We start from the raw sequence: 46,745 nt of genomic DNA on the forward strand, positions 1-46,745 counted from the left end.
CGCGGCCGGGTCGAGGCGCGCCGCGCGCGGATCGCCGGCGCCGCGGGCGCCGACGTGGCGCTGCCCGACGATGACGGCGGCCGCCCGCGCGCCGGCCGCCAGATCGGCCGCTTCCGCATCGGCGCCCCGGCGCCGCAGGCCGACGACCGCGACAGCGATCCCGAGCCCGAGCTGGTCGACACGCTGCGCGACTATGCCGACGACGACCAGGCCCCCTCGCAGGACGAGATCGACGCCCGCATCAGCGACGCGATCACCGCCCGCGCCGCCGCGGCCGGTGGTGCCGGGCCCCTGGGGGCGCTGTCGGCGCTGACCGCGCGGCTCGGCCGCAACCGTCCGCCGGGCGATCCCGAGCCGGCCGATCCCGCCCCCTTCGGTGCCGAGCGCCAGCGCGTCGTCGTGCCGCCGGCGCGCAAGGCCGCCCCCTCGAAGCAGGCCCGCAGCGAGGCGGAGCCCAGCCTCGACTTCGACCGTCCCGCCTCGCACTACGAACGCCCGCCGCTCGCGCTGCTGGCCGCGCCCTCGACGGTGGAGCGCCATACGCTGCCCGAAGAGGCGCTGATGGAAAACGCCCGGATGCTGGAAGCGGTGCTCGACGACTACGGAGTGAAGGGCCAGATCACCGCCGTCCATCCGGGGCCGGTGGTCACGCTTTACGAACTGGAACCCGCGCCGGGGCTGAAGGCCAGCCGCGTGATCGGCCTGTCCGACGACATCGCGCGTTCCATGTCGGCCCTGTCGGCGCGCGTGTCCACCGTGCCGGGGCGGACCGTGATCGGGATCGAACTGCCGAACCAGCGCCGCGAGAAGGTCGTGCTGCGCGAGATCCTGGCCGCCCGCGCCTTCGGCGACACGTCGATGCCGCTGCCCCTGGCGCTCGGCAAGGACATCGGCGGCGAGCCGGTGGTGGCGAACCTCGCCAAGATGCCGCATCTCCTGATCGCCGGGACCACGGGCTCGGGCAAGTCCGTCGCCATCAACACGATGATCCTGTCGCTCCTCTACAAGCTCACGCCCGAGGAATGCCGGCTCATCATGATCGACCCCAAGATGCTGGAACTGTCCGTCTACGACGGCATCCCGCATCTTCTCAGCCCGGTCGTGACCGACCCCAAGAAGGCGGTCGTCGCGCTGAAATGGGTCGTGTCCGAGATGGAGGAACGCTACCGCAAGATGTCCAAGATGGGCGTCCGAAACATCGAGGGCTACAACGGCCGCGTCCGCGAGGCGCTGTCCAGGGGCGAGATGTTCCGCCGCACCATGCAGACCGGCTTCGACGAGGACACCGGCGAGCCCGTGTTCGAGACCGAGGAGTTCCAGCCCGAGGCGTTCCCCTACATCGTCGTCATCGTCGACGAGATGGCCGACCTGATGATGGTCGCGGGGAAGGAGATCGAGGCCTGCATCCAGCGTCTCGCCCAGATGGCGCGGGCGTCGGGCATCCACATCGTCATGGCGACGCAGCGCCCGTCGGTCGATGTCATCACCGGCACGATCAAGGCGAACTTCCCGACCCGGATCAGCTTCCAGGTCACGTCCAAGATCGACAGCCGCACGATCCTGGGCGAGCAGGGGGCCGAGCAGCTTCTGGGCATGGGCGACATGCTCTACATGGCGGGCGGCAGCCGCATCACCCGCGTCCACGGCCCGTTCGTGTCCGACGAGGAAGTCGAGGAGGTCGTCAACCATCTCAAGTCGTTCGGGCCGCCCAGCTACATGTCGGGCGTCGTGGACGGACCCGAGGACGAGGTCGCGTCCGACATCGACGCCGTGCTGGGCCTGGGCGGAGAGGGCGGGGACGCCGAGCTTTACGACATGGCGGTCCAGATCGTCGCCAAGGACCGCAAGTGCTCCACGAGCTACATCCAGCGCAAGCTGGCCATCGGCTACAACAAGGCCGCGCGCCTGGTCGAGCAGATGGAGGAGCAGGGCGTCGTGAGCTCCGCCAACCACGTCGGCAAGCGCGAGGTGCTGGTGCCGGAGGTCTGATGCCCCGCCGGCAGGTCCGTCCCCGGAAAGCGCGCCACGCCCCTTGCCGGATCGTGCCGGAACCGTGCGCGGCGATCGCGGACAGCGTGGCGCCGGGGTCCGGCCACGTTCGGCCGCCCGTCTTCGAGGTGGTGGCGCGGGGGCGTGGCGATGTCCGGTCGGGTCGGATCCGGGCCGCAGGACCAGCCCGGAACCCGCCGCACGATCTTTGTTAACACGACGGAAATAATCGGGACCATCGCCGGTCCTCAGGGTTGTCGCAGGGATGCCGTTGTCCGCATCTTCCCCATGCGAGGACCGAAACCATGTTCATGCGCGTCGATCAGCTTCAGACCGAACTTCCGCCCCCCACCCGCGCCGATCCGAACGCCGCCGCAGCCTTGCAGGAACTGCTCGGCGGCAAGTACGGCGAGATGTCCACTCTCGGGAACTACATGTTCCAGAGCTTCAACTTCCGATCCAAGTCGAAGCTGACGCCGTTCTACAACCTCGTTGCCGCCATCACCGCCGAGGAACTCGGCCATGTCGAGCTGGTCTCGCACGGCATCGCCATGCTGGCGAACGGTCCCGACAAGCCCGGCGCCGACCAGCGCCCCGGCGGCGATGTGTCGCGCGCCCCGGCCGAGGCCATGAAGGACATCCGTTCGGCCGCGTCGTTCTTTTCCCATGCGGGCGGCGCGGTGCCGGTGAACTCGAACTCCATGTCGTGGAACGTCGACATGGTCACGACCACGGGCAACGTGGTTTTCGATCTCCTGCACAACTTCCACCTGGAATGCGGCGCGCGCCTTCACAAGCTGCGGGTGTACGAATCGCTCACGCACGACAACGCCACCGGGCGCGAGGTCTGCAGCTACCTGCTGGTGCGCGGATCGGTCCACGCCCACGCCTATGCGCTCGCGCTGAAGAAGCTGACCGGCGTCGCGATCGAGCAGATGCTGCCCACCCCCAACATCCCGCTGGGCAAGATCCCCGAATGCCAGAAGTACCTGGTCGAGGGGTCGCACCGCCGCCTCTACACCTTCTCGCCGGGCGACTACCAGGCGATCCGCGGGATCTGGGAGGGCGAGCAGGCGCTGCCCGGCGATCCGCCCGGCCCTCTGGAAGTGGTGGAAGGCATGCCGGAAGGCGGCAAGATCCACGACCTGACGGGCGAGCCGAACGTCTTCACGCCCGACTATGCGCCCGAAGAGATGTTCGAGATTGCCGAGCAGCTGACCCGGAAGGCGATGCAGGGGGCGGGCTCGCTCTGATCCGGCCCCGCCGCTGACGAACATCTCTGGCGGACCCGGCGCAAAGCGCCGCCGGGTTCGCGCATGCATTGCCGAATGTGAATGGAACGGTTCGCTTTCTCGTGCTGTTGACGCCCTGCACGCTGGTCCATCCCGCCTGCGCGTCCCTGCCGATGACCGAAGCGCCTGAGCGCCGATGGCACGGAAGGGGCGTTCAGGACGGGGTGGCGTCAGGGCCTGGATGCCAGGGCGCATCCCGACCGCACCATCAACACCGGACGCGAGAGAGCACATGGCACAGAAACCCACCCCCGACGCCGGCAAGCGGAGCAATCCCGTCGCCGGGGCGTCGCTGCAGGCAGGCACCAACACCGACGCGACCGACGCGTCCTACCAGGACCAGCGCGGCAACGGCGGCGAGCTGCACCAGACCACGACCGACCGCGACGCCCGGATCACGACCAACCACGGCGTGCCGATCAGCGACAACCAGAACAGCCTCAAGGGCGGCTCGCGCGGGCCGACGCTGCTGGAAGATTTCGTCCTGCGAGAGAAGATCTTCCATTTCGACCACGAGCGCATCCCGGAGCGGATCGTCCACGCCCGCGGCTCGGGCGCGCACGGCACCTTCACCGTCACCCGCGCGATCCCGGAGCTGACCAGCGCGGCGCTGTTCCAGAAGGAAGGCACCACCTGCGACGTGTTCGTGCGCTTCTCGACCGTGGCCGGGTCCAAGGGCTCGAAGGATACCCCCCGCGACGTGCGCGGCTTCGCGGTGAAGCTGTACACGCCCGAGGGCAACTGGGATCTCGTCGGCAACAACATCCCGGTGTTCTTCATCCAGGACGCGATCAAGTTCCCCGACCTGGTCCATTCGGTGAAGCCCGAGGCCGACCGGATGATGCCGCAGGCCGCGTCGGCGCACGACACGTTCTGGGACTTCGCCTCGCTGATGCCGGAAAGCCAGCACATGATCATGTGGCTGATGTCCGACCGCGCCATCCCCCGCAGCTTCCGCATGATGGAAGGCTTCGGCGTCCACACCTTCCGCCTGATCAACGCCGAGGGTAAGGCGTCCTACGTCAAGTTCCACTGGAAGCCGAAGCTCGGCCTGCAATCGACCCTGTGGGACGAGGCCGTCAAGATCTCGGGCGCGGACCCCGACTACCTGCGCCGCGACCTGTGGGAAGCGATCGACCAGGGCGATTTCCCCGAATGGGACCTGGGCATCCAGGTCTTCGACGAGGCGTTCGCGGCCGCCCAGCCCTATGACGTGCTGGATGCGACCAAGATCATCCCGGAAGAGGACGTGCCGGTGCAGGTGATCGGCACCATGCAGCTGAACCGCAACCCCGACAACTTCTTCGCCGAGACGGAACAGGTCGCGTTCCTGCCCACCAACGTGCCGCCGGGAATCGACTTTTCCAACGACCCGCTGCTGCAGGGGCGCCTGTTCAGCTACATGGACACGCAGAAATCGCGCCTGGGCACGACCAACTTCCACCAGATCCCGATCAACGCGCCGCGCTGCCCGATGCACAACTTCCAGCGCGACGGGCTGATGCAGACGCAGGTGCCGAAGGGCCGCGCCAACTACGAGCCGAACTCGCTCGACCAGGCGGGCGAGGCGGCGGGGCCGCGCGTGGACGCCCAGCAGGGCTTCCGGACCATCGCGAAGATGACCGAGCTCGGCAACGAGCCGACGGAAAAGCTGCGGGTGCGGGCGGAAAGCTTCGCCGACCACTTCACCCAGGCGCGGCAATTCTACCGCTCGCAGACGGAAGCCGAGCAGGCGCACATCATCAACGCGCAGGTGTTCGAGCTGTCGAAGTGCGAGATGCCGCATGTCCGCATCCGGCAGATGTCGCAGCTTCGCAACATCGACGAGGACCTCGCCCGCCGGGTGGCCGACGGGCTGGGCATGGACCTGCCGGACGCCGCGCCTGCGGCAAAGCCCGCGCTGGACGTGGCTCCGTCCGACGCGCTGTCGATCCTGAAGAACCCCAACCGCAGCGCCGCGGGGCGCAAGCTCGGGATCCTCGTGACCGACGGGGCGGACGCATCGGCGGTCGAGGCGCTGAAATCGGCGGCCGAGGCGCAGGGCGCGGCCGTGATGATCGTGTCGCCCAAGGTCGGCGGGCCGAAGCTTGCCGGCGGCAAGCGGATGGCGGCGGATGCCCAGCTTGACGGCGCCCCCTCGGTCATCTTCGACGCGGTGGCGGTGGTCGCATCCGAGCAGGGCGCGGCCGACCTCGTCCGTCACAAGCCCGCGGTGGACTGGCTGTCGGACGCCTTCGCGCATCTCAAGGCGATCGCCCACACCTCCGAGGCGGTGCCGGTGCTGCAGAAGGCGGGCGTGGAGCAGGACGACTTCGTCGTGCCGGTGAGCGAGGCGGCCACGATCGTCGCGAACCTCTCCGAACGGAACTGGGCCCGCGAGAAGAAGACCTGGCTGCCAAAGTAAGCGGCGCGACGTAGGACAGGGGGCCGGTGCGCTGCGCCGGCCCCTTTCGCTTACGCGCGGCTTCGCTTACGCGCGGCGCGGCCGCATCAGCGCCTGCGCGACACCCATTGCGGCGCCCGTGATGAACCCGCCCAGGTGCGCCTGCCACGCGATCTGCGGCACCAGCAGCGCCAGCGCGACGTTGAGGACCAGCAGCGTCAGCGCCGACTGCGCCAGCGGCCCCATCGCCAGCCGCCGCCGCCGTGTCGCCACGTAGCCGCGCGCCAGCAGCGCCCCGGCCAGCCCGAAGATCGCGCCCGACGCCCCCACCATCACCGGCCCGTGCGGCGCCAGCACCCCCTGCGCCAGCCCCGCGCCGACCTGCGACACCGCATAGACGGCCAGCATCGCGTGTGCCGTCATGATCCGCGCGAGTTCCCGCAGCAGCTGCGCCAGCGCCACCATGTTCATGCCCAGATGCAGAAGCCCCGCGTGCAGGAACCCGTAGGTAGCGAACATCCCGACCGCCTGCCCCGGATAGATCCCGGTCCAGTGTCCCATGAGCTGCGGAAAGAACCCGCCCAGCAGGAACGCGCCCTGCCTGAGCGCCGGGTACCCGGCGAGCGTCGCGGCCGTCAGGACAAGCTCGATCAGGACGCAGGTCCCGATGATGATGCGAAAGGCGATCGGCATGGCGGAACCCCGGCTTTCGGCATGGATAAGCCCCGCGCACCTGAAACGCAAAGCGGTGGCCGGGCCGGGCGACAACGTCACTGGCCCGGGGCGGAGGGCGGGGTTATGGTTGCCCATCGCTTCGTCGGCAGGAACCCCGGGATGGATTGCGGATCGCTGGAGTTTCAGTCCGACATGGCCGGTTGGAACGCGGTATCCATCGCGACCCGCTACGTGACCGTGGTGACGTCGCCCGAAAGGCTGCGAACCCGCGCGGGCACCGGCGTTCCCGACGCGATGCGCGGCTATCTGCTGGACACCGTCAGGAATCCCGACGCGCGCCGCAGCGATGCGCCCCGGGAACTGCGCGGCGGCGGCCCGGTGTCGCTGCTGCGCGACCCGGTGACGCGCGAGCCGGCCCGGCTTCCGGACGGCAGGCTGCTGACGCTCGATCCGCCCGGGAAGGGGGCCGAGGTGCCCGGTCTCGGCACGATGGTCAGCTGGCGCGCCGATACCGGGGTGGAGCTTCAGGTGGGCGGCGGCCCCGAGCGCTTCATCGCCGCGCTGCAGGGGTCGTTCCCCGAGGTGAACGTCCTGCGGCTCGACTTCAACGCCGAAAGCGTCGACAACCCCGGCGTGACGGATGACTGGCGCGCCTTCGCGGACCTTGCCGCGCAGGCGGGGCTGCGGCTGGTGATCCAGAACTCGGACGGCGACCTGGCGGAGGGGATGACGCGCGCGGAACGGGCGACGCTGGGCGCCGCGGACGCGCTGCGCGACGATGCCGCGGACAGCCGGATCGACGACGTGAGGAACGACTGGGACCGGATGCTGGGATGGTTCCGCCGGCCCGAGAACGCCCGGATCATGGACGCCGTCGCGGGGTGGGAACTGATCAACGAACCGATGGCCTATGGCAACAGCCCCGACGCGGGCGCGGTCTACAGCCAGCACATGGCCGACCTGATCGCCGCGCTGGACTGGGGGGGCAAGCGGATCTTCGTGGGCGGGCTGAATGCCTCGGCCCAGTTCGCGAACCTTGATCCGGACCTGATCCGGCAGGCGGCGGGCGACCGGCTGGTCTGGTCGGTCCACATGTACCCGGCCTGGGTCGTGGCGGACGTGCCCGATCCGGACGCCCGCACGTTCGCGGCGCAGCTCTGCAAGCGGATCGGCGACCTTGCGGGCTCGGGCGACGACATGATGGTCACGGAATCGCAGCTCTACACTGCCTCGGGGTCGCTGGACCCGGCGGCGGCCGGGGAACGCGCGGCCCAGAGCTTCAACATGGCGCGGCTGCTGCCGTGGTTCGCGGACCAGGGCATCGGCTGGACATGGTGGCCGCCCACCGGCCGCGCCTCGCAGCTTGTCCGCTGGAACGGCGCCCGCGACGGCTTCGAGACGATGGTCGAGTCCGCCGCCTTCGCCCACGCGGGCTGGGTCCGCGACGAGGTCCGGCCACCCCGCGCCGCGACGGAGCACTGGGGCGCCCCCGGCGCGGACGAGGTGGCGATCACCGGCCGGGGCGGGGACGCGCGCGACCACATCGCGGACGGGGTGTCGAACCCGCACGGGCTGTTCTTCGCGCTGGGGGGTGACGACCGGGTCACGGGGGGCGATCTGGCCGATCTTCTCTACGGCGGCGACGGGAGCGACGCGCTTGCGGGCGGCGGGGGCGACGACTGGCTGTTCGGGGGACGCGGCGCCGACACGCTGGACGGCGGCGAGGGCCGGGACGCGCTGATCGACCCGGAGGGCGCGAACGTCCTGTCGGGCGGCGACGGCGACGACCATCTGGAGGGCTCGGGCGCGCTGTCGGGCGGGGATGGCGACGATGTGCTGCTGGCGCTGGCGCCGCCCGCCGCCCTGGGCGATGCGCCCGCGACGCCCTCGACCCTCACGGGCGGCGAGGGCGCCGACAGGTTCCTGCCCGGCCCGCGCGGGGCGTTCACCATCACCGACTTCACCCCCGGCACCGACCGGCTGGACCTGTCCCTGCTCGCCCGTCCCGAAAACGCGCCGACCGTGAAGGTGCGGTTGCAAGACGGGTCGGCCACTCTGGCTTGGGAAGACCTGACGGTCGAGATGCCCGGCGCGGACGGCCTGACCGAGCGCGACATCGTCAACCCCGGCCCGCGGCGTGTCGTCGTGTCGGAAGGCTGAGGGGGCGCCATGCAGGACGCCACCGGCGCGGGGAAGGGCAGCGCAGGCACGATCCTCATCACCGGGGCGGCCGGGTTCATCGGCTTCCACCTCGCACAGGCGATGCTGGCGCAGGGCTGGCGCGTGGTCGGCATCGACAACCACAACAGCTACTACGACCCCGCGCTCAAGGCCGCGCGCGAGGCGCGGCTGACGCCCGACCCCCGCTACCGCCCCGTCCGCGGCGGGATCGAGGAGCCGGGCCTTCTGGCCCGGATCTTCGCCGAGGAACGCCCGGGCGCGGTCGTTCACCTGGCCGCGCAGGCGGGGGTGCGCCATTCCATCGACAACCCGCGCGCCTATGTGCAGGCAAACCTGATCGGCACGTTTGAACTGCTGGAAGCCGCCCGCGCCTGCCCGCCGCGGCACATGCTGCTCGCCTCGACCAGCAGCGCCTATGGCGCGAACACCGAGATGCCCTACCGCGAGACCGACAAGGCCGACAGCCAGATGTCGTTCTACGCCGCGACCAAGAAATCGACCGAGGCGATGGCGCATTCCTATGCCCATCTCTTTGCCCTGCCGATCACCGTGTTCCGGTTCTTCACCGTCTATGGGCCGTGGGGGCGGCCGGACATGGCGCCCTATCTGTTCACCAGCGCGATCCTCGAAGGGCGGCCGATCAGGGTCTTCAACCACGGCGACATGAAGCGGGACTTCACCTTCGTCACCGACCTCGTCCGCGCGATCGGGCTGCTCGTCGGCGCGGTGCCGGGGACCGATCCGGCGGGCGAGTTCGACAGCCTGTCGCCGGTCGCGCCGTTCCGGGTCGTCAACATCGGCAACGGCGCGCCGGTGCAGCTGATGGACTTCATCGCCGCGATCGAGACGGCGACGGGACGCAGGGCGGACAGGCAGATGCTGCCGATGCAGCCGGGCGACGTGCCCGCGACCTGGGCCGACACGACGCTGCTGCGCGCGCTGTCCGGGTATGCCCCGCAGACGAACCTTCAGGACGGCGTCGCGGCCTACGTGGACTGGTTCAGAAGCTTCTACGGGACAGACTAGGCGCGGCTGTCCAGCGCGTCCGGCACGACCAGCCGCGTGCCGGGCGCCGCGCGCGCGGCGATCCACCGCAGATGCGGGCGCGCGAAGGCGATGCAGCCCGCCGTGGGCGCGCCCGGCCGGCGCCACTGGTGCAGGAAGATCGCCGATCCCGCCCCCGGCTGCGCGCGGGGCCAGTTCCAGTCGGTGACCAGCACCAGGTCGTAGAGCGGATCTGCCCGGCGCAGCCGTTCGTGGCTGTGCGGATAGGGCGCGCGGACATGGTGGTTGTAGTTGCGGTCGCCGGGCGCGTCGGACCACAGGTCGCCCGGCCCGATCGGTTCCGCCCAGGGGGCGGGGCGGCGCAGCCGGTCGGGGCGATACAGCAGGCCGACGATGCGGTGGACGCCGGCGGGGGTCGCGCCGTCGCCCTCGCGCTTGTCGCGTCGGACGCCGCCGCGGCCGATGGTGCAGGGCCACAGCCGCCCCGCGAAGCGCAGCCCCTCGCGGGTCAGGACCATGTCGGCCGCGCTCACAGCAGGTGCCCCGACTTCTCGGCCTTGACGGCCAGGTAGCCGTCGTTGAAGCGGTTGCGGCCGACCACCAGCGGCACCCTTTCCGTCACGGCGATCCCGTGGTCCTGCATCATCGCCACCTTGCGCGGGTTGTTCGTCAGCAGCCGCACCTCGCCGAACCCCATCTTCCGCAGCATCGCGGCGCCGATGCGGAAGTCGCGCTCGTCATCCTCGAACCCCAGCCGGTGGTTCGCCTCGACGGTGTCGAAGCCCTGGTTCTGAAGCCCGTAGGCGCGCATCTTGTTGGCCAGCCCGATGCCGCGCCCCTCCTGGTTGAGGTACAGCAGCACGCCCGCGCCTTCCTCGCCCATCGCGCCCAGCGCGGCGTGAAGCTGGGGGCCGCAGTCGCATTTCAGGCTGCCCAGCACGTCGCCGGTGAAGCAGGCCGAATGCAGCCGCGCGAGCACCGGGCGGTCGCGGGGCGGGGCGCCGATCTCGACCGCGTAGTGTTCGGCGCCGCCGTCGGCGGGGCGGTAGATGTGCAGCTTGCTGTCGTGCGACGACGCCAGCGGCAGCCGCGCCGCCGCGACCGGGGCCAGCGCCGCTTCCGCCGCCAGCTGCGCCAGCAGCGGCCCTGCCGGCAATGCCGTCAGCCCCTTGGGGGCTGCGTCCACCGGCACCATGACCAGCGCCGGCAGGAGCTGCGCCGACTTGGCGAGGCCCAGCGCGGCGCGGTGCGGGGTCACGTCGCCGCCGCGGTCGGTGAAGAACGGCCCCTTCAGCGGCGACATCAGGTCCGCCGAGGGATCGGCCACCGACCGCAGCCATTCGACACCGGCGCCGTCGTCCAGCCGCACCCGCGCCAGGTCGCCGTCATAGGCGCGCGCCTTCAGCGTCTCGGCCCGGCGCGCGGTGATCGCCAGCACCGCCGGGCCCGCGGCCCTGAGCGCGGCGAGCCGGTCCGCCGACAGCGTTTCCACCGCCGCCGCCAGGTGCCCGCCGACCACGACCGGCAGCCCGACCCGCAGGTCGGACCGCGCCCGCGCGGCGCTTTCGGCGAGGGTGGGAAGCAGGCTCATCGGCAAATTTCCTGAAACATTCCGTAACATAACCGGCCGTGGGGACAACTGCATGTGAGAAATGTGGCAACCCGCTGGACCGCAGGTGTGGCCGTGCGCACCTTCCCGCCAACGCGATTTGCCGCGCGATAGCCGATGGAGGAACAGATGGCTGGTCTGAAGAAGATCCTGCTGGTGGACGACGAGGAGGACCTGCGCGAGGCGCTGGCCGAGCAGCTGGTCGAGACCGAGGATTTCGACGTGTTCGAAGCCGGCTCCGGCGCCGAGGCGGTGGAAAAGACCAAGGGCGCGATCTTCGACCTGGTGGTCCTGGACGTGGGCCTGCCCGACACCGACGGCCGCGAGCTGTGCAAGCGGCTGCGCAAGCAGGGGGTGAAATGCCCGGTCGTCATGCTGACGGGGCACGACACCGACGCCGACACGATCCTGGGACTGGACAGCGGCGCCAACGACTACATCACCAAGCCGTTCAAGTTCCCGGTCCTGCTGGCCCGGCTGCGGGCGCAGCTTCGCACGCACGAACAGTCCGAGGACGCGATCTTCCAGCTCGGGCCCTACACCTTCAAGCCGTCGATGAAGATGCTGATCGACGGCAAGGACCGCAAGATCCGCCTGACCGAGAAGGAAACCAACATCCTCAAGTTCCTGTACCGCGCGCAGGACGGGGTGGTGCCGCGCGACGTGCTGCTGCACGAGGTCTGGGGCTACAACGCGGGCGTGACCACGCACACGCTGGAAACCCACATCTACCGCCTGCGCCAGAAGATCGAGCCCGATCCCTCGAACGCGCGGCTTCTGGTCACGGAAAGCGGCGGCTACCGGCTGGTGTCGTGACGCAGCGTTAAAAGCGGCGCGCGCGGGAACCGCGGGACAACCTGCGGGTTATCACCGCGAAGCCCAGTGGCCGGGGATGCGGCCACGCTCTTCTCTCTCCCTCCCCATGCGTTTGGGTCCCGGTCTTCCGGGACCCTTTCGCGTTTCAGGGGCCGGGATGCTGCCCGCATCGGCCTTTGCGTCCGGCGGGCGGCGCCGCTATCTAGGTGGCGGCATTTGACGAGGCGGGGTGGATCATGGCGCACAGGGTGTTCATCGACGGCGAGGCGGGCACGACCGGGCTGCAGATCCGCGAGCGGCTGCAGGCGCGATCCGACGTGACGCTGGTGCAGGTCGATCCCGCGCGCCGCAAGGACCCTGCCGCCCGGCGCGCGGCGATGGAACAGGCGGACGTCGCCATCCTGTGCCTGCCCGACGCCGCCGCGCGCGAGGCGGTGGCGCTGGCCCAGGGCCTGCCCGTCCGGATCATCGACGCCTCGACCGCCCACCGGGTCGCCGACGGCTGGACCTACGGCTTCGCCGAACTGAACCATGCCGCGCGCGACCGGGTCGCGGGGGCGCGGCTGGTCGCCAACCCCGGCTGCTACGCGACGGGCGCGATCGCCCTGGCGGCGCCGCTGGTCGCGGCCGGGCTGGTCGCGGCGGACGAGCCGCTCAGCATCAACGCCGTCAGCGGCTACACCGGCGGCGGCAAGGAACTGATCGCCGAATACGAGAACGGCGCCGCGCCCGACTTCTTCGTCTACGGGCTGGGGCAGGCGCACAAGCACCTGCCCGAGATCATGCACCACGCCGGCCTGTCGGCGCGGCCGGTCTTCGCGCCCTCAGTCGGGCGGTTCGCGCAGGGGATGGCGGTGCAGATCCCGCTGCACCTGAACGGCCGCCGCATCGCGGACCTGCGCGACGCGCTGTCGGCCCACTACGACGGCGCGCAGTTCGTGCAGGTGGTCGACGCAGCCCCGCGCATCGTGCCGACGACGCTGAACGACACCAACATGATGGAGCTGTCGGTCCACGGCAGCGACGACAACGGCGTGGCGGTGCTGGTCGCGGTGCTGGACAACCTCGGCAAGGGCGCGTCTGGGGCGGCGGTCCAGAACCTGAACCTGATGATCGGCGCGGACGAGGCGGCGGGGCTGTAGGCCCCGCGCCCGCCGCAGGCCCGCGCCCGCTGCCGGGCGGGGGCGGGTCGGTCGGCAAGTTAGACGGCGGGTCAGTCCGCCTTGATCTGCCGCGCCTCGCCCACCAGCATGATCGGGATTCCCTCGCGGATCGGGAAGGCGAGGCCCACCGTCCGCGACACCAGTTCCTGCCGCGCGGCGTCGTAGTCGAGCCGCCCGTGCGTCACCGGGCAGACAAGCGATTCCAGCATGTGGCGGTCGAAGGCGCGGGCGGGGCGGGCTGCGGGGGCCGCTTCATGCCCGTGTCCCGGGCGCGCGTCCTGGTCCGGCGTGCCGGGCGTGTCGTCTGTCAATGCACCGTCTCCTCTTCGTCGCCGCCGTGCAGCGCGTATTCCAGCAGCCCGTCCAGCATCTCGCGCCGGTCGGCAAGGCTCTCGGCTTCCAGCAGCGCCTGCTTTTCCTCGGGCGCGAAAGGCAGCAGCATGGCCAGGCTGTTGACCAGCATCTCGTCGTCGGCCTCGCGCGCGGCTTCCCAGTCGGTCGACAGCTCGCGCGCCTGCATGTAGCGGCTCAGCCGGTCCAGCATCCCGTCGCGATCGAGCCCGGGATCGGTCGGGGCGCGGCTGTCGCGGTCGGGCGCGAAGCCGTCCCAGCTGATCCGGCCGCGCGGATAGGGCGTGAACCCGTCCTCGATCCCCGTCAGCGTGAACCGCGACACCGCCCGCAGCACGATGTCCATCCGCCCGCTGCCGGTTTCGGAAAACATCACCACCCGCCCCGCGCAGCCGATCCGCGCCAGCCCCTCGCCCATGGGCTGCATCATCCCGATCAGCCGGTCGGGGGTCTTCAGCGTGTCGTCGAGCATCTGCAGGTAGCGCGGCTCGAAGATGTGCAGCGGCAGGCTGGCGCGCGGCATCAGCACGGCGCCCGGCAGCGCGAACAGCGGGATCGTCGCGGGCAGGTCGAAGCCGCGCGCCGCCATCAGGCGAAGATCAGCGACGAGAGCCGCCGCCGGCCCTTCTGCGCGACCGGGTCGCCGGGCCCCATCGCGTCGAAGATGGTGATGAGCTGGGCCTTGGCCGCGCCGTCGTTCCAGTCGCGGTCGCGGCGGAACCCTTCCAGAAGCTGGTCGATCGCGTCCTCGACCCGGCCGGCCGCGTGCAGCGCGCTGGCGTAGTCGAAGCGGGCCTGCTGGTCGGCAGGGTCGGCGGCGACCTTCGCCTCGGCCTCGGTCAGGGGACCGGCGGCAGTGGCCTGCCGCGCGAGCGCCAGCATGGCGCGCGCGGCCTCGACCGGCGCAGCCTTGGCGGCGGCGGGCGGCACCTGCGCCAGGGCGGCGTCGGCGGCATCGAGGTCCCCGCCCGCGACAAGCGCGCGGATCAGCCCGCCCCACGCCTGCGCGTTCTCCGGCTCCTCGCCGAGGATCGCCTGGAACGTCTCGGCCGCGTCCTGGTGCGCGCCCTCGGCCAGCATCGCCTCGGCCGCTTCCAGTGCGGCGCCCAGCCCGCCATCATCGCCGCCGAGCGCCAGCAGCTTGTCCACGAACTGCTTGACCTGGCTTTGCGGGATCGCGCCCTGGAACGCATCCACCGGCTGGCCCTGGAAGAAGGCGTAGACCGTCGGGATCGACTGCACCCGCAACTGCCCCGCGATCATCTGGTTCTCGTCGACGTTCACCTTGGCCATGACGACGCGGCCCTTTGCCTTCGCGACCTCGGCTTCCAGCTGCGGGCCCAGCGTCTTGCACGGGCCGCACCACGGCGCCCAGAAATCGACGATGACGGGGACGGTCATGGACTTGTCGATGACTTCGGCCATGAAGTCGGCTTCGGTGACGTCCTTGATGAAATCAGAGGTCTGCGGCTGATCGCCCGCGCCTTGCAGCAACATCGCGAACTCCTTGCTGGGTCATTGCGTTGGCTGGAATATGGAGTGCTGACCCGGCAGTTGAAAGCCCCGTGGCCGCACGCGCCCAAAGCGGTCCGGCAGACGGAGGAGAAAGCCTTGGCAGACACGACAACCACCGCATCTGGCGGCGACCGGACCAACGGGGACGAGCAGCAGAAAGGCCCCGCCACGCTGCCGTCGCTGGGCGTGGCGATCCTGCCCATCGTCTTCACGCTGGGCATCCTGGCGCTGCAGCTGTTCTACTACGGCGACTTCACGCCGCATATCCCGCTGGCGCTGGGCCTGGCGTTCACCGGCCTGCTGGGCGTGCTGCGCGGGCAGACGTGGATGGACATCCGCGCGGGCGTGTTCCACGTCATCCACGTGTCGATGCCGTCGCTCGCGGTGCTGATCGTCGTGGGCATGCTGATCGGCGTCTGGATCGGCGCGGGCACGGTGCCGACGCTGATCTATTACGGCCTGACGCTGCTCAGCCCGGCCGTGTTCCTGCCGGCGGCGATGGTGCTGTGTTCGGTCGTGTCGGTGTCCCTGGGCACCAGCTGGGGAACCGTGGGCACGATCGGCCTTGCGCTGATGGGGATCGGGGCGGGCTTCGGCATCCCGCCGGTCTGGACGGCGGGCGCGGTCGTGTCGGGATCGTTCTTCGGCGACAAGATCTCGCCCCTGTCGGACACCACGAACCTTGCCCCGGCGGTCACCGGCACGACGGTGTTCGACCACATCCGCAACATGCTTCCCACCACCGTCCCCGCGATGCTGATCGCGCTGCTGATCTATGCCGGGGCGGGCTACCTGCTGATGCAGAACGGCCAGACCTCGTTCGAGGACATCAACCTTATCACCACCCAGCTGAACCAAGACTTCCGGCTGGGGCTGGTCCCGCTTCTGCCCGCGCTGCTGGTGCTGGTCCTTGCCGTCACAAAGAAGCCGCCACTGCCCGCGCTGTTCTCGGGCGTGCTGGCGGGCGGCGCGGTCGCGATCCTCTATCAGGGTGCCGGGCTGCACGACGTCTTCGCGCTGGCGCAGGACGGATACGAGAAGACGACGGGGGTCGAGCAGATCGACTCGCTGCTCAACAGCGGCGGGATGCAGTCGATGATGTGGACCATCTCGCTGATGCTGATCGCGCTGGGGTTCGGGGGCGCGCTGGAACGCACCGGGTGCCTCGAATCCATCATCAACGCCATCGTGGCCCGCGTGAAATCCTTCGCCGCCGTGCAGATCTCGGCGATCGGGGCGTCGTTCACCACCAACATGGTCGCGGGCGACCCCTACATCTCGATCGCGCTGCCGGGGCGGATGTTCGCGCCGCTCTACCGCGGGATGGGGTATTCGACGCTGAACCTGTCGCGCGCGCTCGAGGAAGGCGGCACGATGATGTCGCCGCTGATCCCGTGGAACGCGGGCGGGGCGTTCGTGATCTCGGCGCTGGGGCTGGGCGTGCTGGACGGAAACCTGCGCGATCTCATGTACATCCCGCTGAGCTTCGCGTGCTGGCTGTCGCCCCTGATCGGCTGCATCTACGCGCTGACCGGGCTGTTCTCGCCCCGCGCGAGCGAGGACGAGCGGGGGCGCTGGGACGCGGAGAACCACGAGGTGCTGGATCTCGGCGACACCGCGCTGGGTTCCGCGACCCAGGAAACGGAAGCCGCCGAGACCGGGGCCGAGACCGTGGCCGAGGACGTGGGGTCGCGCCAGCGCCCGCACTGACGCGCGGGGCGCCCGCCCGGGCGGTCTTTCAGACCGCCATCTCAGACGGGCAGGTCGAACGCCGCCAGCACCGGCACGTGGTCGCTGGGGCCGTCCCAGCCGCGCACGGGGCGCAGGATGCGGCTGGCATGCCCGGCGGCGGCGATGTCGCGGGTGGCCCAGACGTGGTCGAGCCGGCGGCCCCGGTCGGACAGGTCCCATTCGCGGTTGCGATAGCTCCACCAGCTGAACAGCGGTCCCGCGGGGATGTCCTGCCGGGTGATGTCCACCCAGCCGCCCGCGTCCATCACGTCGGTCAGGTGCGCGACCTCGACCGGCGTGTGGCTGACGATCTTCAGCAGCTGCCGGTGCGACCAGACATCGTCCTCGCGCGGGGCGATGTTCAGGTCGCCGACCAGGATCGACCGCGCCGGCGGGTCGGCGCGGAAGGCGTCGCGCATGTCGGTGAGGTAGTCGAGCTTCTGCCCGAACTTCTCGTTCACCGCGCGGTCGGGCACGTCGCCGCCGGCCGGAACGTAGAAGTTGTGGATCGTGACGCCGTTGCCCAGCCGCGCGGCGACATGGCGGGCGTGGCCCAGGCGCGCGTGGTCGCGGTCGCCCGCGTCGGCGATCGGCAGGCGCGACAGGATCGCCACGCCGTTGTAGCCGCGCTGCCCGCGCACGACCGACCAGCGATAGCCCATGTCGTGAAACAGCTGCAGCGGCATCTTGTCGACCGGCGACTTGCATTCCTGCAGGCACAGGATGTCGGGGGCCTGTTCCGTCAGAAGGCGGGCGACCAGGCCGGCGCGCAGGCGGATCGAGTTGATGTTCCAGGTGGCGACGGTGAACATGGGCGCACATCTGGACCAAGCGGGGCGGAAGTGGAACCCCACCCGGACACGCACCCCTGAGGCCTCGTCACGCCCCGATCAGCCGCCGTTCAGGCCACTTCCGAAAGCCGCTGCTCGAGGAACCGCAGCACCCGCGCCTCCTCGCCCTGCAGGCCGCCCGCGTCCAGTTCGTCCGCGATCTCCTCCTGCACCTCCAGCACCAGGTCGCGGGCGAGATAGCTGTCGATCACCTGCGGGTGGATGTAGCACTTGCGGCAGATCGTGGGGGTGTTCCCCAGTCGGCCCGCCACCCGCTCGATCGCGTCGCGCACGTTGCGCTTGGCGGCGGCGTCGCTGTCGGCCTCCTCGTATTCGGCCAGCGCCATCGCTGCCAGCACGGTGCCGGTCCAGGTTCGGAAGTCCTTGGCGGTGATGTCGCGCCCGGTGATTTCCCGCAGGTAGGCATTCACGTCGCCCGACGTGACCTCGCGCCGTTCGCCGTCCTCGTCCACGTACTGGAACAGGTGCTGTCCCGGCAGGTCCTGGCTCTGCCGCACGATCTTGGCAATGCGGCGGTCGCGCACCGACAGGTCCCACTGCTTGCCCGACTTGCCCTTGAAGCGGAACCGCACCTCCGACCCCGAGATGTCGGCGTGCCGGTCGCGCAGCGTGGTCAGGCCATGGGACTTGTTCTGCTTGACGTAATCCTCGTTCCCCACGCGGATCATGGTGGTTTCCAGAAGGCGCACGACCGTCGCCAGCACCTTTTCGCGCGGCATCCCCCGGCGCGACAGGTCCGCGTCCACCCGCTCGCGCAGGGCGGGCAGGGCGCGCGCGAATTCCAGCATCCGTTCGTATTTCGCGCTGTCGCGCACCTCGCGGAAGCGGGGGTGATAGCGGTACTGCTTGCGTCCCTTGGCGTCGCGGCCGGTGGCCTGGATGTGGCCCATCGGGTCGGGGCAGATCCACACCTCCTCGTAGGCGGGCGGGATCGCCAGCTTGCGGATGCGGGCGAGTTCCGCCTTGTCGCGGATGGGCTTTCCGTCCGGGCCGCGAAAGCTCCATCCCTTGCCGGCGCGACGGCGGGTGATGCCGGGCTCGGTGTCGTTCACGTAGACCAGCCCCGCGCCCTCGGCCGCGTCCTGCGGATCGACGATCGTTCCTGCGTTGCTTGGCATCATGGTCCCGGCTGTCTTCACGTGGTTGGAACAGCGGCGGGCGACGTTTCGTTCCGGACGGCCGGCGCGGGTCACTCCGTCACGCGGTACTCTACCAGCTCGGTCCGCTGCAGGAACATGAAGTTGTCGTCCGAGATCATCGTCAGCCGGATCCCGCGCCCGTCCTGCCAGACGGAGATCCCTTCCAGGTTGTCGTATTGCAGGAACCGCGTCGTCAGCAGCGTGTCGCCCGCGCCGATGTCGGCGGCAAGCTCGCCCGTCGCCGGGTCCGCGATGTCGAACCGCCGCACGCGCGAGGCGAAGCCCAGCACGCCCTTGAAGTCGCGTTCCAGCAGATACAGCCTGCCGTCCGGCCCCACGTCCGCGCCGACGGGGGCGAAGTCGCCGTCGGGCGGGATCGTCCAGGGCACCGACCAGTCGCCGTCGCCCCCGACCCACACGGGATAGCGGATCTCCCCGGATGGCGGCGCCTCGGGGATGGTCAGCAGCCTGCCGTCGGGCAAAATCGCCAGGGCCTCCAGCGCCGTGTTGCGCAGGAGAGAGCGGAAACCTGGATCGCCCCTGATCTGGGTCGCGGGTGCGTCCGGGCTGTCGTAGCGGGCGATGCGGACCATCCCCTCGAAGCTGACATGGATGCGGCCCTGGTCGTCCGTGGCCATGCCTTCGGAATCGCCGATCCAGCCCGGCGGCAGCGGCCGGCCCCGGCTGTCCTTCAGCTGCGCCGTGCCCGCGACGGACAGGCCGCGCACCCGCCCCTGGGTGTCGCGGGTGACGCTGCCCCAGCGCAGGGTCGCGCGGTCCGACAGCGCGGTGTAGCGCGACCCGTCGGCCGACATCTCGATCGCCGAGAAGCCGCCGAAATCCTCGGCCGGGTGGTGCCAGACATAGGTGCCCACGTGTTCGACGGTCAGCCCGGCGGGCGGGGTCGAGGCGGGGGCGGAGGCGAGGACGCACGCCCCCGTCGCCGCGGCCGCCATGAACCCGGCCGGCCCGACCGCCCTCAGCGCCCGACGAGCGCCTGGCATGCGCGCGGCATCTCGCTGAGGCCGTAGCTGCGGGGGTGGCGATAGTTCGGGTTCGGCGGCGCCGGGGGCGGCGGGTCGATCCGGTTGCGGATCCACTGCGCCGCTTCCTCGCAGCCGTCGCCGGGGGGCGGGGGCGCCTGATCCTCGCAGCCCGGCGACCCGGCCTGGCACGACAGGCGGACGTGGAAGTGGTAGTCGTGCCCGTCGATCGGGCGGATCTTGCGCAGGTAGCCGCGGTTGCCGCGCTCGGAGTTGCACATCATCACCTTCGCCACCGGATCGACGAAGATCCGGGCGACGCGCGGATCGCTGGCTGCGGCGCGGATGATCTGGTGGTGCGCGGCCGACCACAGCCCGCTGGGCGCGACGCCGCCGCGGACGACGGACTGGGACGAGATGCTTTCCCGCTCTGCCGGCGACAGCCGCAGCGAGGACGGGGGCAGCATCCAGATGTCGGCATCCAGCCCGATCTGGTGGCTGGCGTGGCCGCTGACCATCGGCCCGCCCATCGGCTGGCTCATGTCGCCGATGTAGAGCCCCGGCCAGCCGACCTGCGTCGCCACCTGCGACAGTCCGACGAGGAAATCGACCAGCTGCGGCTGGCCCCAGTTGCGGTTGCGCGACAGCCGCATCGCCTGCCAGGTCGGCCCGCTTTCGGGCAGCTGCACGTTGCCCGCGGCGCAGCCGCGCGAATACCCGCCGATCGCCTGCGCCGGCCCGCCGTTCGAGGCGCGGAACGACCCGAACACGTCCTTGGCCAGCGGCTCTGCCTGCGCCGGGACGGCGAGCCCGGCCACCATCGCCGCCAGCGCGAGCGCGGCCTTCAGTTTCTTGGGGATCACTGCTCGATCTCTCCTTCAGGATTGACCCACCTTAGCAGGAGGAGCGACAGAAGGAACATCACGATCAGCGGCGAAATCCCCATCCGCTGGCTTCCCGTCAGCTGCGTGACGGCGGCGATGCTGAACGGGGCGAGGAAGGCGGTGGCCTTGCCCGACAGCGCATACAGGCCGAATGCCTCGGCCGGGCGGTCGGGGTGGGCGTGGCGCACCATCATCGTGCGGCCCGCCGCCTGCATCGCCCCGCCGGCGCCGCCGATCGCCACGCCGCACAGCAGGAAGACGAGGTCGGGCGTGCGCGAGCCCGCCGCGAACGGGATCCCGAACGCGCCCGCGCGGTCCATGCCCACCAGCAGCGTGCAGACGCAGGCCAGGATCACCGAGCAGCCGACGATCACCGGCCTCGGTCCCCAGCGCCGGTCGGCGCGCCCGCCGATCCAGCAGATCACCGCCGCCGACAGCGCGCTGATGACGCCGAACACGCCCGACCAGATCACCGGCCAGCCGAGCACCGTGCCCGCGTAGATCCCGCCGAAGGAATAAAGCCCGTTCAGCGCGTCCCGCGACAGCATCGACGACACCAGCCACGCCGCGAGCGACCGCCGCCGGGGCAGGCCGCGCAGAAGCCGCCCGAGATCCGCCAGCGCCACGCCGATCCGGACCGGGCGGCGCGGGCCCGCGGGTTCCCGCACCCAGGCGAAGAACGGGATCATGAACACGGCGTACCAGATCGCGGTGAACGGCCCGACGAAGCGCGTCCCCTCGCGCGCCGCGCCGTCCAGCCCCAGCGCGGGCGGGCGGCCCAGCAGCGTCAGCCCGGTCGTGGCGCTTTCGGCAAAGAGCGCCAGCATCACCGCCAGCGACAGCACGCCCCCCACGTAGCCGAAGGCGAAGCCGCTGCCCGACAGCCGCCCCACGTCGCCCCTCGGCCCGATCGAGGGGAGGAGCGCGTTGGTGAAGATGGTCGTGAACTCCATCCCGATCAGGCCGATCCCGAACAGCACCAGCGTCGGCACCAGCGGCGGATCGACCGGCGTCAGGATCCACAGCCCCGCCGCGCCCGCGACGTAGAGCGCCGAGAAGAGCCAGATCCACGGCATCCGCCGCCCGGACGTGTCAGCGACCGCGCCGAGGATGGGCGCAAGCACCGCGATGAACATGCCCGAGATCGCCAGCGCATAGCCCCAGAGCGACTGCGCCCGCGCGCCCGCGGCTTCCGCCGTCAGGCCGTCCGCCATGAACGAGCCGCGCGCGACCTCGGCGAAGTAGATCGAGAAGATGAAGGTCAGAAGCAGCGTGGCGTAGGGCTGGCTCGCCCAGTCGTAGAACCACCAGCCCCAGACACGGCGGCCGTCGCGGGTTCCGCGTGCGGCGCGCCCCCGGCCTTCGGTCACATCATGCGTCATGCCTGCCCATCCGCGAAGGTCCGGGGGTCAGCCCCCGAAGGTCGCGGCATAAGGCCCTTGCTGCGTCAGGCTGGCAAGTCCCGCGTGCGCTCGGCCGCGGGCACCGGCGGCAGGACCGGCGGCCAGGGACGCGCGCCCTCGGCCGCGATCCACGCCTGCACCCAGTCGGGCAGGGGCGGGCTGACGATGTCCTGTCCCATCGCGCGGACGACCTGGGCCGGGGGGACGATCCCCTTGCGCCCGCCGCCGCCGACCACCGCGACGCGCAGCAGGATCTGGTTGCAGCACTCGCCCCTCGTCCAGATCGACTGCTCCATGTAGACGAAGCGCTCGTCCCAGCCGACCATGCGCGACACTTCGGTGAACTTCTGCATCATCCTGATGCGGCGGCGATACCGGACCGAACTGCCCGCGACCGTGAAGCCCCATCCGTTCTTCCTCAGCACCTCGGTCATCCCCATGCGGACCGCCATCGGGATCCGGCCGAGGTCGTAGAGCGTCAGCGTGCGGCCGTTGTTCAGCTCCATCCACGGGTCGATGTCCCAGGGCATGCAGCGGTGGGTCGAGACGTGGGGGTCCAGCGCGCCGATCGGGGGTGCGCGCCGCGCGGCCGCGAGACCGGACAGGAAACGGATCATCGGGTACACGGGGCATCCTTTCGGATCGGGGCGTCCTTGCGGATCAAGGCATCCTTTCGGATCGGGTGATCCCTTCCGGGTCGTGGCTAGTGGGGCCGCGAAACGGCGTCAACCGCGACGCCGCGCCACTGTCGCGGCGAGACGAGGGCGGACGCAGGGCGATGGTGGGCGCACGGGGGCGGACATCTGCCGATCCGCGCCCGCGCCGCCCCGACGCTTGCGCGCAGGCCCGCGGTCCCCTACCTGACAGCCACGCCGACGATGACGCCCCCAGATCGAACCTGACCCGAAGGACGCCGCCATGACCACGCTCTACCAGGCCCTGATGCTGATCCTGAACGTGGTCTGGTGGATCATGATCGCCCACATCATCATGTCGTGGCTGATCAACTTCCAGGTCCTGAACCTGCGCCAGCCGCTGGTCGCGCAGGTCTGGGACGGGCTGTCGCGGCTGCTGGAACCGATCTACCAGCCGATCCGCAACATCCTGCCGAACACCGGCGGGCTGGATCTCGCGCCGCTGGTCGTGTTCATCGGCATCATCATCCTGCAGCAGGCGCTCGCCAACAACGCCGGCTTCTTCTTCGGCTACTGATGCCACAGGATCTTCTGCGCGAGGTCTGGGGCTTCGACGACTTCCGCCCCGGCCAGCAGGAGATCGTGGAGGCCGTGGCCGCCGGCCGCGACGTGCTGGCGATCATGCCCACCGGCGGCGGCAAGTCGCTGTGCTACCAGCTTCCCGCGCTGGTGCGCGAGGGGGTGACGGTCGTCATCTCGCCGCTGATCGCGCTGATGCGCGACCAGGTGCGGTCCTTGCGCGAGGCCGGGGTGGCTGCGGGCGCGCTGACCAGCGGCAACACCGAGGACGAGACGCGCGAGGTGTTCGACGCCCTCGGCCGCGGCGCGCTGAAGATCCTGTACATGGCGCCCGAGCGCCTCGCCTCGGGCGGAACGCTGAACCTCCTGCGCCGCGCGGGCGTGACCGCGATCGCGGTGGACGAGGCGCATTGCGTCAGCCAGTGGGGCCACGACTTCCGGCCCGACTACCTGCGCGTGGGGGAACTCAAGCGTGCGCTGGGCGTGCCGCTCGCCGCGTTCACGGCCACCGCCGACGCCGAGACGCGGGACGAGATCGTGGCGCGGCTGTTCGACGGCCGGGCGCCCGAGACGTTCCTGCGCGGCTTCGACCGCCCGAACATCCATCTCGCGTTCCAGCCCAAGGACGGGCCGCGCGCGCAGATCATGGACTTCGCGCAAGCCCGCCGCGGCCAGTCGGGGATCATCTACTGCGCCACCCGCGCCAAGACCGAGACCCTGCAGGCCGCGCTGCAGGCGGCGGGCATCCCCGCCGTCGCCTATCACGGCGGGATGGAGGCGGAGGCCCGGCGCGAGGTCGAAGGCCGGTTCCAGCGCGAGGACGGGCTGGTCGTGGCCGCGACGGTCGCGTTCGGCATGGGGATCGACAAGCCCGATATCCGCTGGGTCGCCCACGCCGACCTGCCGAAGTCGATCGAGAGCTACTATCAGGAAATCGGCCGCGCGGGCCGCGACGGCGCGCCGGCCGAGACGCTGACCCTGTTCGGCCCCGACGACATCCGCCTGCGCCGGACGCAGATCGACGAGGGGCTGGCCCCGCTGGACCGCAAGCAGGCCGACCACGCGCGGCTGAACGCTCTGCTGGGTCTGGCCGAAGCCGTCGCCTGCCGCCGGCAGGTGCTGCTGGGATACTTCGGCGAGACCGCGGACCCCTGCGGCAACTGCGATCTCTGCGACACCCCGGCCGACGTGTTCGACGCGACGCAGCCGGTGCGGATGGCGCTGTCGGCGATCCTGCGGACCGGCGAAAGCTTCGGCGCGGGGCACGTCATCGACGTGCTGCTGGGCGTGGCGACGCCAAAGGCCGTGCAGCGCGGGCATGACCGGCTGCCGACCTTCGGCGTGGGCAAGGGGACGCCCAAGGGCGAATGGCAGGCGATCATACGGCAGATGCTGGGGCGCGACCTGATCCGCCCCGACCCGGAACGCCACGGCGCGCTGAGGATCACCGAGGCCGCCCACCCCGTCCTGCGCGGCGAAGTGCCCGTCCAGCTGCGCCGCGACCTGATCCGCAAGGCCCGCCCCGCCAACGTCGTCAAGACCCAGGTGGACGAGGAGGACGCGCCGCTCCTGTCCGCCCTCAAGGCCAAGCGGCGCGAACTGGCCGAGGCGCAGCGCGTGCCCGCCTACGTCATCTTCCCCGACCGCACCCTGATCGAGATGGCGCAGGCGCGGCCGCAGACGCTCGACGACATGGCGCGGATCGGGGGTGTCGGGGCGAAGAAGCTCGACAGCTACGGCGAGGCGTTCCTGCGCGTGATCGCGGGCGAGGTCGCGGCGATGCACCCGGCCCGCCGCGCCCTTGCCGGGCGGGATGCGGGCGCGCTCTACGATCGCCTTGCGGAAGCCGCGCGCGCGCTGTCGCGGGGGCCGGACGGCACGGGAAAGCCGATGTCGCTGCCCGCGTCGGTGCTGCGGCGGATCGCCGAGGATCGCCCGCACGACCTGTCGCGCTACCTCGACGAGGTCCGGCTGGACCGGTTCGGGGCCGCGTTCGCGGACGAGATCGCGCAGGCGCAGCAGGACTGAGTTCGCGCGACCGTCACGGCTCGATGAACAAATACTAGTCCGGCCGCACGCTTGACCTTGCCGTGCATAGCTGCATTAGGGTACGTGCATCAGGGCCCAGGGGTTGAAAACTGAACCATTTCAGTAATCTTCGTGACCGGCTGCGGGCCGATACCCGCGCCGCGCATGACCGGGTCGATGCAGCTTACAGGGCTTGCGACCTCACCCTGCCAGAAGATCTTGCCCTGTTCCTGGCGGACCACCTGCGCGCGTTCGGCGCGCTCGACCTTGCGGACGGGCCGGCGCGCGACCTTCGCGACGAATACTGCGCCGCGCTGGAAGCCGACCTGACCGCGCTGGACGTGGCGGCGCCCGCACGCTCGGCGCCGGCCCTGAAGGTCGCGCCCGATGCGGCGATGTACATCTTTCTGGGATCGCGGCGGGGTGCGCAGATGATGCGCCGGCACTGGGCCGCGGCCGCGAAGGGGGCGGCGCGGGACGCGGGCGCGTTCCTGTCGCTCGACCCCCGCAACGAGGAATGGCGGCGGTTCTGCGCGGATCTTGCCGCGCGCCCTCCCGACGGGCCGCATGCCGACCGGGTGGTGGCCGACACCGTTGCGATCTTCGACCTGTTCGACCCGCATGCCGCGGACCTTCCGGAAAAACGCCATGCCTGACAGCAGCACGCCACAGATCAGGGCCGAGCCGCCGCAATCGGCCATATCGCGCGAGATGATCGACGCCTGCGCGCAGGAACAGATCCAGTTCCTGGGCCACGTACAGGATTTCGGCTGCCTTCTGGTCATCACGACGCAGTGGGTGGTCCGCAACGCCTCGGTCAATACCGAGGCGGTGCTGGGCCTCGCGCCCGACGTGCTGATCGCGCAGCGCCTGACCGACCTCCTGCCTGCCTCGACCATGCACTCGCTGCGCGGCAAGGTGCAGGTGATGGGCCGCGGGGACGAAGGGATCCGCCTGTTCGGCGTCGATGTGTTCGAGGACGGGCGTGCCTTCGACATCGCCATCCACCGCGACGGCCCGACCTTCCTGATGGAGTTCGAGCCGAAGCGGTCCGACCGCGTGCGCGACCCTTCCGCCGTCGCGCAGTCGCTGCTGCCGCGGATGGTCGCGGCGGACACGACCGACGACCTGTGCGCCATCGCCGCCGACGCGGTCTGGGCGCTGACCGGGTTCGACCGCGTGATGGTCTACCGCTTCGAACCCGACTTCAGCGGCGTCGTCGTCGCCGAGACGCTGAGCGGCGCCACGACGAGCTACATGGGCCATCGCTTCCCCGCTTCCGACATCCCGCCGCAGGCGCGCGCGCTCTATCGCCGCAACCTGATCCGCATCATCGCCGACGTGGACGCCCCCACCCACCCCATCGTGCCCGCGCAGACGCCCAGCGGCGCGCCCACCGACCTGTCGCTCAGCGTCACACGCGCGGTGTCGCCCATCCACCTGCAATACCTGCGCAACATGGGCGTCGCCGCGTCCATGTCGGTGTCGATCCTGCAGGACGGCGAGTTGTGGGGCATGATCGCCTGCCACCACGGCCGCGGGCACTACGTCGACTACGAGACACGTTCCGCGATCGAGCTGTTCACCCAGCTTCTCTCGTACGAGATCGGGCTGCGCGCCGACCGCGAGGGACGCCGGCAGAGCGAGGCCGCGCTGGAGGCGCACGAGCGGATCGCGCTGACGATCGAAAGCTCGACCACCGGGATCCCGGACCTGCCCGCGATCGCGCGCGAGATGGACGGGGTGTTCGCGACCGACGGCGTGGCCATGCTGATCGGCGGGCACTATCACGCCGCGGGCCTGGTGCCGTCGCGCGACGAATTCGACGCGCTGATGACCGACCTTGCCCGCGACGGCCTGAGCCGCGTGTTCACCAGCGACAACCTCGGCCTGTCCAGCCCCGGCGTCGTGGCGCCCGAACGCGGCATCGGCGGGATCCTGGCGATCCCGATCCACAGCCGCCGCGGCGACGGCGTGATCCTGTTCCGGCGCGAGATGACGCGCGACCTCATCTGGGCCGGGCGGCCCGAAAAGGAACGCCTCGCCGATGGCCGCCTGTCGCCTCGGACGAGCTTTTCCACCTGGCGCGAGGAACGCCGGGGCTTCTGCCAGAGCTGGAGCCGCGCCGACCTGAGCGCGGCCGAGGTGATGCGCGTCAGCCTGCTGGAGATCACGCTGCGGCTCAGCAGCGACCGCGACCGGCTCAGCACCCACCGCAACGAGCGGCAGGAGGTCGTCATCGCCGAACTCACGCACCGGCTGCGCAATGTCTACACTATGATCGCGGCGGTGATGGAGGCGGGCGCGCAGGACCAGGGCGACGCCGTGCGCGCCTATGCCGCCGAGATGCAGGACCGTCTGGCGGCGATGAAGCGGGCCGGCGACGTGCTGACGAGCCGCGACGGGCGGACAAGCTCGCTTCGGCAGCTGGTCCTCGACGAGGTGCGCGCCTTCGGCGGGGCGGGCGGGCGGCTGGACTACCGGGGCTCCGACGTGATGCTGTCGCCCGGGCAGCGGTCGGCCATGACGCTGGTGATCCACGAGCTGACGACGAACGCCGTGAAATACGGCGCCTTCAAGGCTGCCGCGGGCCGGGTCGAGGTGACGGTCTCGGGCATGGCCGATGGCATCGTGATCGGGTGGCGCGAACGCGGCGGCCCGAACGTGGCGCCGCCGCGCCGGGTGGGCTTCGGCAGCGCCCTGATCGAGCAGACGATCCCGCACGAGCTCGGCGGGACCGTCACGGCCAGCTACGATCCCGCGGGCTTCGAGATCGAGATGCGGATCCCCGGCCTGGCGATCCAGCCGGCCGGCAGGGCCGCGCGCGCGCGTCCGCATGTCGTGCAGCCGCAGGGCGGCGACGCGCCGCCCGAGGTGCGCCTGTCGGGGCGGGTGCTGGTGGCCGAGGACAACACCATCATCGCCATGAACGCCGCGCAGACCCTGCGCCGGCTGGGTGCCGAGGACATCGTGATCGCGCCCGGCCCGGACGCGGCGCTGGCGGCGCTGGACGCAGGGCCGGGGGTCACCTTCGCGGTGCTGGACCAGGACCTCGGCGGCGTCAGCTCCGAACCGGTGGCCGAGCGGCTCGAGGCGGCCGGGATCCCCTTCGTGATGGCCAGCGGGCTGGTGCCGGACGGTCCCGACAGGACCGGCGTTCTCGGCCGCGCGGTCTGGATCGAGAAGCCCTACAACAGCGAGGCGATCGCGCAGTCCCTGCGCGACCACTTCGCCGACCGCTTCCCGCCGCGGCCGTCCTGATCGCGGATCGGCCCGGCGTCCGCGCGAAACCGCTTGAACCGCCGGGCGGGCTGGCTTAATGCGGGCCTCGGCCTAGGGGTATAGCTCAGTTGGTAGAGCATCGGTCTCCAAAACCGAGGGTCGTGGGTTCGAGTCCCCCTGCCCCTGCCAGCCATTCCGCGCATCGCCGCCCGCATTCCCCCGGTCCCCGGCACAGGCGGGGGGGCCGATGCGCTTGCATCCGCGGCCGGGGGTCTTTATCTGCACCGCTGCACACGCAAGGGACCGCCATGACCAACCCCGCCCAGTTCATCAGCCAGGTGCGCGCCGAAGCCGCCAAGATCGTGTGGCCGGGCCGGCGCGAGGTCGTCACGACCACCATCATGGTCTTTGTCATGGCCGCGCTGTTCAGCGTGTTCTTCTCGCTCGTCGACCTCGTGATCCGCACGGGCGTCAGCGGCGTGCTGCGGGTCGTGTCGGGCTGATCCGGCCCCGCCGGCGCCCTGCGGGGCCGCAAGGCTTGCAAAGCCCTTCACGTGCGGATATGTCCCGGCGACCCGGCCGGCCCTGAAAGGCGTGCAGCGAATCGGCATGCGCGCCTTTGCGTTTTCAGGACGCGGCGGAACGATTTTCGGCGGGCGCACGGCCCGCGTGCACCGACGAACGAGGAACGGTCTGGCTATGGCAAAACGGTGGTATTCGGTCAGCGTCCTGTCCAACTTCGAGAAGAAGGTCGCCGAGGCGATCCGCCAGGCGGTGGCCGAGAAGGGGCTTGAGGACGAGATCGACGAGGTCCTCGTCCCCACCGAGGAAGTGATCGAGGTGCGGCGCGGCAAGAAGGTCACGTCGGAGCGCCGCTTCATGCCGGGCTACGTGCTGGTGCACATGGACCTGTCGGACCGGACCTACCACCTGGTGAACTCGATCAACCGGGTCACCGGGTTCCTCGGAGCGCAGGGCAAGCCCATGCCCATGCGCGACGACGAGGTGAACCTGATGCTCAACCGCTCGGGCGACGGCGAGACCAAGGCCGAGCCGCGCAACCTGATCCGGTTCGAGGTGGGCGAGAACGTGAACGTGACCGACGGCCCGTTCGAGGGCTTCTCGGGCATGGTCGAGGAAGTGGACGACGCCGCCGGCCGCGTGAAGGTCACGGTGTCGATCTTCGGCCGGCCGACGCCGGTCGAACTGGAATTCACGCAGGTCAGCAAGGCCTCGTGAGTGTCGCGCGGGAGGCGTCGGCCCACGGGCTGAGCCGCACCGCTATGTCGGCCCGCATGGTGCGGGCGTGATGAAGAAGGAGAAGGCCAGATGGCCAAGAAAGTCGTCGGCAGCCTGAAGCTGCAGATCAAGGCGGGTCAGGCGAACCCGTCCCCGCCCGTCGGCCCCGCACTGGGCCAGCGCGGCATCAACATCATGGAATTCTGCAAGGCGTTCAACGCGCGCACGCAGGAAATGGAACCGGGCTCGCCCACGCCGGTCGTCATCACCTACTACGCGGACAAGTCGTTCACCTTCGAAACGAAGACCCCGCCCGCGTCGTTCCTGCTGAAGAAGGCCGCGGGCCTGAAGCCGGTCGGCAAGCGCAACCGCGCCAAGGGTTCGGAAAAGCCGGGCCGCGCGCAGGCGGGCACCGTGACCGCCGCGCAGGTTCGCCAGATCGCCGAAGCGAAGATGAAGGACCTGTCGGCCAACGACGTCGAAGCCGCGATGCAGATCATCCTCGGCTCGGCCCGTTCGATCGGCATCGAGGTGAAGGGCTAAGCCATGGCAAAGATCGCAAAGAAGAAAGCCGCGGCCCGCGCCGCCTTCGAAGGCAAGTCGAACCTCGCCGTCGAGGACGCCGTCGCGCTGGTCAAGGCCAACGCCACCGCCAGGTTCGACGAGACCGTCGAGATCGCCATGAACCTGGGCGTCGACCCGCGCCACGCCGACCAGATGGTCCGCGGCGTGGTCCAGCTGCCCAACGGCACCGGCAAGGACGTCCGCGTCGCCGTGTTCGCGCGCGGCCCCAAGGCCGATGAAGCGAAGGCGGCGGGCGCCGAGGTCGTGGGCGCCGAGGACCTGGTCGAAAGCATCCAGGGCGGCAACATCGACTTCGACCGCGTCATCGCGACGCCGGACATGATGCCGCTGGTCGGCCGCCTGGGCAAGATCCTGGGCCCGCGCAACCTGATGCCGAACCCCAAGGTCGGCACCGTGACGATGGACGTCAAGACGGCCGTCGAGGCGGCGAAGGGCGGCGAGGTCCAGTTCAAGGCCGAGAAGGCGGGCGTCGTCCACGCCGGCGTCGGCAAGGCGTCGTTCGACGGCGAGAAGCTGGCGCAGAACATCCGCGCCTTCGTCGAGGCCGTGAACCGCGCCAAGCCGTCGGGAGCCAAGGGCACCTACGTCAAGAAAGTCTCGATCAGCTCGACCATGGGTCCGGGCGTGTCGCTGGACCTGACCTCGGCCACGCAGGCCTGATCGTCCGGCAGGCCCGGCGTTCGCGCCCGCGGCCTGCCGCTTGCCATCCGGCCCATGCGGACGTATGAGGCCGGTTCCATCCCGGATCGCTTCGATTCGGGATGCCTGTCCGAGACGGAGGGCCGGTGCGTGAACACCGCTAAGTCCTTCCCGAGATGGAAGTCGAGCATTTTTCCGAAGGTTCCACCTTTGGGCGATCTCGGGTCCATCATTGCGGACCCGCCCGGCTGCCACCCGGCTGCCGGACATGAGAGCCGGGGGGAAACCCCCATATTTGGAGTGAACCGTGGATAGAGCCCAGAAAGAACAGGTGGTCGAGGAACTCGGCCAGATCTTTGCAAGCTCTGGCGTCGTGGTGGTTGCCCACTACGAAGGGATGACGGTTGCCGAAATGCAGGACCTGCGCGCGCAGATGCGCGAAGCTGGCGGGTCCGTTCGCGTTGCCAAGAACAGGCTCGCCAAGATCGCCCTTGAAGGCAGCCCGGCGGCTTCGATCGCCAGCTACCTGACGGGCATGACCGTGCTCGCCTTCTCCGACGACCCCGTGGCTGCGGCCAAGGTCTCGGACGCGTACGCCAAGTCGAACGACAAGTTCGTCATCCTGGGCGGCGCGATGGGCGGTTCGGCCCTTGACCCGGCCGGTGTGAAGGCCGTGGCCCAGCTGCCGTCGCGTGAGGAGCTCATCGCTTCGATCGTGGCCAGCATCGGTGCCCCGGCGTCGAACATCGCGGGCGCGATCGGCGCACCTGCTTCGAACATCGCGAGCATCCTCACGACTCTGGAAGAGCGCGAGGCTGCCTGAGGCAATCCCGTCCGTCGTGGGGCAGATGCCCCGGCGTTGGAACAATCTTACTGAGAGAACGGAAAAATGGCTGATCTGAAACAACTCGCCGAACAAATCGTCGGTCTGACCCTGCTGGAAGCGCAGGAGCTGAAGACGATCCTGAAAGACGAATACGGCATCGAGCCGGCCGCCGGTGGCGCCGTCATGATGGCCGGCCCGGCTGCCGGTGGCGCTGCCGCCGCCGAAGAGGAAAAGACCGAGTTCGACGTCGTGCTGACCGACGCGGGCGCCAACAAGATCAACGTGATCAAGGAAGTGCGCGCGATCACCGGCCTGGGCCTGAAGGAAGCCAAGGACCTGGTCGAAGCCGGCGGCAAGGTCAAGGAAGGCGCGGCCAAGGCCGACGCCGAGGAAATGAAGAAGAAGCTCGAAGCGGCTGGCGCCAAGGTCGAGCTGAAGTAATCGACGGCGGTCCCGCACGGGATCCGCGCGAGACAGGGCAGGGTCCGGTAGTTCGCCGGTCCCTGCCGAGCCCGTCTTGAAGGACGCTTGACCGATCCCTACATAGGGCGGCTCGAGCGTCCCTCAGGGCGTGTTCGCGGTTCGGGAGCGGCGCGGTGGGACGCGTGGCACGAATGGGACCGCACCCCTGACATTCGTATGCGTGCCGCCGATCGTGCCCCGACGATCCGCCGCGCGCGTTGACGAAAGGCGAAAGACCCCATGGCGCAAGCTTATGTCGGCCAGAAGCGCATCCGGCGCTATTACGGCAACATCCACGAAGTGCTGGAGATGCCGAACCTGATCGAGGTGCAGAAAAGCTCCTACGATCTGTTCCTCGCATCCGGCGAGGGCGAGGGCCACAACGACGGCGAGGGCATCCAGGGGGTCTTCCAGTCGGTCTTCCCGGTCAAGGACTTCAACGAGACGGCGACCCTCGAGTTCGTGAAATACGAACTCGAGCGCCCGAAATACGACGTCGAGGAATGCCAGCAGCGCGACATGACCTATGCCGCGCCGCTGCGCGTGACGCTGCGCCTGATCGTGTTCGATGCCGACGAGAACACCGGCGCGAAGTCCGTCAAGGACATCAAGGAACAGGACGTCTACATGGGCGACATGCCCCTGATGACGCAGAACGGCACGTTCATCGTGAACGGGACCGAGCGGGTGGTCGTGTCCCAGATGCACCGCAGCCCGGGCGTGTTCTTCGACCATGACCGCGGCAAGACCCATTCCTCGGGCAAGCTGCTGTTCGCCTGCCGGATCATCCCCTATCGCGGGTCCTGGCTCGACTTCGAGTTCGACGCCAAGGACCTCGTCTTCGCGCGCATCGACCGCCGCCGGAAGCTGCCGGTGACGACGCTCCTGTATGCGCTGGGGATGGACCAGGAAGGCATCATGGATGCCTTCTACGACACCGTGGACTATACGCTGCAGACCGGCCGCAAGGGCGCGCAGGAAGGCTGGGTCACCCGGTTCTTCCCCGACCGGATGCGCGGCACCCGTCCGGCCTTCGACCTCATCAACGCCGACACCGGCGAGGTCATCACCAAGGCCGGCGAGAAGGTCACCCCCCGCCTCGTCAAGAAGCTGGTCGATTCCGGCGAAGTTTCGAACCTGCTGATCCCGTTCGAGCGGATCGTGGGCCGCTTCGTCGCGCGCGACATCATCAACGAGGAAACCGGCCTGATCTACGCCGAGGCCGGCGACGAGATCACCGCGGAATACAGCAAGGACGGCACCGAGATGGTGGGTGGCCTGCTGAAGGTGCTGCTGGACAACGACATTACCACGATTCCGGTGCTCGACATCGACCACGTCAACGTCGGCCCCTACATCCGCAACACGATGGCCGCCGACAAGAACATGAACCGCGAAGGTGCCCTGATGGACATCTACCGGGTCATGCGCCCGGGCGAGCCGCCGACGGTCGAGGCCGCGTCGTCGCTGTTCCAGTCGCTGTTCTTCGACAGCGAACGCTATGACCTGTCCGCCGTGGGCCGGGTCAAGATGAACATGCGCCTGAACCTCGACGCGCCCGACACCCAGCGCACGCTGCGGCCCGAGGACATCATCTCGTGCATCCGCGGGCTGGTGGAACTGCGCGACGGCAAGGGCGAGATCGACGACATCGACCACCTCGGCAACCGCCGGGTGCGTTCGGTCGGCGAGCTGATGGAGAACCAGTACCGCATCGGCCTGCTGCGGATGGAGCGCGCGATCCGCGAGCGGATGTCGGGCGTCGAGATCGACAACGTGATGCCGCAGGACCTGATCAACGCCAAGCCCGCCGCGGCCGCGGTGCGCGAGTTCTTCGGGTCGTCGCAGCTGTCGCAGTTCATGGACCAGACCAACCCGTTGTCCGAGGTGACGCACAAGCGCCGCCTGTCGGCGCTCGGGCCGGGCGGCCTGACGCGCGAGCGCGCGGGCTTCGAGGTGCGCGACGTCCACCCGACCCACTACGGCCGGATGTGCCCGATCGAGACGCCGGAAGGCCAGAACATCGGCCTCATCAACAGCCTCGCCACCTACGCGCGGGTGAACAAGTACGGCTTCATCGAAACCCCCTACCGCAAGGTCGAGGGCGGGCAGGTGACGGACGACGTGGTCTACATCTCGGCCACCGAGGAAATGCGCCACACCGTCGCCCAGGCGAACGCCGCGCTGGACGCGGACGGCCGCTTCGTGGACGAGCTGGTCAGCACCCGCCAGGCGGGCGACTTCATGATGAACCCGGTCGATGCCGTGGACCTCATCGACGTGTCGCCCAAGCAGCTGGTGTCGGTCGCCGCCGCGCTGATCCCGTTCCTTGAAAACGACGACGCCAACCGCGCGCTGATGGGCGCGAACATGCAGCGCCAGGCGGTGCCGCTGCTGCGGGCCGAGGCGCCGTTCGTCGGCACCGGCATGGAAGCGATCGTCGCGCGCGATTCCGGCGCCGCCATCATGGCGCGCCGCGGCGGCATCATCGACCAGGTCGACGCGAGCCGGATCGTCGTGCGGGCGACCGAGGGTCTCGGCGCGGGCGACGCGGGCGTGGACATCTACCGCCTGCGGAAGTTCAAGCGCTCGAACCAGTCCTCGACCATCAACCAGCGTCCGCTGGTCAAGGTGGGCGAGCGGGTGCAGACGAACCAGGTCATCGCGGACGGTCCCTCGACCGACCAGGGCGAGCTCGCGATCGGCCGGAACGTGGTCGTCGCGTTCATGCCGTGGAACGGCTACAACTACGAGGACTCGATCCTCGTGAGCGAGCGCATCCACCGCGACGACGTGTACACCTCGATCCACATCGACGAGTACGAGGTCGCGGCCCGCGACACCAAGCTGGGCCCGGAGGAGATCACCCGCGACATCCCGAACGTCGGCGAGGAGGCGCTGCGCAACCTCGACGAGGCCGGCATCGTCTATATCGGTGCCGAGGTCGGGCCGGGCGACATCCTGGTGGGCAAGATCACCCCCAAGGGCGAAAGCCCGATGACGCCGGAAGAAAAGCTGCTTCGCGCGATCTTCGGCGAAAAGGCGTCGGACGTGCGCGACACCTCGCTGCGCCTGCCGCCGGGTGCCTACGGCACGGTCGTCGAGGTGCGGGTGTTCAACCGCCACGGCGTCGAGAAGGACGAGCGCGCGCTGCAGATCGAGCGCGAGGAAGTCGAACGCCTCGCCCGCGACCGCGACGACGAGATGGCGATCCTCGACCGCAACATCTACGCCCGTCTCAAGACGCTGATCGCCGGCAAGAAGGCGGTCAAGGGTCCGCGCGGCATCCGCGCCGGGTCCGAGATCGACGACGAGCTGCTGGGCACGCTGAGCCGTGGCCAGTGGTGGCAGCTTGCCGTCGCCGAGGAAGACACCGCCAAGGAAGTCGAGGCGCTGAACCAGCAGTACGACTCGCAGAAGAAGGCGCTGGAAGCCCGGTTCGAGGACAAGGTCGAGAAGGTCCGCCAGGGCGACGACCTGCCCCCCGGCGTGATGAAGATGGTCAAGGTGTTCGTCGCCGTGAAGCGCAAGCTTCAGGCCGGCGACAAGATGGCCGGCCGTCACGGCAACAAGGGCGTCGTGTCCAAGGTGGTCCCGATGGAGGACATGCCGTTCCTCGCGGACGGCACCCCCGTGGACCTGGTGCTGAACCCGCTGGGCGTGCCGTCGCGCATGAACGTGGGCCAGATCCTGGAAGTGCACATGGGTTGGGCTTCGCGCGGGCTCGGGCTTCAGATCAACGAGGCGCTGGAGAACTACCGGCGCGACGGCGACATGAGCCCGCTGCGCGACGCGATGAAGATCGGCTACGGCGACGACATGTACGCCTCGGAATTCGCCGAGATGGATGACGACCACCTGGTCGAGCATGCGGAATCGGTGAAGGACGGCGTTCCGATCGCGACCCCGGTCTTCGACGGCGCCAAGGAGGCCGACATCAACGACGCGCTCAAGCGCGCCGGGTTCGACCAGTCGGGCCAGTCGGTGGTCTTCGACGGCCGCACGGGCGAGGCGTTCTCGCGCCCCGTTACGGTCGGCGTGAAGTACTTCCTCAAGCTGCACCATCTCGTCGACGACAAGATGCACGCGCGGTCGACCGGCCCCTACAGCCTCGTCACCCAGCAGCCGCTGGGCGGGAAGGCGCAGTTCGGCGGCCAGCGCCTGGGCGAGATGGAGGTCTGGGCACTCGAAGCCTACGGCGCCGCCTACACCCTGCAGGAAATGCTGACGGTGAAGTCGGACGACGTGGCGGGCCGGACCAAGGTCTACGAGTCGATCGTCAAGGGCGAGGACAACTTCGAGGCCGGCGTGCCGGAATCGTTCAACGTGCTGGTCAAGGAGGTCCGGGGTCTGGGCCTCAACATGGAACTCCTGGATGCGGAGGGGGACAACTGACGGCGCCTTCCCGCCGCGCGCCCGTCGCAGGGCGCGCGGCCCGACGCTCCGTCCATCCCCTCCGCGCCACCTCATAAGGTATTCAGATGAACCAGGAACTTTCTACCAATCCGTTCAATCCCGTCGCGGCGCCGCGCCAGTTCGACGAGATCAAGATCTCGCTGGCCTCGCCCGAGGAAATCCTCGCCTGGTCGTTCGGCGAGGTGAAGAAGCCCGAAACGATCAACTACCGCACGTTCAAGCCGGAACGTGACGGCCTGTTCTGCGCGCGCATCTTCGGGCCGATCAAGGACTACGAGTGCCTGTGCGGCAAGTACAAGCGCATGAAGTATCGCGGGCTCGTCTGCGAGAAATGCGGCGTCGAGGTGACGCTGCAGAAGGTCCGGCGCGAGCGCATGGGCCACATCGAGCTGGCCTCGCCCGTCGCGCATATCTGGTTCCTCAAGTCGCTGCCCTCGCGCATCGGCCTGATGCTGGACATGACGCTGCGCGACCTGGAACGCATCCTCTACTTCGAAAACTACGTCGTCATCGAACCCGGCCTCACCGACCTCAGCTACGGCCAGCTGCTGTCCGAGGAAGAGTTCCTCGACGCGCAGGACCAGTTCGGCGCCGACGCCTTCACCGCCAACATCGGCGCCGAGGCGATCCGCGAGATGCTGGCCAACATCGACCTGCAGGCGACCGCCGACCAGCTGCGCGAGGAGCTGAAGGAAGCGACCGGCGAGCTGAAGCCCAAGAAGATCATCAAGCGTCTGAAGATCGTCGAGTCGTTCCTGGAGTCGGGCAACCGGCCCGAGTGGATGGTCATGACCGTGATCCCGGTCATCCCGCCGGAACTGCGCCCGCTGGTCCCCCTGGACGGCGGCCGCTTCGCGACCTCGGACCTCAACGACCTGTATCGCCGCGTCATCAACCGCAACAACCGCCTCAAGCGGCTGATCGAACTGCGCGCGCCCGACATCATCGTGCGCAACGAAAAGCGGATGCTGCAGGAATCCGTGGACGCGCTGTTCGACAACGGCCGCCGCGGCCGCGTCATCACGGGCAACAACAAGCGCCCGCTGAAATCGCTGTCGGACATGCTGAAGGGCAAGCAGGGCCGGTTCCGCCAGAACCTGCTGGGCAAGCGCGTGGACTTCTCGGGTCGCTCGGTCATCGTGACCGGGCCGGAACTGAAGCTGCACCAGTGCGGCCTGCCGAAGAAGATGGCCTTGGAGCTGTTCAAGCCGTTCATCTATTCGCGGCTGGAAGCCAAGGGCTATTCCTCCACCGTCAAGCAGGCCAAGAAGCTGGTCGAAAAGGAACGCCCCGAGGTCTGGGACATCCTGGACGAGGTCATCCGCGAGCATCCGGTGCTGCTGAACCGCGCGCCCACGCTGCACCGCCTGGGCATCCAGGCCTTCGAGCCGATCCTGATCGAGGGCAAGGCGATCCAGCTGCACCCGCTGGTCTGTTCCGCCTTCAACGCCGACTTCGACGGCGACCAGATGGCCGTGCACGTCCCCCTCTCGCTGGAAGCCCAGCTTGAGGCGCGCGTCCTGATGATGTCCACGAACAACGTGCTGTCGCCCGCCAACGGCGCGCCGATCATCGTGCCGTCGCAGGACATGGTCCTTGGCCTCTACTACACCACCATGCAGCGCGACGGCATGGCGGGCGAGGGGATGGCCTTCGGCAGCGTGGACGAGGTCGAGCATGCGCTGGCCGCGGGTGCCGTGCACCTGCACGCCAGGATCACCTGCCGCCTGCCCCAGATCGACGAGGACGGCAACGAGGTCATCGAGCGCTTCGAGACCACGCCGGGCCGGATCCGGCTTGGCGCGCTGCTGCCCAAGAACGCCAAGGCGCCGTTCAGCCTGGTGAACCGCCTGCTGCGCAAGAAGGACGTCCAGAACGTCATCGACACCGTCTACCGCTACTGCGGCCAGAAGGAATCGGTGATCTTCTGCGACCAGATCATGGGCATGGGCTTCCGCGAGGCGTTCCGCGCCGGCATCTCGTTCGGCAAGAACGACATGGTCGTCCCCGACAACAAGTGGGACATCGTGGGCGAGGTGCAGGAACAGGTGAAGGAGTTCGAGCAGCAGTACCTCGACGGCCTCATCACCCAGGGCGAGAAGTACAACAAGGTCGTGGACGCGTGGTCGAAGTGCAACGACCGCGTGACGGAATCGATGATGTCCACGATCTCGTCCAGCAAGCGCGACGAGAACGGCGCCGAGGCGGAACCCAACAGCGTCTACATGATGGCGCATTCGGGCGCCCGGGGCTCGGTCAGCCAGATGAAGCAGCTGGGGGGGATGCGCGGCCTCATGGCCAAGCCGTCGGGCGAGATCATCGAGACGCCGATCATCTCGAACTTCAAGGAAGGGCTGACCGTTCTCGAGTACTTCAACTCGACCCACGGCGCCCGCAAGGGCCTGTCGGACACCGCGCTGAAGACCGCGAACTCGGGCTACCTGACGCGCCGTCTCGTGGACGTGGCGCAGGACTGCATCATCCGCGACCATGACTGCGGCACCGATCGGGCGATCACCGCGTCCGCCGCCGTCAACGACGGCGAGGTCATCGCGCCCCTGAGCGAGCGCATCCTGGGCCGCGTCGCGGCCGAGGACGTGCTGGTGCCGGGCACCGACGAGGTCATCGTCAGCCACAACGAGCTGATCGACGAGCGCAAGGCCGACGCCATCGAGGCGGCGGGCGTGTCGACCGTCCGCATCCGCTCGGCGCTGACCTGCGAATCCGACGACGGGATCTGCGCGCTCTGCTACGGCCGCGATCTGGCGCGCGGGACGCTGGTCAACATCGGCGAGGCGGTGGGCATCATCGCCGCGCAGTCGATCGGCGAGCCGGGCACGCAGCTGACGATGCGGACCTTCCACATCGGCGGCATCGCGCAGGGCGGCCAGCAGTCGTTCGTCGCGGCGAACCAGGACGGCACCGTGAAGTTCGAGAACACGGCCGTACTGGAGAACGCGTCGGGCGAGCTGATCGTGACCAGCCGGACGATGCAGCTTCACGTCCTGAACGACCAGGGCACGGCGCTGGCCACGCACAAGCTGTTCTACGGCTCGAAGCTGCTGGTGCGCGACGGCGACAAGGTCGCGCGGGGCGGCAAGCTGTTCGAATGGGACCCCTACACCCTGCCGATCATCGCCGAAAAGGCGGGGATCGCGCGCTTCGTCGACCTGCTGTCGGGCCTTTCGGTCCGCGACGAGACCGACGAGGCCACGGGCATGACCCAGAAGATCGTCACGGACTGGCGGTCGGCGCCGAAAGGGAACGACCTCAAGCCCGAGATCATCGTCATGGACGAGAACGGCGAGCCGGTCCGCAACGAGCAGGGCAACCCGGTCAGCTACCCGATGTCGGTGGACGCGGTCCTGTCGATCGAGGACGGGCAGGAAATCCGCGCCGGCGACGTGATCGCGCGGATCCCGCGCGAGGGCGCCCGCACCAAGGACATCACCGGGGGTCTTCCCCGCGTGGCGGAACTGTTCGAGGCGCGCCGTCCCAAGGACCACGCGATCATCGCGGAAATCGACGGTACGGTGAAGTTCGGCAAGGACTACAAGAACAAGCGCCGGATCATGATCCAGCCCACCGACGAGAACCTCGAGCCGGTCGAGTACATGGTGCCGAAAGGCAAGCACATCCCGGTGCAGGAAGGCGACTTCGTGCAGAAGGGTGAGTACATCATGGACGGCAACCCCGCCCCGCACGACATCCTGCGGATCATGGGGATCGAGGCCCTGGCCGACTACCTGATCGACGAGGTGCAGGACGTCTACCGACTGCAGGGCGTGAAGATCAACGACAAGCACATCGAGGTGATCGTCCGCCAGATGCTGCAGAAGATCGAGATCCTGGACAGCGGCGACACCACGCTGCTCAAGGGGGAACACATCGACCGCGAGGAGTTCCAGGAAGAGAACGCCAAGATCGAGGCGCGCGGCGGCCGTCCCGCACAGGGCGAGCCGGTCCTCCTGGGCATCACCAAGGCGAGCTTGCAGACCCGCAGCTTCATCTCGGCGGCGTCGTTCCAGGAAACCACGCGGGTCCTGACCGAGGCCTCGGTCCAGGGCAAGCGCGACAAGCTGGTCGGCCTGAAGGAAAACGTCATCGTCGGCCGGCTGATCCCGGCCGGGACGGGCGGCGCCACGCACCGGATCAACCGCATCGCCGAGGACCGCGACAAGGAGGTCATCGAGATGCGCCGGGCGGAAGCCGAGGCCGCGGCGGCGCTTGCCGCTCCGGTCGCCACTCCTGCCCGCGACGAGCCGGGCAACGCCTCGGACAACGCGGCGGACGTGGACGTGGACACGGTGATCACCTCGCCCGAGGAGTGATCCGGAGCCATCCGGCCCGCGACGGGGCATGAATTGACTGGCTGCCCGGCGTGAAAGCGCCGGGCAGTTGTCGTTTCTGCAGGATCTCGCCGCACGGCCGCAGACCCGGCACCCCGCCGAGCCGTCCGTCAACTGGCTGCACGCCCCCGCAAGCAGCCGCGGATCAACCGGAACTCGTCGCGGATCTCGGGCACATGGGCTTCAGCGTGGTCGGAATCTTGGACCGATGGGCATCGCCGCCGCTGATGTGGAGACGATCGACGCGCTTAACGGCCGTACGGTGACAATCGTGTCGTTCGAGCGCGCCGAGCGCGCCGAGGGCGCCGGGTCCCCTGGTGGCGGGCGGTCCGTGTACCTGTCTCGCCAGCCTCCGGGACGGCGAGGCGGGCGAGGGGTGGATCGCAGCCGGACGCGGCGATGCCGCCCGGGGGGGGGCGAGGTCGTGTCCGCAGGGCAGGGGATCACCGTTCCGCGGCGCAGGTCCCGTCGCGCGGCTGCGTGGGCGAGGTCGCGCAGGCGTGTTTCGCCGACGGCGCGCGCCGCTGCCGTGGACTGCCAGAAAGGCTGACCGGGCCGCGCCGCCCCTGGTCGCGGGGCGCGTGTGGCGCCCACTGGTGCAGATCGGTCGCGGGCCTTGTCCGGCGCAACGGTCCTTCTTCCTTTCACCCCGGCCAACCCTTATCGGATTGGTGCCCCAGTCCGGTCCGATTCCATGCGCACGCCGATCCTGTCCCTGAACCGCCGGGTGCGACCGGCGTCCGAGCCTCGGGCGCGCACGCGCGAGGGGGACAACCTGCACGGCGCGGCGCTGATGGTGATCTCGGTCGTGGCCTTCGTGTCGAACGACACGATCATGAAGCTCGTCAGCCAGACGCTGCCCCTGTCCGAGGCGATGTTCATGCGGGGCGCGATGATCGTGTGCCTGCTGTGGCTGGTCGCCCGGCGTGACGGCGGCATCCTGTGGTGGCCGCACGCGGCCCGCGACCGCTGGGTGCTCGCCGGGCGCAGCATTGGCGAGGTGAGCTCGACTGTCCTCTACCTCAAGGCGCTGCAATCCATGCCGCTGGGCAACCTTTCCGCGATCATGCAGGCGCTGCCGCTGCTGATCATGCTGGCGGCGGCGATCGTCTATCGCGAGCGGATCGGCTGGCGGCGCCTGCTGGCGGTCGGGGTCGGCGTCGCGGGCGTGGCGATGATCGTGCGGCCCGGGTCGGACGCGTTCGACATCTGGTCGCTGATGGCGCTGGCGTCGGTGCTGCTGATCGTCCTGCGCGACCTTCTGACCCGCGCCCTGGGGCCACAGATACAGACCAGCACGATCGCGTTCCAGGCCGCGCTTGCGGTCACGCTGGCGTCGCTGCTGATGCCGACGGAGCCGTGGCGCACCCCCGTGCCGTCCGAAGCGGGGCTGCTGGTCGTGGCCGCCTGCTTCCTGACCGTGGGTTACATCTCGGGCGTGGCCACGATGCGGGTGGGAGAGGTGAGCTTCGTCTCGCCGTTCCGCTATGTCTCGCTGATCTGGGCCGGGATCCTGGGCTTCGTCGTCTTCGGCGAGCGTCCCGACGGGTGGACGCTGCTGGGCGCGGCCCTGATCGCGGCCGCCGGACTTTATTCCATCTGGCGCGAGACGAAGCTGCGCCGGGGGGCCGCCTGATGCGGGTGCAGGTGATCGGGCTCTGCCGCTTCTCGTACCTGGGGGAAAGGGGCTTCCAGATCGGCCACGAGACGCTGGAGGAGCGGCGCGCCTTTCTCTACGACCCCGACCGCCTCGCCCGGCGCTGGTTCTGGTTCGAAAACGTGGCCCTGCCTGCGTTCATCGCCCAGACCGACCCGGACTTCACGCTGGTGGTGATGACCGGCCCGGACCTGCCCGAGCCGTGGCTCGGCCGCCTTCGCGATCTGGCGGACGTGCTGCCGCAGCTGAAGCTGGCGCTGGTCGAGCCGATGGAGGCCCATCTCGACGCCTGCTGGTCCGCCGTCGCGCCGCATGTCGAGCGCGATGCCGACGTCGTGGCGCATTTCCGGCATGACGACGACGACGCGGTGTCGATCGGCTATGTCGCGCGGGCGCGGGCGGACTTCGCGCTCGCGCGGCCGTTGTTCACCCGGGCGCGGCGGGTGTCGATCGACTATCCGCGCGGGCTGGTCCTGCATGCGGACGCGGATGGCGTCCGGGTCGAGCCGCGGATCGTCCACAACGCCTGCGCCGGCCTGACCGTCTACCTGAAGCCCGACCAGCAGCGGACGGCGGTCCACTATCCGCACTGGAAGCTCGCGCTCAGCATGCCGGGGCTGGTGATCGGCTCGCAGCCGGGGTTCGTGCGGGTGATGCACGGCGACAACGACTCGGGGACGGTCGGGGCGAACTACGGCTGGACGCTGAAGGACGAAAGCGCCGCGGACCTCCTGGCGCGCGCGTTCCGGATCGACCTGCCCGGGATCGACGCCGCCGTCCGCCGGCAGGACGGCTCGCCCGCGCGTTGACAGGACCCGCGATTCTCCCTATATGCGCCAGCACCCGGCGGGAAACCGCGGGGTGCCCAGAACCTTCCGTGGTCACGATCCGGGCCGAACCAGCCTCGATCCTCTGGATTTATGCCCGTCCATCCCGCGCGCGGGGTCGGATGGGTTTGGCATTTTGCGATGGGCGCAGGATGCTGTCGAGAAGTGGCGCACCAAGGCCCGGGTGCGAGTATCGCAAAGCAAGGCGGGGAACCGAATGCCGACGATCCAACAGCTGATCCGCAAACCGCGGCAGCCGAAAGTGCAGCGATCCAAGTCGCAGCACCTTCAGGGAAACCCTCAGAAGCGCGGCGTCTGCACGCGCGTCTATACCACGACGCCGAAAAAGCCGAACTCGGCCATGCGGAAGGTCGCCAAGGTGCGCCTGACCAACGGGTTCGAGGTCATCAGCTACATTCCCGGTGAAAAGCACAACCTGCAGGAACACAGCGTCGTGCTGATCCGCGGCGGCCGGGTGAAGGACCTTCCCGGCGTCCGCTACCACATCCTGCGCGGTGTCCTGGATACGCAGGGCGTCAAAGATCGTCGTCAGCGTCGTTCGAAATACGGCGCCAAGCGTCCGAAGTGAGGGTTTAGACAGATGTCCCGTCGTCACGCCGCTGAGAAGCGCGAAGTCCTGCCCGACGCCAAGTATGGCGATCGCGTGCTGACCAAATTCATGAACAACCTGATGGTCGACGGCAAGAAGTCCGTCGCCGAGAAGATCGTCTACAACGCGCTCGACCGCGTTCAGGGCCGGCTCAAGCGCGAGCCGATCGAGGTCTTCCACGAAGCCATGGACAACGTGAAGCCCTCGGTCGAGGTGCGCTCGCGCCGCGTCGGCGGCGCCACCTACCAGGTTCCGGTCGAGGTCCGTCCGATCCGCCGCGAGGCGCTGGCCATCCGCTGGCTGATCGACGCCGCCAAGAAGCGCAACGAGAACACCATGGAAGAGCGCCTGGCCGGCGAGCTTGCCGACGCGGTCAACAACCGCGGCACCGCGGTGAAGAAGCGCGAAGACACCCACAAGATGGCCGACGCCAACAAGGCGTTCAGCCACTATCGCTGGTAAGGAAAGCTCATGGCACGCGAATATCCGCTGCAGCGCTATCGCAACTTCGGGATCATGGCCCACATCGACGCGGGCAAGACCACGACGACCGAGCGCATCCTCTACTACACCGGCAAGTCCCACAAGATCGGCGAAGTGCACGAAGGTGCCGCGACGATGGACTGGATGGAGCAGGAGCAGGAGCGGGGCATCACCATCACCTCCGCCGCCACCACCACCTTCTGGCAGCGTCAGGAAGACCCGTCGTCCGACGCCTCGTCGGCCACGAAGTACCGCTTCAACATCATCGACACGCCCGGCCACGTGGACTTCACCATCGAGGTGGAACGCTCGCTGGCGGTGCTTGACGGTGCGATCTGCCTTCTGGACGCCAACGCCGGCGTCGAGCCGCAGACCGAAACGGTGTGGCGCCAGGCCGACCGCTACAAGGTCCCGCGGATCGTGTTCGTCAACAAGATGGACAAGATCGGCGCCGACTTCTTCAAGTGCGTCGAGATGATCAAGGACCGCACCGGCGGCACCCCGTGCCCGATCGCGCTGCCGATCGGTGCCGAGGACAAGCTGGAAGGCATCGTCGATCTGGTGAAGATGGAAGAGTGGGTCTGGAAGGGCGAGGACCTGGGCGCGTCCTGGACCCGCCAGCCGATCCGCGAAGAGCTGCAGGACCTCGCCGACGAATGGCGCGGCAAGATGATCGAGCTCGCGGTCGAGCAGGACGACACCGCGATGGAAGCCTATCTCGAAGGCAACGAGCCCGACATCGACACGCTCCGCGCGCTGATCCGCAAGGGTACGCTGTCGCTGTCGTTCTTCCCGGTGACGGCCGGTTCGTCCTTCAAGAACAAGGGCGTGCAGCCGCTGCTGAACTCGGTGATCGACTTCCTGCCGGCACCGACGGACGTGCCGGACCTGATGGGCTTCGCGCCCGACGACGAGTCGGAAACCCGCAACATCGTCCGCAAGGCCGAGGACACGGAGCCCTTCTCGGCGCTGGCGTTCAAGATCATGAACGACCCCTTCGTCGGCTCGCTGACCTTCACGCGCATCTATTCGGGCGCGCTGAAGAAGGGCGACCAGATGATGAACGCGACCAAGGGCAAGCGCGAGCGCGTCGGCCGCATGATGATGATGCACGCCATCAACCGCGAGGAAATCGAAGAAGCCTTCGCGGGCGACATCATCGCGCTGGCGGGCCTGAAGGAAACCACTACCGGGGACACGCTCTGCGATCCCAACAAGCCGGTGGTCCTTGAAACGATGACCTTCCCGGAGCCGGTGATCGAGATCGCGGTGGAACCGAAGTCGAAGGCCGACCAGGAAAAGATGGGCCTCGCCCTTCAGCGCCTGGCCGCCGAAGACCCCTCGTTCCGCGTCGAGACCGACCTGGAATCGGGCCAGACCATCATGAAGGGCATGGGCGAACTTCACCTCGACATCCTCGTCGACCGCATGCGTCGCGAGTTCAAGGTCGAGGCGAACATCGGCGCCCCGCAGGTGGCCTACCGCGAGACCATCTCGCAGCCGGCCGAGATCGACTACACCCACAAGAAGCAGACCGGCGGCACGGGCCAGTTCGCCCGCATCAAGCTGCAGATCAACCCGACCGAGCCGGGCGAAGGCTACACGTTCGAGTCGAAGATCGTCGGCGGCGCGGTGCCCAAGGAATACATCCCGGGCGTCGAGAAGGGGATCAAGTCGGTCATGGACTCCGGTCCGCTGGCAGGCTTCCCGGTCATCGACTTCAAGGTCGCGCTGGTCGACGGCGCGTTCCACGACGTCGACTCGTCGGTGCTGGCGTTCGAGATCGCGTCCCGCGCGGCGATGCGCGAGGGCCTGAAGAAGGCCGGCGCGAAGCTGCTGGAACCGATCATGAAGGTCGAGGTGGTCACGCCCGAGGAGTACACGGGTTCGATCATCGGCGACCTGACCAGCCGCCGCGGCATGGTCCGGGGCCAGGACAGCCGCGGCAACGCCAACGTCATCGACGCGATGGTGCCGCTGGCCAACATGTTCGGCTACATCAACAACCTGCGCTCCATGTCCTCGGGCCGCGCGGTGTTCACGATGCAATTCGACCATTACGACGCCGTGCCGCAGAACATCTCGGACGAGATCCAGAAGAAATACGCCTGATGCGCCAGGGCGGGGAGCGATCCCCGCCCGGCCTTCACCAGACATTTGAAGGAGCTTTGCGATGGCAAAGGCAAAATTCGAACGGACGAAACCGCACGTCAACATC

General features: G+C 69.1%; 37 protein-coding genes, 1 tRNA gene and 1 pseudogene. 26 read left to right on the top strand and 13 right to left on the bottom strand.

Going from position 1 to position 46,745, the window contains the following annotated elements; all coding sequences use genetic code 11:
* The 3 genes from ELI80_RS12350 to ELI80_RS12360 all read left to right on the top strand — a co-directional run.
* Nucleotides 1-1,989 (top strand): DNA translocase FtsK (locus ELI80_RS12350; RefSeq protein ID WP_236641481.1); only part of this gene is annotated, 1,989 nt, incomplete at its 5' end.
* 305 nt (nucleotides 1,990-2,294) lie between these two features.
* Nucleotides 2,295-3,242: a manganese catalase family protein gene (locus tag ELI80_RS12355; RefSeq protein ID WP_136652240.1), complete on the top strand. Its 948-nt coding sequence runs from the start codon at nucleotides 2,295-2,297 to the stop codon at nucleotides 3,240-3,242.
* 271 nt (nucleotides 3,243-3,513) lie between these two features.
* Nucleotides 3,514-5,685 (top strand): catalase, encoded by a 2,172-nt coding sequence (locus ELI80_RS12360; protein WP_136652241.1) that lies wholly within the window; start codon nucleotides 3,514-3,516, stop codon nucleotides 5,683-5,685.
* A 66-nt stretch (nucleotides 5,686-5,751) separates the two neighbouring features.
* Here the strand turns inward: ELI80_RS12360 and ELI80_RS12365 are convergent, their stop codons facing one another.
* Nucleotides 5,752-6,357: a rhomboid family intramembrane serine protease gene (locus ELI80_RS12365; RefSeq protein ID WP_161596468.1), complete on the bottom strand. Its 606-nt coding sequence runs from the start codon at nucleotides 6,355-6,357 to the stop codon at nucleotides 5,752-5,754.
* 105 nt (nucleotides 6,358-6,462) lie between these two features.
* On the opposite strand from ELI80_RS12365, the gene ELI80_RS12370 reads away from it, so the two are divergent.
* Both ELI80_RS12370 and ELI80_RS12375 read left to right on the top strand, forming a co-directional pair.
* Nucleotides 6,463-8,499, top strand: coding sequence for a cellulase family glycosylhydrolase (locus ELI80_RS12370; protein ID WP_161596469.1), 2,037 nt, complete (start codon nucleotides 6,463-6,465; stop codon nucleotides 8,497-8,499).
* A gap of 9 nt (nucleotides 8,500-8,508) precedes the next feature.
* A complete protein-coding gene (locus ELI80_RS12375) occupies nucleotides 8,509-9,546 on the top strand; it encodes an NAD-dependent epimerase/dehydratase family protein (protein ID WP_136652244.1) in 1,038 nt (345 codons plus the stop codon).
* Here the strand turns inward: ELI80_RS12375 and ELI80_RS12380 are convergent.
* Both ELI80_RS12380 and ribA read right to left on the bottom strand, forming a co-directional pair.
* Entirely contained in the window at nucleotides 9,543-10,043 is a 501-nt protein-coding gene (locus ELI80_RS12380; RefSeq protein WP_136652268.1) for a L,D-transpeptidase family protein, read from the bottom strand. The two genes, ELI80_RS12375 and ELI80_RS12380, sit on opposite strands and share 4 nt — an antisense overlap.
* Nucleotides 10,044-10,054: 11 nt before the next feature.
* Nucleotides 10,055-11,116: a GTP cyclohydrolase II gene (ribA, locus tag ELI80_RS12385; protein ID WP_136652245.1), complete on the bottom strand. Its 1,062-nt coding sequence runs from the start codon at nucleotides 11,114-11,116 to the stop codon at nucleotides 10,055-10,057.
* 147 nt (nucleotides 11,117-11,263) lie between these two features.
* On the opposite strand from ribA, the gene ELI80_RS12390 reads away from it, so the two are divergent.
* Together ELI80_RS12390 and argC are read left to right on the top strand one after the other, a co-directional pair.
* Nucleotides 11,264-11,950 carry a response regulator transcription factor gene (locus ELI80_RS12390; protein ID WP_136652246.1) on the top strand — a complete coding sequence of 229 codons (687 nt, stop codon included), beginning with the start codon at nucleotides 11,264-11,266 and terminating at the stop codon, nucleotides 11,948-11,950.
* 236 nt (nucleotides 11,951-12,186) lie between these two features.
* Entirely contained in the window at nucleotides 12,187-13,092 is a 906-nt protein-coding gene (argC, locus tag ELI80_RS12395) for an N-acetyl-gamma-glutamyl-phosphate reductase (protein ID WP_136652247.1), read from the top strand.
* A gap of 71 nt (nucleotides 13,093-13,163) precedes the next feature.
* On the opposite strand, the gene ELI80_RS12400 is transcribed toward argC, so the two are convergent.
* The 3 genes from ELI80_RS12400 to ELI80_RS12410 all read right to left on the bottom strand — a co-directional run bounded on the left by ELI80_RS12400 (nucleotide 13,164) and on the right by ELI80_RS12410 (nucleotide 14,961).
* A complete protein-coding gene (locus ELI80_RS12400) occupies nucleotides 13,164-13,322 on the bottom strand; it encodes a Trm112 family protein (protein ID WP_131673323.1) in 159 nt (52 codons plus the stop codon).
* Nucleotides 13,323-13,420: 98 nt separating this feature from the next.
* Nucleotides 13,421-14,053 carry an LON peptidase substrate-binding domain-containing protein gene (locus tag ELI80_RS12405; protein ID WP_136652248.1) on the bottom strand — a complete coding sequence of 211 codons (633 nt, stop codon included), beginning with the start codon at nucleotides 14,051-14,053 and terminating at the stop codon, nucleotides 13,421-13,423.
* Nucleotides 14,053-14,961 carry a tetratricopeptide repeat protein gene (locus tag ELI80_RS12410; RefSeq protein ID WP_136652249.1) on the bottom strand — a complete coding sequence of 303 codons (909 nt, stop codon included), beginning with the start codon at nucleotides 14,959-14,961 and terminating at the stop codon, nucleotides 14,053-14,055. The genes ELI80_RS12405 and ELI80_RS12410 overlap by 1 nt, the downstream gene beginning before the upstream one ends.
* 189 nt (nucleotides 14,962-15,150) lie before the next feature.
* Between ELI80_RS12410 and nhaC the strand changes: the two genes are divergently transcribed.
* Nucleotides 15,151-16,689: a Na+/H+ antiporter NhaC gene (gene nhaC, locus ELI80_RS12415; RefSeq protein WP_201740629.1), complete on the top strand. Its 1,539-nt coding sequence runs from the start codon at nucleotides 15,151-15,153 to the stop codon at nucleotides 16,687-16,689.
* Nucleotides 16,690-16,730: 41 nt separating this feature from the next.
* On the opposite strand, the gene ELI80_RS12420 is transcribed toward nhaC, so the two are convergent.
* The 6 genes from ELI80_RS12420 to ELI80_RS12445 all read right to left on the bottom strand — a co-directional run bounded on the left by ELI80_RS12420 (nucleotide 16,731) and on the right by ELI80_RS12445 (nucleotide 22,596).
* Nucleotides 16,731-17,522, bottom strand: coding sequence for an exodeoxyribonuclease III (locus ELI80_RS12420; RefSeq protein ID WP_136652250.1), 792 nt, complete (start codon nucleotides 17,520-17,522; stop codon nucleotides 16,731-16,733).
* An 89-nt stretch (nucleotides 17,523-17,611) separates the two neighbouring features.
* A complete protein-coding gene (locus tag ELI80_RS12425) occupies nucleotides 17,612-18,679 on the bottom strand; it encodes a DNA topoisomerase IB (protein ID WP_201740628.1) in 1,068 nt (355 codons plus the stop codon).
* Between the two features lie 71 nt (nucleotides 18,680-18,750).
* Nucleotides 18,751-19,704 (bottom strand): esterase-like activity of phytase family protein, encoded by a 954-nt coding sequence (locus ELI80_RS12430; protein ID WP_136652252.1) that lies wholly within the window; start codon nucleotides 19,702-19,704, stop codon nucleotides 18,751-18,753.
* Nucleotides 19,680-20,543: a penicillin-insensitive murein endopeptidase gene (gene mepA / locus ELI80_RS12435; protein ID WP_438943072.1), complete on the bottom strand. Its 864-nt coding sequence runs from the start codon at nucleotides 20,541-20,543 to the stop codon at nucleotides 19,680-19,682. The genes ELI80_RS12430 and mepA overlap by 25 nt, the downstream gene beginning before the upstream one ends.
* Nucleotides 20,543-21,949 carry an MFS transporter gene (locus tag ELI80_RS12440; RefSeq protein WP_136652253.1) on the bottom strand — a complete coding sequence of 469 codons (1,407 nt, stop codon included), beginning with the start codon at nucleotides 21,947-21,949 and terminating at the stop codon, nucleotides 20,543-20,545. Before ELI80_RS12440 ends, mepA begins: the two co-directional genes overlap by 1 nt.
* A 65-nt stretch (nucleotides 21,950-22,014) precedes the next feature.
* Nucleotides 22,015-22,596 carry an acyl-CoA thioesterase gene (locus tag ELI80_RS12445; protein ID WP_438943071.1) on the bottom strand — a complete coding sequence of 194 codons (582 nt, stop codon included), beginning with the start codon at nucleotides 22,594-22,596 and terminating at the stop codon, nucleotides 22,015-22,017.
* Nucleotides 22,597-22,888: 292 nt separating this feature from the next.
* On the opposite strand from ELI80_RS12445, the gene ELI80_RS12450 reads away from it, so the two are divergent.
* Entirely contained in the window at nucleotides 22,889-23,182 is a 294-nt protein-coding gene (locus ELI80_RS12450) for a YggT family protein (RefSeq protein ID WP_136652254.1), read from the top strand.
* Complete coding sequence (recQ, locus tag ELI80_RS12455; protein WP_136652255.1) at nucleotides 23,182-25,212, top strand: DNA helicase RecQ; 2,031 nt, start codon at nucleotides 23,182-23,184, stop codon at nucleotides 25,210-25,212. The genes ELI80_RS12450 and recQ overlap by 1 nt, the downstream gene beginning before the upstream one ends.
* Nucleotides 25,213-25,301: 89 nt before the next feature.
* On the opposite strand, the gene ELI80_RS16075 is transcribed toward recQ, so the two are convergent.
* Nucleotides 25,302-25,658, bottom strand: a complete 357-nt coding sequence (locus ELI80_RS16075) for a hypothetical protein (RefSeq protein WP_161596470.1) — start codon at nucleotides 25,656-25,658, stop codon at nucleotides 25,302-25,304.
* Between ELI80_RS16075 and ELI80_RS12460 the strand changes: the two genes are divergently transcribed.
* From ELI80_RS12460 to fusA, 16 genes and pseudogenes are all read left to right on the top strand, one after another.
* The gene (locus ELI80_RS12460) at nucleotides 25,644-25,868 is read left to right on the top strand and encodes a hypothetical protein (protein WP_161596471.1); all 225 of its coding nucleotides are present in this window, start codon (nucleotides 25,644-25,646) and stop codon (nucleotides 25,866-25,868) included. The two genes, ELI80_RS16075 and ELI80_RS12460, sit on opposite strands and share 15 nt — an antisense overlap.
* Entirely contained in the window at nucleotides 25,861-28,473 is a 2,613-nt protein-coding gene (locus ELI80_RS12465) for a GAF domain-containing protein (protein WP_161596472.1), read from the top strand. The genes ELI80_RS12460 and ELI80_RS12465 overlap by 8 nt, the downstream gene beginning before the upstream one ends.
* Nucleotides 28,474-28,547: 74 nt before the next feature.
* Nucleotides 28,548-28,623: transfer RNA gene (locus tag ELI80_RS12470), tRNA-Trp, on the top strand.
* A gap of 119 nt (nucleotides 28,624-28,742) precedes the next feature.
* Entirely contained in the window at nucleotides 28,743-28,937 is a 195-nt protein-coding gene (secE, locus tag ELI80_RS12475; RefSeq protein ID WP_136652258.1) for a preprotein translocase subunit SecE, read from the top strand.
* 196 nt (nucleotides 28,938-29,133) lie between these two features.
* The gene (gene nusG, locus ELI80_RS12480) at nucleotides 29,134-29,673 is read left to right on the top strand and encodes a transcription termination/antitermination protein NusG (RefSeq protein ID WP_136652259.1); all 540 of its coding nucleotides are present in this window, start codon (nucleotides 29,134-29,136) and stop codon (nucleotides 29,671-29,673) included.
* 90 nt (nucleotides 29,674-29,763) lie between these two features.
* Nucleotides 29,764-30,216: a 50S ribosomal protein L11 gene (rplK, locus tag ELI80_RS12485; protein WP_136652260.1), complete on the top strand. Its 453-nt coding sequence runs from the start codon at nucleotides 29,764-29,766 to the stop codon at nucleotides 30,214-30,216.
* Between the two features lie 3 nt (nucleotides 30,217-30,219).
* A complete protein-coding gene (gene rplA / locus ELI80_RS12490) occupies nucleotides 30,220-30,918 on the top strand; it encodes a 50S ribosomal protein L1 (protein ID WP_136652261.1) in 699 nt (232 codons plus the stop codon).
* 286 nt (nucleotides 30,919-31,204) lie between these two features.
* Entirely contained in the window at nucleotides 31,205-31,720 is a 516-nt protein-coding gene (gene rplJ, locus ELI80_RS12495) for a 50S ribosomal protein L10 (RefSeq protein WP_136652262.1), read from the top strand.
* Between the two features lie 66 nt (nucleotides 31,721-31,786).
* Nucleotides 31,787-32,164 (top strand): 50S ribosomal protein L7/L12, encoded by a 378-nt coding sequence (rplL, locus tag ELI80_RS12500; protein ID WP_136652263.1) that lies wholly within the window; start codon nucleotides 31,787-31,789, stop codon nucleotides 32,162-32,164.
* Nucleotides 32,165-32,425: 261 nt separating this feature from the next.
* A complete protein-coding gene (rpoB, locus tag ELI80_RS12505) occupies nucleotides 32,426-36,580 on the top strand; it encodes a DNA-directed RNA polymerase subunit beta (protein WP_136652264.1) in 4,155 nt (1,384 codons plus the stop codon).
* A gap of 86 nt (nucleotides 36,581-36,666) precedes the next feature.
* Nucleotides 36,667-40,839, top strand: a pseudogene (gene rpoC, locus ELI80_RS12510) (DNA-directed RNA polymerase subunit beta'); the annotation flags it as partial.
* An 805-nt stretch (nucleotides 40,840-41,644) separates the two neighbouring features.
* Entirely contained in the window at nucleotides 41,645-42,586 is a 942-nt protein-coding gene (locus ELI80_RS12515; RefSeq protein ID WP_136652265.1) for a DMT family transporter, read from the top strand.
* Nucleotides 42,586-43,416, top strand: a complete 831-nt coding sequence (locus tag ELI80_RS12520; RefSeq protein ID WP_136652266.1) for a putative rhamnosyl transferase — start codon at nucleotides 42,586-42,588, stop codon at nucleotides 43,414-43,416. The genes ELI80_RS12515 and ELI80_RS12520 overlap by 1 nt, the downstream gene beginning before the upstream one ends.
* Before the next feature lie 235 nt (nucleotides 43,417-43,651).
* Nucleotides 43,652-44,023, top strand: a complete 372-nt coding sequence (rpsL, locus tag ELI80_RS12525) for a 30S ribosomal protein S12 (RefSeq protein WP_073068257.1) — start codon at nucleotides 43,652-43,654, stop codon at nucleotides 44,021-44,023.
* A 12-nt stretch (nucleotides 44,024-44,035) separates the two neighbouring features.
* Nucleotides 44,036-44,506, top strand: coding sequence for a 30S ribosomal protein S7 (rpsG, locus tag ELI80_RS12530; RefSeq protein ID WP_095641279.1), 471 nt, complete (start codon nucleotides 44,036-44,038; stop codon nucleotides 44,504-44,506).
* Between the two features lie 9 nt (nucleotides 44,507-44,515).
* Nucleotides 44,516-46,639, top strand: coding sequence for an elongation factor G (fusA, locus tag ELI80_RS12535; protein WP_136652267.1), 2,124 nt, complete (start codon nucleotides 44,516-44,518; stop codon nucleotides 46,637-46,639).
* Nucleotides 46,640-46,745: the final 106 nt, after the last annotated feature.

This window comes from Paracoccus aeridis (assembly GCF_004923205.2).
Classification (GTDB): domain Bacteria; phylum Pseudomonadota; class Alphaproteobacteria; order Rhodobacterales; family Rhodobacteraceae; genus Paracoccus; species Paracoccus aeridis.

Coding starts and splice junctions, on each gene's coding strand:
- ELI80_RS12355 (WP_136652240.1), top strand. CDS start 2,295: ATGTTCATGCGCGTCGATCAGCTTCAGACCGAACTTCCGCCCCCCACC.
- ELI80_RS12360 (WP_136652241.1), top strand. CDS start 3,514: ATGGCACAGAAACCCACCCCCGACGCCGGCAAGCGGAGCAATCCCGTC.
- ELI80_RS12365 (WP_161596468.1), bottom strand. CDS start 6,357: ATGCCGATCGCCTTTCGCATCATCATCGGGACCTGCGTCCTGATCGAG.
- ELI80_RS12370 (WP_161596469.1), top strand. CDS start 6,463: ATGGTTGCCCATCGCTTCGTCGGCAGGAACCCCGGGATGGATTGCGGA.
- ELI80_RS12375 (WP_136652244.1), top strand. CDS start 8,509: ATGCAGGACGCCACCGGCGCGGGGAAGGGCAGCGCAGGCACGATCCTC.
- ELI80_RS12380 (WP_136652268.1), bottom strand. CDS start 10,043: ATGGTCCTGACCCGCGAGGGGCTGCGCTTCGCGGGGCGGCTGTGGCCC.
- ribA (WP_136652245.1), bottom strand. CDS start 11,116: ATGAGCCTGCTTCCCACCCTCGCCGAAAGCGCCGCGCGGGCGCGGTCC.
- ELI80_RS12390 (WP_136652246.1), top strand. CDS start 11,264: ATGGCTGGTCTGAAGAAGATCCTGCTGGTGGACGACGAGGAGGACCTG.
- argC (WP_136652247.1), top strand. CDS start 12,187: ATGGCGCACAGGGTGTTCATCGACGGCGAGGCGGGCACGACCGGGCTG.
- ELI80_RS12400 (WP_131673323.1), bottom strand. CDS start 13,322: ATGCTGGAATCGCTTGTCTGCCCGGTGACGCACGGGCGGCTCGACTAC.
- ELI80_RS12405 (WP_136652248.1), bottom strand. CDS start 14,053: ATGGCGGCGCGCGGCTTCGACCTGCCCGCGACGATCCCGCTGTTCGCG.
- ELI80_RS12410 (WP_136652249.1), bottom strand. CDS start 14,961: ATGTTGCTGCAAGGCGCGGGCGATCAGCCGCAGACCTCTGATTTCATC.
- ELI80_RS12420 (WP_136652250.1), bottom strand. CDS start 17,522: ATGTTCACCGTCGCCACCTGGAACATCAACTCGATCCGCCTGCGCGCC.
- ELI80_RS12425 (WP_201740628.1), bottom strand. CDS start 18,679: ATGCCAAGCAACGCAGGAACGATCGTCGATCCGCAGGACGCGGCCGAG.
- ELI80_RS12430 (WP_136652252.1), bottom strand. CDS start 19,704: ATGCCAGGCGCTCGTCGGGCGCTGAGGGCGGTCGGGCCGGCCGGGTTC.
- ELI80_RS12440 (WP_136652253.1), bottom strand. CDS start 21,949: ATGACGCATGATGTGACCGAAGGCCGGGGGCGCGCCGCACGCGGAACC.
- ELI80_RS12450 (WP_136652254.1), top strand. CDS start 22,889: ATGACCACGCTCTACCAGGCCCTGATGCTGATCCTGAACGTGGTCTGG.
- recQ (WP_136652255.1), top strand. CDS start 23,182: ATGCCACAGGATCTTCTGCGCGAGGTCTGGGGCTTCGACGACTTCCGC.
- ELI80_RS12460 (WP_161596471.1), top strand. CDS start 25,644: ATGATGCGCCGGCACTGGGCCGCGGCCGCGAAGGGGGCGGCGCGGGAC.
- ELI80_RS12465 (WP_161596472.1), top strand. CDS start 25,861: ATGCCTGACAGCAGCACGCCACAGATCAGGGCCGAGCCGCCGCAATCG.
- secE (WP_136652258.1), top strand. CDS start 28,743: ATGACCAACCCCGCCCAGTTCATCAGCCAGGTGCGCGCCGAAGCCGCC.
- nusG (WP_136652259.1), top strand. CDS start 29,134: ATGGCAAAACGGTGGTATTCGGTCAGCGTCCTGTCCAACTTCGAGAAG.
- rplK (WP_136652260.1), top strand. CDS start 29,764: ATGGCCAAGAAAGTCGTCGGCAGCCTGAAGCTGCAGATCAAGGCGGGT.
- rplA (WP_136652261.1), top strand. CDS start 30,220: ATGGCAAAGATCGCAAAGAAGAAAGCCGCGGCCCGCGCCGCCTTCGAA.
- rplL (WP_136652263.1), top strand. CDS start 31,787: ATGGCTGATCTGAAACAACTCGCCGAACAAATCGTCGGTCTGACCCTG.
- rpoB (WP_136652264.1), top strand. CDS start 32,426: ATGGCGCAAGCTTATGTCGGCCAGAAGCGCATCCGGCGCTATTACGGC.
- ELI80_RS12515 (WP_136652265.1), top strand. CDS start 41,645: ATGCGCACGCCGATCCTGTCCCTGAACCGCCGGGTGCGACCGGCGTCC.
- ELI80_RS12520 (WP_136652266.1), top strand. CDS start 42,586: ATGCGGGTGCAGGTGATCGGGCTCTGCCGCTTCTCGTACCTGGGGGAA.
- rpsL (WP_073068257.1), top strand. CDS start 43,652: ATGCCGACGATCCAACAGCTGATCCGCAAACCGCGGCAGCCGAAAGTG.
- rpsG (WP_095641279.1), top strand. CDS start 44,036: ATGTCCCGTCGTCACGCCGCTGAGAAGCGCGAAGTCCTGCCCGACGCC.
- fusA (WP_136652267.1), top strand. CDS start 44,516: ATGGCACGCGAATATCCGCTGCAGCGCTATCGCAACTTCGGGATCATG.